At 73.7% G+C, this 45,929-nt stretch carries 40 protein-coding genes and 1 pseudogene; 22 read left to right on the top strand and 19 right to left on the bottom strand.

Annotated elements, in window-relative coordinates; genetic code table 11:
- From ABD207_RS09270 to ABD207_RS09260, 3 genes are all read right to left on the bottom strand, one after another.
- On the bottom strand, positions 1-1,477 hold a 1,477-nt coding region (locus tag ABD207_RS09270; protein WP_344011504.1), incomplete at its 3' end, for a tripartite tricarboxylate transporter permease.
- Between the two features lies 1 nt (position 1,478).
- Complete coding sequence (locus ABD207_RS09265) at positions 1,479-2,015, bottom strand: tripartite tricarboxylate transporter TctB family protein (RefSeq protein ID WP_344011502.1); 537 nt, start codon at positions 2,013-2,015, stop codon at positions 1,479-1,481.
- Positions 2,012-2,995: a Bug family tripartite tricarboxylate transporter substrate binding protein gene (locus tag ABD207_RS09260; RefSeq protein ID WP_344011537.1), complete on the bottom strand. Its 984-nt coding sequence runs from the start codon at positions 2,993-2,995 to the stop codon at positions 2,012-2,014. Before ABD207_RS09260 ends, ABD207_RS09265 begins: the two co-directional genes overlap by 4 nt.
- 278 nt (positions 2,996-3,273) lie before the next feature.
- Here ABD207_RS09260 and ABD207_RS09255 point away from each other — a divergent pair, with 278 nt between their 5' ends.
- Positions 3,274-4,062, top strand: coding sequence for a response regulator (locus tag ABD207_RS09255; protein WP_344011501.1), 789 nt, complete (start codon positions 3,274-3,276; stop codon positions 4,060-4,062).
- A 936-nt stretch (positions 4,063-4,998) separates the two neighbouring features.
- Here ABD207_RS09255 and ABD207_RS09250 read toward each other — a convergent pair.
- Complete coding sequence (locus ABD207_RS09250; RefSeq protein ID WP_344011499.1) at positions 4,999-5,670, bottom strand: phosphatase PAP2 family protein; 672 nt, start codon at positions 5,668-5,670, stop codon at positions 4,999-5,001.
- Between the two features lie 248 nt (positions 5,671-5,918).
- On the opposite strand from ABD207_RS09250, the gene ABD207_RS09245 reads away from it, so the two are divergent.
- On the top strand, positions 5,919-6,908 hold the full coding sequence (locus ABD207_RS09245) for a hypothetical protein (protein WP_344011497.1): 990 nt from the start codon (positions 5,919-5,921) through the stop codon (positions 6,906-6,908).
- Between the two features lie 63 nt (positions 6,909-6,971).
- Here the strand turns inward: ABD207_RS09245 and ABD207_RS09240 are convergent, their stop codons facing one another.
- Complete coding sequence (locus ABD207_RS09240) at positions 6,972-8,807, bottom strand: glycoside hydrolase family 15 protein (protein WP_344011495.1); 1,836 nt, start codon at positions 8,805-8,807, stop codon at positions 6,972-6,974.
- A gap of 118 nt (positions 8,808-8,925) precedes the next feature.
- A complete protein-coding gene (locus tag ABD207_RS09235; RefSeq protein ID WP_344011494.1) occupies positions 8,926-9,705 on the bottom strand; it encodes a DeoR/GlpR family DNA-binding transcription regulator in 780 nt (259 codons plus the stop codon).
- A gap of 409 nt (positions 9,706-10,114) precedes the next feature.
- Here ABD207_RS09235 and ABD207_RS09230 point away from each other — a divergent pair, with 409 nt between their 5' ends.
- The 4 genes and pseudogenes from ABD207_RS09230 to ABD207_RS09215 form a co-directional block, all read left to right on the top strand.
- Positions 10,115-10,996 carry an SIS domain-containing protein gene (locus tag ABD207_RS09230; protein WP_344011492.1) on the top strand — a complete coding sequence of 294 codons (882 nt, stop codon included), beginning with the start codon at positions 10,115-10,117 and terminating at the stop codon, positions 10,994-10,996.
- Positions 10,997-11,060: 64 nt separating this feature from the next.
- Positions 11,061-11,930, top strand: coding sequence for a class II fructose-bisphosphate aldolase (locus ABD207_RS09225; protein ID WP_344011491.1), 870 nt, complete (start codon positions 11,061-11,063; stop codon positions 11,928-11,930).
- 124 nt (positions 11,931-12,054) lie between these two features.
- On the top strand, positions 12,055-12,444 hold the full coding sequence (locus ABD207_RS09220) for an ABC transporter ATP-binding protein (RefSeq protein ID WP_344011490.1): 390 nt from the start codon (positions 12,055-12,057) through the stop codon (positions 12,442-12,444).
- Positions 12,435-12,626: pseudogene (locus tag ABD207_RS09215) on the top strand (ABC transporter ATP-binding protein); the annotation flags it as partial. The gene ABD207_RS09220 and the pseudogene ABD207_RS09215, both read left to right, overlap by 10 nt.
- Here the strand turns inward: ABD207_RS09215 and ABD207_RS09210 are convergent.
- Entirely contained in the window at positions 12,604-13,740 is a 1,137-nt protein-coding gene (locus ABD207_RS09210; protein ID WP_344011536.1) for a methyltransferase, read from the bottom strand. The pseudogene ABD207_RS09215 and the gene ABD207_RS09210 overlap by 23 nt on opposite strands.
- A gap of 79 nt (positions 13,741-13,819) precedes the next feature.
- Between ABD207_RS09210 and ABD207_RS09205 the strand changes: the two genes are divergently transcribed.
- The 7 genes from ABD207_RS09205 to ABD207_RS09175 all read left to right on the top strand — a co-directional run bounded on the left by ABD207_RS09205 (position 13,820) and on the right by ABD207_RS09175 (position 21,704).
- A complete protein-coding gene (locus tag ABD207_RS09205) occupies positions 13,820-14,467 on the top strand; it encodes an alpha-ketoglutarate-dependent dioxygenase AlkB family protein (protein ID WP_344011489.1) in 648 nt (215 codons plus the stop codon).
- 48 nt (positions 14,468-14,515) lie between these two features.
- On the top strand, positions 14,516-15,754 hold the full coding sequence (locus tag ABD207_RS09200) for an ROK family protein (RefSeq protein WP_344011488.1): 1,239 nt from the start codon (positions 14,516-14,518) through the stop codon (positions 15,752-15,754).
- A gap of 370 nt (positions 15,755-16,124) precedes the next feature.
- Positions 16,125-17,156: an NAD(P)-dependent oxidoreductase gene (locus ABD207_RS09195; RefSeq protein ID WP_344011487.1), complete on the top strand. Its 1,032-nt coding sequence runs from the start codon at positions 16,125-16,127 to the stop codon at positions 17,154-17,156.
- A gap of 67 nt (positions 17,157-17,223) precedes the next feature.
- Entirely contained in the window at positions 17,224-17,655 is a 432-nt protein-coding gene (locus ABD207_RS09190) for a PPOX class F420-dependent oxidoreductase (protein ID WP_344011486.1), read from the top strand.
- A gap of 430 nt (positions 17,656-18,085) precedes the next feature.
- Positions 18,086-18,388: an SHOCT domain-containing protein gene (locus ABD207_RS09185; protein WP_344011484.1), complete on the top strand. Its 303-nt coding sequence runs from the start codon at positions 18,086-18,088 to the stop codon at positions 18,386-18,388.
- Entirely contained in the window at positions 18,385-19,146 is a 762-nt protein-coding gene (locus tag ABD207_RS09180) for an ABC transporter ATP-binding protein (RefSeq protein ID WP_344011483.1), read from the top strand. Before ABD207_RS09185 ends, ABD207_RS09180 begins: the two co-directional genes overlap by 4 nt.
- The gene (locus ABD207_RS09175; RefSeq protein WP_344011481.1) at positions 19,143-21,704 is read left to right on the top strand and encodes an ABC transporter permease; all 2,562 of its coding nucleotides are present in this window, start codon (positions 19,143-19,145) and stop codon (positions 21,702-21,704) included. The genes ABD207_RS09180 and ABD207_RS09175 overlap by 4 nt, the downstream gene beginning before the upstream one ends.
- A 66-nt stretch (positions 21,705-21,770) precedes the next feature.
- Here ABD207_RS09175 and ABD207_RS09170 read toward each other — a convergent pair whose 3' ends face one another.
- The 3 genes from ABD207_RS09170 to ABD207_RS09160 all read right to left on the bottom strand — a co-directional run bounded on the left by ABD207_RS09170 (position 21,771) and on the right by ABD207_RS09160 (position 23,024).
- Positions 21,771-21,920 (bottom strand): hypothetical protein, encoded by a 150-nt coding sequence (locus ABD207_RS09170; RefSeq protein WP_344011479.1) that lies wholly within the window; start codon positions 21,918-21,920, stop codon positions 21,771-21,773.
- 105 nt (positions 21,921-22,025) lie between these two features.
- Positions 22,026-22,505, bottom strand: a complete 480-nt coding sequence (locus tag ABD207_RS09165) for an ATP-binding protein (RefSeq protein ID WP_425580659.1) — start codon at positions 22,503-22,505, stop codon at positions 22,026-22,028.
- Between the two features lie 195 nt (positions 22,506-22,700).
- Positions 22,701-23,024, bottom strand: a complete 324-nt coding sequence (locus ABD207_RS09160) for a hypothetical protein (RefSeq protein WP_260830134.1) — start codon at positions 23,022-23,024, stop codon at positions 22,701-22,703.
- A 365-nt stretch (positions 23,025-23,389) separates the two neighbouring features.
- On the opposite strand from ABD207_RS09160, the gene cds1 reads away from it, so the two are divergent.
- Positions 23,390-24,493, top strand: a complete 1,104-nt coding sequence (gene cds1 / locus ABD207_RS09155) for an L-cysteine desulfhydrase Cds1 (protein ID WP_344011534.1) — start codon at positions 23,390-23,392, stop codon at positions 24,491-24,493.
- Positions 24,494-24,508: 15 nt separating this feature from the next.
- On the opposite strand, the gene ABD207_RS09150 is transcribed toward cds1, so the two are convergent.
- Together ABD207_RS09150 and ABD207_RS09145 are read right to left on the bottom strand one after the other, a co-directional pair.
- Positions 24,509-24,979 carry an SRPBCC family protein gene (locus ABD207_RS09150; RefSeq protein WP_344011478.1) on the bottom strand — a complete coding sequence of 157 codons (471 nt, stop codon included), beginning with the start codon at positions 24,977-24,979 and terminating at the stop codon, positions 24,509-24,511.
- Positions 24,980-25,056: 77 nt separating this feature from the next.
- Positions 25,057-25,902 carry a DeoR/GlpR family DNA-binding transcription regulator gene (locus ABD207_RS09145; RefSeq protein ID WP_344011477.1) on the bottom strand — a complete coding sequence of 282 codons (846 nt, stop codon included), beginning with the start codon at positions 25,900-25,902 and terminating at the stop codon, positions 25,057-25,059.
- Between the two features lie 289 nt (positions 25,903-26,191).
- Between ABD207_RS09145 and ABD207_RS09140 the strand changes: the two genes are divergently transcribed.
- Positions 26,192-28,537 carry a hypothetical protein gene (locus tag ABD207_RS09140; RefSeq protein ID WP_344011476.1) on the top strand — a complete coding sequence of 782 codons (2,346 nt, stop codon included), beginning with the start codon at positions 26,192-26,194 and terminating at the stop codon, positions 28,535-28,537.
- 158 nt (positions 28,538-28,695) lie between these two features.
- Here the strand turns inward: ABD207_RS09140 and ABD207_RS09135 are convergent, their stop codons facing one another.
- The 4 genes from ABD207_RS09135 to ABD207_RS09120 all read right to left on the bottom strand — a co-directional run bounded on the left by ABD207_RS09135 (position 28,696) and on the right by ABD207_RS09120 (position 33,300).
- Positions 28,696-31,155: a right-handed parallel beta-helix repeat-containing protein gene (locus ABD207_RS09135; protein ID WP_344011475.1), complete on the bottom strand. Its 2,460-nt coding sequence runs from the start codon at positions 31,153-31,155 to the stop codon at positions 28,696-28,698.
- 109 nt (positions 31,156-31,264) lie between these two features.
- Positions 31,265-31,870 carry an Rv1733c family protein gene (locus ABD207_RS09130; protein WP_344011473.1) on the bottom strand — a complete coding sequence of 202 codons (606 nt, stop codon included), beginning with the start codon at positions 31,868-31,870 and terminating at the stop codon, positions 31,265-31,267.
- Between the two features lie 127 nt (positions 31,871-31,997).
- Positions 31,998-32,825, bottom strand: a complete 828-nt coding sequence (locus ABD207_RS09125; RefSeq protein WP_344011471.1) for an MOSC domain-containing protein — start codon at positions 32,823-32,825, stop codon at positions 31,998-32,000.
- Between the two features lie 43 nt (positions 32,826-32,868).
- A complete protein-coding gene (locus ABD207_RS09120; RefSeq protein WP_343997230.1) occupies positions 32,869-33,300 on the bottom strand; it encodes a DUF6643 family protein in 432 nt (143 codons plus the stop codon).
- Between the two features lie 328 nt (positions 33,301-33,628).
- On the opposite strand from ABD207_RS09120, the gene ABD207_RS09115 reads away from it, so the two are divergent.
- A complete protein-coding gene (locus tag ABD207_RS09115) occupies positions 33,629-34,927 on the top strand; it encodes a TerD family protein (protein WP_344011532.1) in 1,299 nt (432 codons plus the stop codon).
- A 95-nt stretch (positions 34,928-35,022) separates the two neighbouring features.
- Here ABD207_RS09115 and ABD207_RS09110 read toward each other — a convergent pair whose 3' ends face one another.
- On the bottom strand, positions 35,023-36,240 hold the full coding sequence (locus tag ABD207_RS09110) for a glycosyltransferase (RefSeq protein ID WP_344011470.1): 1,218 nt from the start codon (positions 36,238-36,240) through the stop codon (positions 35,023-35,025).
- A gap of 16 nt (positions 36,241-36,256) precedes the next feature.
- On the opposite strand from ABD207_RS09110, the gene ABD207_RS09105 reads away from it, so the two are divergent.
- Both ABD207_RS09105 and ABD207_RS09100 read left to right on the top strand, forming a co-directional pair.
- Positions 36,257-37,042, top strand: coding sequence for a glutamate racemase (locus ABD207_RS09105; protein ID WP_344011469.1), 786 nt, complete (start codon positions 36,257-36,259; stop codon positions 37,040-37,042).
- A 208-nt stretch (positions 37,043-37,250) separates the two neighbouring features.
- Positions 37,251-37,799 (top strand): hypothetical protein, encoded by a 549-nt coding sequence (locus tag ABD207_RS09100; RefSeq protein WP_344011467.1) that lies wholly within the window; start codon positions 37,251-37,253, stop codon positions 37,797-37,799.
- A gap of 52 nt (positions 37,800-37,851) precedes the next feature.
- Here ABD207_RS09100 and ABD207_RS09095 read toward each other — a convergent pair whose 3' ends face one another.
- Entirely contained in the window at positions 37,852-38,916 is a 1,065-nt protein-coding gene (locus tag ABD207_RS09095; RefSeq protein ID WP_344011465.1) for an O-antigen ligase family protein, read from the bottom strand.
- 277 nt (positions 38,917-39,193) lie between these two features.
- Between ABD207_RS09095 and lnt the strand changes: the two genes are divergently transcribed.
- From lnt to ABD207_RS09075, 4 genes are all read left to right on the top strand, one after another.
- Complete coding sequence (gene lnt, locus ABD207_RS09090) at positions 39,194-40,801, top strand: apolipoprotein N-acyltransferase (protein ID WP_344011462.1); 1,608 nt, start codon at positions 39,194-39,196, stop codon at positions 40,799-40,801.
- Positions 40,802-40,869: 68 nt separating this feature from the next.
- Positions 40,870-41,349 (top strand): NUDIX hydrolase, encoded by a 480-nt coding sequence (locus tag ABD207_RS09085; RefSeq protein WP_344011461.1) that lies wholly within the window; start codon positions 40,870-40,872, stop codon positions 41,347-41,349.
- A 55-nt stretch (positions 41,350-41,404) separates the two neighbouring features.
- Positions 41,405-42,205 carry a 3-hydroxybutyrate dehydrogenase gene (locus ABD207_RS09080; RefSeq protein WP_344011460.1) on the top strand — a complete coding sequence of 267 codons (801 nt, stop codon included), beginning with the start codon at positions 41,405-41,407 and terminating at the stop codon, positions 42,203-42,205.
- 85 nt (positions 42,206-42,290) lie between these two features.
- The gene (locus ABD207_RS09075) at positions 42,291-44,270 is read left to right on the top strand and encodes a helix-turn-helix domain-containing protein (protein ID WP_344011458.1); all 1,980 of its coding nucleotides are present in this window, start codon (positions 42,291-42,293) and stop codon (positions 44,268-44,270) included.
- 118 nt (positions 44,271-44,388) lie between these two features.
- Here ABD207_RS09075 and ABD207_RS09070 read toward each other — a convergent pair whose 3' ends face one another.
- A complete protein-coding gene (locus tag ABD207_RS09070; protein WP_344011456.1) occupies positions 44,389-45,798 on the bottom strand; it encodes an MFS transporter in 1,410 nt (469 codons plus the stop codon).
- Positions 45,799-45,929 lie beyond the last annotated feature (131 nt).

The raw sequence follows: 45,929 nt of genomic DNA, 5'->3' as shown, positions 1-45,929 counted from the left end.
GGCGGACCACTGCCTTGCGCAGCTGCGGCCAGGCCAGCAGCAGCACGACCACGCCGTACACCGTCACCGAGAACGGCGTGTCGACCAGACCCGTGACGCTGCCGTCGCTGATCTGCAGCGCACGCCGCAGCTGCTGCTCGGCGGCCGGGCCGAGAATGACGCCGATGACGGCGGGCAGCACCGGCAGGCCGTAGCGCCGCATCCCGAACCCGATCAGACCGATGATCAGCAGCAGCACCAGGTCGATCACCTCGCCGCCCACCGCGTACGCGCCGACCGCCGCGAAGAAGAGGATCCCGGCGTAGAGGTACGGCCGCGGGATGCGCAGCAGCTTCGCCCACACCGGCGCCAGCGGAAGGTTCAGGGCGAGCAGCAGCACCATGCCGACGAACAGGGAGGCGATCAGGCCCCACACCAGGTCGGGTTCGCGCTCGAACAGCAGCGGGCCCGGCTGGATCCCGTACTGCTGGAACGCGGCCAGCATCACCGCCGCGACCGCCGTGGTCGGCAGCCCGAGGGTCAGCATCGACACCAGCGTGCCCGCCGCCGAGGACGACGCCGCCGACTCCGGGCCCGCCACACCCTCGATGGCGCCCTTGCCCCACTCGTCCTTGTGCTTCGACAGCCGCTTCTCGGTCACATACGACAGGAACGTCGGGATCTCCGCGCCGCCCGCCGGGATCGCGCCGAACGGGAAACCGATGAACGGGCCGCGCGCCCAGGACTTCCAGGTGCGCCGCACATCGTCGCGGCCCAGCCACGGCCGGCCGACCGGGATCGGCTCCGGCGGGCGGCGCCGCAGATGCGCGGCGACCCACAGCGCCTCACCGATGGCGAACAGACCCACCGCGACGATCACCACGTCGATGCCGTCCGCGAGCTGCAGCGACCCGAAGGTCAGCCGCTGCTGACCGGTCATCTGGTCCAGGCCGACCAGACCCAGCGTCAGGCCGATCAGCAGCGAGGCCATGCCCCGCACCCTCGACGAACCCAGCACCGACGTCACCGCGATGAACGCCAGCACCATGATGGCGAAGTAGTCCGGAGCGCCGATGTCCACGGCCAGGTCGGCCACCGTCGGCGCCAGCGCCACCAGCAGGATCGTGCCCACCAAGCCGCCGGCGAAGTGCCCGATGGCGGCCGCAGCGAGTGCCTGCGCTCCGCGCCCGGATTTGGCCATGGGGTTGCCCTCCATGGCCGCCACCACCGCGGCGCTCTCACCTGGGGTGTTCAGCAGGATCGAGGTGGTCGAACCGCCGAACATGGCGCCGTAGTAGATCCCGGCGAACATGATGAACGCGCCGGTCGGGTCGAGCCCGTACGTCACCGGAAGCAGCAGCGCCACCGCCATCGCCGGGCCGATGCCGGGCAGCACGCCGATCGCGGTGCCCAGCAGCACACCGAGCGCCGCCCACAGCAGGTTGACCGGGGTGAGCGCGGTGCCGAAGCCGTCCAGCAGGGAGTTGAGGGCGTTCATGTCACAGCACTCCCATCAGCGGACCGCCGGGCAGCGGTACTCCGAGCAGCTTGTCGAACACGGCGTAGGTGGTCAGGGAGAGCACCGCCGCGATGAGCGGATCGCGGTCGATGCGGCGGCTGCCGAGGGCGTAGGCCGCGCCCCAGAACAGCAGGGCACCGGCGGCGGGGAAGCCGAGCGGGTCGATCAGCACCGCCGAGCCGAGGAACACCCCGGCGAGCAGCAGCACGGTGCGCCAGTCGGCCGGCTCGGACAGGTCGATGTCCTCGCCGGTCTCGGCCTGGCCCCGGCCGCCGCGCAGCACGTCCACCGCTAGCAGGGCGGCCACGACCAGCAGACCCGCGCCGACCACGACCGGCACGGTCCTCGGTCCGACGGGGCCGCGCTGGGTGAGGTCCACGTCCATGGTGAGCGCGTCGCTCAGGACGAGCACACCGAGCACCAGCAGCAGCGCGGACACGCCGAGTTCGGAGCGGTCGCGCCACCGGGAGCGGCGCTCTGCCGTCCCGGCCTCGGGAACGTCTGTCTCAGCCGTCACAGTCCCAGCTCCTTCAGCACGGAGACCACCCGCTTGTCCTGGGCATCGAGGAAGGCGCCGAACTTCTCACCGGTGAGGAAGGCGTCGTCCCAGCCGTTGCGCTTCATCGACTCCTGCCACTCCTTCGAGTCGTGCAGCGCCTCGGCCAGCCGGATGAGCTTGGTCCGCTCGGCCTCGGACAGGCCGGGCGGGGCGACCAGGCCGCGCCAGTTGGTGAAGTTCACGTCGTAGCCCGCCTCGCGGAGGGTGGGGGCGTCGAGGCCGGGCACTCGTTCGGGGCCGGTGACCGCGAGCAGCCGCAGCTCGCCCGCCTTGATCTGGTCCAGGTACTCGCCGACGCCGGAGACGCCGAAGGCGACCTTGTTGCCGAGGATCGAGGCGAGCAGCTCGCCGCCGCCGTCGAAGGGGATGTAGTTGACCTGCTTGGGGGAGATCCCGGCGGCCCGCGCCATCAGCATCGGCGCGAGATGGTCGGGCCCGCCGGGGGAGGAGCCGCCGCCGACCGGGAGCTTGCCGGGGGCCTCCTTCCAGGCGTCGATCAGGTCGTCGATCGTCTTGTACGGCGAGTTCTCGGCCACCACCACGACGTCCTGCTCCTCGGTGAGCCGGGCGATCGGGGTGGTGTCCGCCAGCGTCCTCGGCGCGTGGTTGGACCGGACGGCGCCGACGACGCCGAGCCCCATCGACATGGCGAGCTTGCCGTTGCCGTGCTCGCTCACCAGCCGGCTGAGGCCGACGGTGCCGCCCGCGCCGGGCAGGTTGAACACCTCGATGTTGTGGGTCAGTCCGGCGTCCTCGGCGTCCTTCGCGGCCGTACGGGCCGTGATGTCGTAGCCGCCGCCGGGAGTGTTGGGCACCATCAGGCGCAGGCCCGGGATCCGGGTGCCGGTCTCGGCCCCGCTGCCGGTCGTCAGCAGCGGCGGACCCGCGAGCACGAGCACGGCGGCCCCGAGCAGGGCGAGGGGGGTGCGCAGGCGCACGAATGCCACCACCTGTCGGTAGGTCGTCCTGGGAAGTTGTCGTCACAAGGTGTGGGGGGAGAACACGCGAAGCCCTGGGCGGAGGGTGGCGTGCGCCACATGGTGCACGTGCGCGTCAGGGCTGTCTCGCTTGCGGAACCAAAGGAGGTTCTGGTCATTGCGTCAACGGGCCGCGCGACCGCCGGTGCCGCACATCTCTTTCGCTCATGCCCAGGTGGCGGCCATGATGGGCGGCTGCGGCACCGGCGCGGCGGCGGAAGGACGGAAGGAGTGGAACGATGAGCAGCTCGCAGGGCACGCCCGGTACGTGCCCCGCGTCCGGGTCCGGGGACACCATCGACGTGCTGGTGGTCGACGACGACTTCATGGTGGCGCGGGTACACCGTGCCTACACCGAGCGCGTCGCACCGTTCCGGGTCGTCGGGGTGGCCGGCACCGGCGAGCAGGCCGTCGCCGCCGTCGACGAACTCCGCCCCGATCTGGTGCTGCTCGACCTCTACCTGCCCGATCTGTTCGGGCTGGACGTCATCCCCCGGCTGCGCACGGCCGGCCACGACTGCGACGTGATGGTCGTCAGCGCCGCCCGGGACGCGGACGCGGTGCGCGGCGCGGTGCGGCACGGGGTCGTCGACTACCTGCTCAAGCCGTTCGAGTTCGAGGAGTTCCGGGCCCGCCTCGAGCGCTACGCCGGCCGGCGCGGACGGCTGCAGGACACGGTGGTCCGCAGCCAGGCGGACGTGGACCGCGTCCTCGCCGGCGCGGCGGTCCCGCCGGCCACCTCTCAGGTGCTGCCCAAGGGCATGAGCGTGGAGACCGCCGAGCTGATCGAGCGCACCCTGCGCGAGACGGACGGCACGCTCTCCGCCTCCGAGTGCGCGGAACTGACCGGCGTCTCCCGCGTCAGCGCCCGCCGCTACCTCGAGCACTTCCACGCCCGCGGCACCGCCGAGGTCTCCCTCCGCTACGGAGCAGCGGGCCGCCCCGAACGCCGCTATCGGTATGTCGGCAACGAGGCGGCGCAGGGCGGCGGGGTGCGCCGGGGGGCGGAGGCGGAGGCGCGGGGGTAGGCCGCGCCGCACCCGGGACAGCGGTCGGTGTCGGCTGCGGGCCGGGTACCCGTGGGCTTGGGTGCCCGGGTGCCCGGGTGTCCGTGGGGCCGGGGCTGGTCGGCGGAGGCCGCGGGCAGCGGGATCGTGCGGCTGTCCGGGGCTTGGGTGGTCGTCGTTACGGGGCGGTCGCGGGTCAAGTGGGCGCAGGGTCGGGGCTGGTGGGCGGAGCCGGCGGGGGCACCGGGTTCGCGTGGCTGCCGGGGGCTGGAGGGTCGGCGCTACGGGGCGGTCGCGGGTCAAGTGGGCACAAGGTCGGGGCTGGTCGGTGGAGCCGGCGGGCAGCGGGTTCGCGTGGCTGTCCGGGGCTTGGGTGGTCGTCGTTACGGGGCGGTCGCGGGTCAAGTGGGCGCAGGGTCGGGGCTGGTGGGCGGAGCCGGCGGGCAGCGGGTTCGCGTGGCTGTCCGGGGCTTGGGTGGTCGTCGTTACGGGGCGGTCGCGGGTCAAGTGGGCGCAGGGTCGGGGCTGGTGGGCGGAGCCGGCGGGGGCACCGGGTTCGCGCGGCTGCCGGGGGCCTGGGCGGTCGCCGCCACGGGGCGGTCGCGGGTCAAGTGCGCAGGGCGGGGGGCCGGACGGTCGCAGCCGGTCGGCGGTCGAGTGTCGTGGGCCTACCGCACGTGGCGGGAGCCCTCGTTTCCCTGGAGCGAGCGTGTTGCCACGGCCTGGCATGTCGCGCCACACCAAGCCCGGTCGGAAGCCACGAGGGATGGCGCGGATGGGTCGCGACCGGGTCGGTGGCAGTCGGCCGAGCGCCAAGCGCCGGGGGTTCACCGGTCGCGCTGAACCCCGGATGTGAGCGGCTGCCAGGCCGCTGCCGGGCCGGGCCGGTGATCGGCCGGCGGATGAGGGAGGACAGCGCCCCCGACCGAGGTCGGGGGCGGCGCAGCCGACGGGCTGTCAGGTGCCGCGGGCCCAGCGGATGCGGTGGGAGGCGAAGGAGGCCGGGAAGCGGGCTGCGCCGAGGGCCAGGGCGGTTGCCGCGCTGGCGATGCCTAGGACGGCGCCGGCGGCGACGTCGCCCGGGTAGTGGACGCCCGTGTGGATGCGCGAGTAGCCCACCGCGCCGGCCAGGGCGCCCAAGGGCACGGAGGTGGCCGGGAGCACCGTGCCGACGGCCGTGGCGAAGGCGACCGCCGATGCCGTGTGGCCGGACGGGAAGCTCGCCGAGGTCGGCATGGGCACATGGCGGTCCACCGTCACCCGGGCCGCCTCACGGTCCGGGCGTGCCCGGCGCACCAGCCGCTTGCCCAGGAGGTTCGCCGAGGCCGAGGCCACCGCGATGGCGCCCACCCCGGCGAGCGCGGCCCGGCGCTGGCGTGCGCCGCCGAGGGCCAGCGCGCCCGCGATGGCGAACGAGATCTTGGAGTGGTCGGCGGCGTGGGAGAGGCGCCGCAGCGCACGGTCGAGCGCGGGCGTCGGCGTGGCGGCGACGGCGGCGTAGAGCGCGCCGTCCACCGCCCTCAGGTCACTCAGCACGGAGGCCAGCGCGCGCCGGAGGCCGTCGGCGGGCGGTACGCGTTCGGTGGGCGGACGGGCGACGGCGTCGTCTGAGCTGGTCGGCTCGCTCATGTCTCTCTCCCGCGATGGCGATGTGCGGTGGCGGCCCGTGCGCAGGGTCCGGGGATCACCAGGTGCCCACGGTACGCGTGCTCCATCCTGCGCCCGCGCGGAGGGCACGCCGAAGGCATCGCCGGCGCATACCCCCCGCCCGTATGAAAATCCAGGGCTGATCGGCTTGACTTCATACCCCAGGGGGGTATCGTGAGCTGCATCGAGACCGGCCGACGGGGAGTCGGCGCCCGTGAGGAGAGACGGCCATGCAGACCGGAGTGAAGATCACCGCGTTCGCGGCGGCCCTGGCCGCGACCTTCGGCACGGCCTACGGCGTCGGTCAGGCGCTGGACCCGGTCGCCGCCGAGCCCGCCCCCGCGCACGACAAACAGCACACGGCGTCCGGTCCGCCGGGCAAGGGCGGCGGCGGTCACGGCGGGCACGAGACCGCCCCGGCCGGCGGGCTGCAGATCTCCGAGGGCGGCTACACCCTCGACCTGCACACCCCGCGGGTGACCGCGGGGGAGCGCAGCGATCTGCGCTTCACCGTCCGGGACACCCGTGGCCGGGCCGTCACCGACTTCCGCCGGGTGCACGACAAGGAACTCCACCTCATCATCGCCTCGCGCGACCTGGGGACCTTCCGTCATCTGCACCCCAGCCGTGCCGCCGACGGCACCTGGAGCACTCCTGTGGACCTGCCCAAGGCCGGCGGCTACCGGGTCTTCGCCGACTTCACACCGGAGCGCAAGCACGCCGAGAACCTCACCCTCGGTGCCGACCTCGCCGCCTCCGGCCCCTACCGGCCCCAGGAACTGCCGAAGCCCCAGCGCATCGCCCGCGTCGACGGCTACGAGGTCGAGCTGAACGGCGACCTGCGGCCCGGCAAGCCCGGCGAGCTGCGCCTGAACGTCTCCCGTGACGGCAAGCCCGTCACCGACCTCCAGCCCTACCTGGGCGCCTACGGGCACCTGGTGGCCCTGCGCTCCGGCGACCTCGCCTATCTGCATGTGCACCCGAACGGCGAACCCGGCGACGGCAGCACCGAGCCGGGCCCGGACGTCTCGTTCACGGCCACGGCGCCGAGCAGCGGCAGCTACCGGCTGTTCCTGGACTTCAAGCACAACGGGGTCGTCCGCACCGCGGCGTTCACCGTCCACGCCGGATGGGCCACCGGCGACACCGCCGACGCCCCGTCCCACCCGGCGGAGGAGCCGGGCACGCCCGGCCACTCCGACGACGGCCACGGCCACTGAACCTCTGAGTCACTGCTGGTCGCTGAGCCGCTCGCGCATCACCGAGCCCCCGCCGGGCGCCGGTCAGCCCAGCGCCCGGTCCAGGTTGAACGCCGCGCTGATCAGCGCCAGATGTGTGAACGCCTGCGGGAAGTTGCCCTGTTGCTCCCCGGTGTGGCCGATCTCCTCGGCGTACAGGCCGAGATGGTTGGCGTAGGTGAGCATCTTCTCGAAGGCGAGCGTCGCCTCGTCGAGGCGCCCGGCGCGGGTCAGCGACTCGACGTACCAGAACGAGCAGATCGAGAACGTGCCCTCGTCGCCGCGCAGTCCGTCCGGGCTCGCCTGCGGGTCGTAGCGGTAGACCAGCGAGTCCGAGACCAGTTCCCCGGTGAGGGAGTCCAGCGTGGACAGCCACTTGGGGTCGGTCGGCGCGATGAACTTGGACAGCGGCATCATCAGCACCGCCGCGTCCAGCACGTCCCCCTCCTCCTGCTGCACGAAGGCCCGGCGCTCCGCCGACCAGCAACGGCTCATGATCCGCCGGTAGATGGCGTCACGGCTGGTCAGCCAGCGATTGAGATCGGCGGGCAGTCCGCGCCGGTTGGCCATGCGGACCGCCCGCTCGATCGCCACCCAGCACATCAGCCGCGAGTAGAGGAAGTTCTTGCGCCCGCCGCGGGTCTCCCAGATGCCCTCGTCGGGCTGGTCCCAGTGCGCGCAGACCCAGTCGACCAGCGCGCACACGTTCTCCCACTGCTCGCTGGAGATCGGCTCGGCCCACTTGTCGTAGAGGTAGATGGAGTCGATCAGCGCCCCGTAGATGTCGAGCTGCAGCTGATCGGCAGCGGCGTTGCCGACGCGCACCGGCGCCGAGCCCTGGTGGCCCTCCAGATGGGCCAGCTCCCGCTCGGGCAGATCCATGCGGCCGTCGATGCCGTACATGATCTGCAGCGGGCCCGAGCCGCTGCCGTCGCCCGGGCTGATGTGCCGGGAGACGAACCCCATGAACGCCTCCGCCTCCTCGGTGAAGCCGAGCCGCAGCAGGGCGTACACGCAGAACGCCGCGTCCCGCACCCAGACATAGCGGTAGTCCCAGTTGCGCACCCCGCCGATCTGCTCGGGGAGGCTGGTGGTCGGGGCGGCCACGATCGCCCCGGTCGGCTCATAGGTGAGCAGCTTCAGGGTGAGCGCCGAGCGGTGCACCATCTCCCGCCAGCGCCCCCGGTAGCGGGAGGAGGCCAGCCAGCGCCGCCAGTACCGGACCGTCGCGTTGAACTGCTCCTCCGCCTCCGCACTGGCGCATCCGCGCGGCGGCACGTCGCCGCCGACCTGGTCCAGAGCGAAGACCGCCGACTCGCCCTCGGCCAGCTTGAAGCCCGCGCGCACGTCCTGCCCCTCGGCCTCCACGGGGACCGTCGCGGTGAGCGCCAGCGCCATGGTGCCGGCGTCGAAGACGGCGGTGTCGCCGGTCAGGCGCAGGGTGTGCGGCCGGGTGCCGTACTCGAACCGCGGGGCGACGCGGGTGCGGAAGGGCATCGCGCCGCGCACGCACAGCACCCGCCGGATCAGCCGGTGCCGGCCCTCCCGGTCGGCCGCACCCGGGATCGGCATGAAGTCCTGCACCTCACCGACGCCTTCCTCGGTGAAGAAGCGGGTGATCAGGACATTGGTGTCGGGGAAGTAGAACTGCTTGGTGCGCGCCGGGACGGCCGCCGCCAGCTCGAAGCAGCCGCCGCGCTCGGCGTCGAGGATCGCGGCGAAGACGCTGGGCGAGTCGAAGGAGGGGCAGCAGTACCAGTCGATGGTGCCGTCGGTGCCCACCAGGGCCACACTGCGCAGGTCGCCGATCAGCCCGTGATCGGCGATCGGCACGTACCGCCGCGTCCCGTACGGCTGACGCTCACCGGCCGTCGCACCCATCGCAGCCTCCCGGACCCGCGCACGGGCCCTCCTGCCAGCTTAGGGTCGGTGCCGTGAACGCCGCTCGGCGTGCGACGCCCGGCACCGGGCGCGGCGTGGGCGGGAGCCCCGGACGTGCTCAGACCACCAGGACGCGCAGTCCCGCCTCCTCGAAGCGGCGCACCGTCTCCGGGGCCGCCGAGGAGTCGGTGACCAGGGTGTGCACGGCCCCGGTCGCGCAGATGCGGGCGAACGCCCGGCGGCCCAGCTTGCTGGCGTCGGCGGCCACCACCACCCGCTCGGCGCGCTCGCACAGCATGCGGTTGATCGCCGCCTCCGCCTCGTCGTTGGCCGAGGTGCCGTGCTGGGGATCGAAGCCGACGACACCGAGCACCGCCACATCCAGGGCGAGCTGCCCCAGTACCCCGTCCGCCAGCGGCCCGATCAGCTCGTACGACTGCGCCCGCGCCACGCCGCCGGTCACCACGATCTTGAACTGGGGCCGCACGGCGAGCTCGTTGGCGATGTTCAGCGCGTTCGTCACCACGGTCAGCGCCGGCGAACCGGAGCTGAGATCGCCGCGCACGGCGAGCGCCCGCGCCACCTCCGTGGTGGTCGTCCCGCCGGTCAGCCCGACCGTCTCCCCGGGCGCGACCAGGTCCGCCACCGCCTTGGCGATGCGCTGCTTCTCGGAGGCGTGCCGGGCGGTCTTGTAGCGCAGCGGCAGCTCGTACGACACGCCGTGGACCACGGCGCCGCCCCGGGTGCGCACCAGCATCTGCTGCTCGGCCAGCTGGTCGAAGTCCCGGCGGATCGTCGCCGCCGACACGCCGAGCTCGGTGGCCGCGTCCTCGACGTCCAGCCGGCCGCGCTCCACGAGCAGTTCCAGCAGCGCCTTCCAGCGGGCGTCCCGCGACATCCACCCTCCCGTACCCGGCCGGCCCAAGGTCTGCGGCGACCCTAACGCACTCCCTCGCCGCGGGCCGCGGCTCCGACGGCCGAGCGGCAGGGCGGCGGCCCGGGCATCCGGGTACCGATGAGACAGGGGCGCGACGAGCCCGCCCGCCCCGTGTCCCCCGGTGGGCGGGCGGTCTCGCGCCTGCGGACGTCCAGAGCTCCGAGGTGGCAGCGGCAGCGTTCACCAGAAGAAGTAGCCGCGGCCTTCGCACCTGGACGCCGTGAACGGTAGTGGAGGACGAGCGTGCGGCGCATCGGATTTACGCGCGGGCGCGCCAGGAAGCGCCCGAGGCCGCTGGAGCTGCATGCTTGATTCTGCTTGAAATCAGCCTGTATCTTGCAAGAATAATCATTCGCTCTGGGGGTACCGCATGACCCATGTAGAGACCGAACTGAGCAGCCAGCCGGAGTGCTGGACCCGAGCCGCCGCGGAGGCGGCCGAGCACGGCTCGGTACTGCCGACGGCGGGGGAGCGGGTCGCGGTCGTCGGCTGCGGCACCTCCTACTTCATGGCGCAGGCGATCGCCGCGCTGCGCGAGTCGAGCGGCCAGGGCGAGACGGACGCCTTCGCCGCCTCCGAGTTCCCGCACGGCCGCAGTTACGACCGTGTCCTCGCCCTCACCCGCTCCGGCACCACCACCGAAGTCCTCGACCTGCTGCGGGCGTTGCGGGACCGCACCCGCACCACCGCCGTCACCGCCGACCCGGCCACTTCGGTGATGAAGCTGGCCCACGACACCGTCGTGCTCGACTACGCGGACGAACGGTCCGTCGTCCAGACCCGGTTCGCCACCACCGCCCTCACCCTCCTGCGCGCCCACCTCGGCCTGCACTCCGGCGCCGTGGTCGGGGACGCGCGCACGGCCCTCGCCGAACCCCTGCCCGAGAAGCTCGTGGACTGCACCCAGTTCACCTTCCTCGGCCGGGGCTGGACCGTCGGCCTGGCCAACGAGGCCGGACTGAAGATGCGCGAGGCCTCGCTGTCCTGGACCGAGTCCTACCCGGCGATGGAGTACCGGCACGGACCCATCAGCATCACCACCGAGGGCACGGCGACCTGGATGTTCGGCGAGGCCCCCGACGGGCTGGCCGAGCAGGTCCGCGGCACCGGCGGGCTGTGGATCGAGGGCACCCTCGACCCGCTCGCCGAACTGGTCCGCGCCCAGCGCCTCGCGGTCGCCGTGGCCGCCTCCCGCGGCCTCGACCCGGACCACCCCCGCCACCTGACCCGCTCGGTCATCCTCACGCCCTGACGACACAGGGTCCCCCCCGCCGTCGCCCCTCCGGCACCGACACCGTCGACGAACAGGACACCCCGTGCCCCTCACCACCACCGGCGACCTCGTCACCCGAGCGGCCGCGGCACGCTCGGCGGTCGCCGCATTCAACGTCATCACGCTGGAGCACATCGAGGCGGTCATCGCCGGCGCCGAGTCGGTGAACGCCCCCGTCGTCCTCCAAGTGAGCGAGAACGCGGTCAAGTTCCGCTACGGACGCCTGCACCCGCTGGCCCGTGCCGCCGTCACCGCCGCCGAACGCGCCACCGTGCCCGTCGCGCTGCACCTCGACCACGTCAAGAGCGACGCCCTGCTGCGCCAGGCGCCGGACGCCGGTTTCGGCTCCGTGATGTACGACGCGGCCGGCCTGCCCTACGCCGAGAACCTCGCCGCGACCCGCGCCGCCGCGGACTGGGCGCACGCCCAAGGGCTCTGGATCGAGGCCGAGCTGGGGCAGATCGGCGGCAAGGACGGCCGGCCCCCCTTGGACGCCCACGCCCCGGGCGCCCGCACCGACCCCGACCAGGCCCGGGCGTTCGTCGCCGACTCGGGAGTGGACGCCCTGGCCGTCGCCATCGGCACCAGCCACGCCATGACCACCCGCACCGCGGCCATCGACCGCACACTGCTCAAACGCCTCTCCGCCGCCCTGGACGTCCCCCTCGTCCTGCACGGCTCCTCCGGCCTGCCGGACCCCGAACTGGCCGCGGCGGTCGCCGGCGGCATCACCAAGGTGAACGTGGGCACCGCCCTGAACATCGCGATGACCGGCGCGATCCGGGAGTACCTGGCGGCCCACCCGGAGGCGGTCGACTCGCGCAGCTATCTGACGGTGGGCCGCGAGGCGATGACCCGGACCGTGGCCTCGATCATCCAGGCCCTCGGGCCGGCCCCGGCGGCGTCGTCCTGACGGCCTTCCCCATCACCGAACTTCAGCTCGTTCCGGACTCAACTCTCCAGCAACCGCCACGCCGTGAGCGCGAGCGTGGCCCGTACCAGCCCCGCCGGCTCGGCGAGGTCGAAGCCGAGCATTCGTGCAGGGCAGAGCCGTCGTCAAGACCTTCGGCGGCACAGGCCGCGCACACCGCGCCTTCCGCACGGCCACGGACGAGTTCACGGACGTCTTCCACCGGTTCGTGCGAGGGCTGGCCGGGATCGCCGCCGGCATGCAGACGCTGCTCTCCCCGCCGTTCGTGCTGCTGGCCGTGCTCACCGGCGGCACCGCACTGATCAACGGGGGCCGCATGCCGCCGGCCGACCTGCTGCCCTTCCTGCCGCTGGGCCTCGGACTCACCGCTCCGGTGGCGGCCCTCGGCCACGGCTTCGACGACATGCGGGCGGCGCACCAGGCGCTGCGGCGCATCCGTGACGTCCTCGCGGTCCCGCCGCTGCCCCAGCCCGCCAGGCCCGCCCCGAGCGGCTGATGCACGGCCGGACGGTGGTGATGGTGGCGCACCGGCTGAGCACCGTCGAACGCGCCGACCGCGTCGCCTTCCTCGACGGCGGCCGGATCGCCGAGCAGGGCGACCACCAGGAGCTGCTGGCCCGCGGCGGGCGCTACGCCGCCTTCTGGTCGGCGGCGCTCACCGTCGCTTCACGGCCCTGAGCACCACGAACTTCGGGTCGCTCGCCATCACTTCGCTGTTGCCGAACAGCCGGCGCAGCCGCACGTGGTAGCCCAGGTGGCGGTTGCCGATGACCCACAGCTCGCCGCCCGGGCGCAGTGTGCGCCGGGCGTCGGCGAACATGCGCCGGGCGGTGATGTCGGTGGTCGCCTGGTGGGAGTGGAACGGCGGGTTGTTCAGCACCAGGTCGACGCTGCCCGCCGCCACCCCGGCCAGACCGTCGCCGACCCGGAACTCCGCATGCCCCGGAACGCCGTTGACCCGGTAGGTCTCCTGCGCGGACGCCACCGCCTGGAAGGACTCGTCCACGAACAGCACCTCGGCCCGCGGCTGCGCCAGCGCCACCGCCGTCCCGACGACACCGTTGCCGCAGCCCAGGTCCACCACCCGCCGGCCGTCCTGCACGTCCGGCAGGTGCTTGAGGAAGAAGCGGGTGCCGATGTCGAGCCGGTCCGCGCAGAACACCCCCGCGTGATTGACCACGGTCCGGCCGGAGACGACGCCGAGGCCGCCGGGCAGCGTGTAGCGGTACGGCCAGGGGTTGGCGGGGCGGGCCAGCGCGGGATCGGGCGTGCAGAAGATCAGCCGGGCCTTCTTCTCGGCCAGCGAGGTACGGGTCGGGCCGAGGATCCGCTCGAACAGGCGCAGCGTGGAGGTGTGGATCTCCTTCACCATGCCGGTGCCGACGACGACCGTGTCCGCGTGCACGGCGGGCGCCAGCCGCAGCAGCTGGTCCTCAAGCAGCGCCAGGCTCTTCGGTACCCGCACCAGCAGCACGTCGATCCGCGGCGGCGGGTCGTCCTGCGTGGTCAGCAGCCGTACCGTCCCCGGCGCCACGCCGTTGCGCGCCAGATTCACGCGGGTCGCCTCCTGCCCCAGCCAGGAGTCGGTGATCTGCACCGGCCGGTGCTCCGCGAGCGCGGTGACCAGCGCACCCCACCGGTCACCGAGCACCACGACCGTCCCCGACAGCGGCACCCGCTCCCCGTCGAGATGCCGCAGCAGGTACTCGTCGGAGGCGTCCCAGGCGCGCAGCCGGTCCCGCGGATCCTCGGGAAAGCGGGTCAGCAGCCGGTCGCCCCACGGCGTCGTCATACGGTCGTCCATCGTGCCGCCCAGGCTAGCGGAACCGCAGCTCAGCCCGTGTCCGGCGGACTGCGGGCAGGATGGGGGCATGGACGGCGAACTGTTCCCCAGGGCACCGGCCGAGATCGCGCCAGGCGCCGTGCACGTACCCGGCTGGCTGGACGCGCGGGCGCAGCGCGAGCTGCTCCAGTCCTGCCGGGAGTGGGCCCGGCCGCCCGCCGGACTGCGCACCGTGCGCACCCCCGGCGGCGGCACCATGTCCGCCCGCCAGGTGTGCCTCGGCTGGCACTGGTACCCGTACGGCTATGCCAGGACCGTCGTCGACGGCGACGGCGCCCCGGTGAAACCCTTCCCCGGCCGGCTCGGCGAGCTGGGCCGCCGCGCGGTCGCCGACACCCTAGGCGAGCAGGCTGCGAAGACCGCCGCGTACGACATCGCGCTCATCAACTTCTACGACGGAGACGCCCGGATGGGCATGCACCGCGACAGCGACGAGAAGGCCGACGCCCCCGTGGTGTCGCTCAGCCTCGGCGACTCCTGCGTCTTCCGCTTCGGCAACACCGAGACCCGTACCCGCTGCACGGACGTCGAGCTGCGCAGCGGCGACCTGTTCGTGTTCGGCGGGCCGTCCCGGTTCGCCTACCACGGGGTGCCCAAGGTGCTCCCGGGCACGGCACCGCCCGAGTTGGGCCTGACCGGAAGGCTCAACATCACGCTCCGGGTCAGCGGGTTGTAGCGGGCCCGTGGTCTCCGGCCGTTTGCGGATCATGGGAGACTCACCCTCATGAGCGGGAAGGCGGACCCCCGGCCGGCGGGGGAAGGGACGACCTCGAGGACGCGGCTCGACCGGGGGCGCGGCGCGCTCGGCCCCGCGCTGGAGCTCGTGCACACCGGACGTGCCCCGACCCGTGCGGTCCTCACCGCCGAACTCGGCGTGACCCGCGCGACGGCCGGCGCGGTCGCCGCCGAGCTGGAGGCCCTCGGGCTGATCCGGGTGGACGCGCGGCCCGGCGCGGCGGCCGGCTCCCAGGGGCGGCCCTCGCACCGGCTGGCGATCGCCGAGGACGGGCCGGTCGCGCTCGCCGCGCAGGTGCACGCCGACGGCTTCCGGGCGGCCCTCGTCGGGCTCGGCGGCCGGATCGTCGCCACCACGCCCGGCTGCGAGGTGATCGACGCCGACCCGGCGAAGGTGCTCGGCTCGGTGGTGGCGGCCGGTGCCGAACTGCTCCGCGAGACCGGACGCCGCTGCGTGGGCGCGGGCCTCGCCGTGCCGTCGGCGGTGGCCGAACCCGAGGGCCTCGCCCTCAACCCGCTGCACCTGGCCTGGCCCGCCGGTGCCCCGGTGCGGGAGATCTTCGCCGAACAGGTGCGGGCCGCCGGTCTGGACGGGCCCGCCTTCGCCGCCAACGACATCAACCTCGCCGCCCTCGCCGAACACCGGCACGGCGCCGGCCGCGGCTCCCGCGACCTGCTGTGCGTGGCCACCGGACACCGGGGCGTGGGCGGCGCGCTGGTGCTCGACGGGCGCCTGCACACCGGCAGTTCGGGCCTGGCCCTGGAGGTCGGCCACCTCACCGTCAACCCCGAGGGCCGCCCCTGCCACTGCGGCAGCCGCGGCTGCCTGGACGTCGAGGCCGACCCGCTGGCCCTGCTCACCGCCGCCGGACGCGAACCGGGTCCCGAGATGTCCCTGCTGAAGCAGGCCGAGGAACTGATCCGCAACCATTACGACGACCCGGACGTCCGCACCGCCACCGAGACCCTGATCGACCGGCTGGGCCTCGGCCTCGCCGGACTGGTGAACATCCTCAACCCGGACCGGATCGTCCTCGGCGGACTGCACCGCACCCTCCTGGAGGCCGACCCCGAGCGGCTGCGCGCAGTCGTCGCCGACCGCAGCCTGTGGGGCCGCAGCGGCGGCGTCCCCATCCTGCCCAGCACGCTGGACCACAACAGCCTGGTCGGCGCCGCGGAACTGGCCTGGCAGCCGGTCCTCGACGACCCGCTCGGCGCGCTGACCTGAGCCGCCGGTCCGGGGCCGGGCCGCGCAGGAGCCGGCGAGGACGCCGGACCCGCGGCTCACCGCACCACGCGTACCACCGGTACCGGTGCAACCAGTACGGGTACCACCGGGCCCCGGTCCCGGACGACGCCTGCGCGCTGCCGCCGCGCCTGCGCCGAGAACGCCGGCCCGGAGGCCCGTGCGAGCCGCAGGAGCGCAGAGCCGACGGCTTGTACCACCCGGAGCAGCGCAGACTCGATGGCCTGTACGCGCCGGAGCAGCGCAGACCCGACGGCTTGTACGCGCCGGAGCAGCGCAGACCCGACGGCTTGTACGCGCCGGAGCAGCGCAGACCCGACGGCTTGTACGCGCCGGAGCAGCGCAGACCCGGATGCGCGCAAGAGCGCGCCGCCGCCCTCCCCGCCGAGCAGAATGGCCCGGAGCACCCGACGCGCGGCACCGGACTCCGCCCGGGCGGACCCGTGTGCCGCGTGCAGGCACTCAGCGTGCGCGACGACAGAAGGCCGAGGTCATGACCGACAAGCTCACCGTGGGCGTCCTGGGCACCGGCATCATGGGCGCGGCGATGGCCCGCAACATCGCCCGGGCCGGCTACCACCTCCGCGTCTGGAACCGCACCCGCGCCAAGGCCGAGCCACTGGCCGCCGACGGCGCGCTGGTCGCCGGCACCCCCGCCGAGGCGGTCGACTCCGCCGACGTGGTGCTCACCATGCTCCACGACGGGCCGGTCACCCTGGAGACCATGCGCGCGGCGGCGCCCGCTCTGCGCCCCTCCACCGTCTGGGCGCAGTCCGCGACGGCCGGGCTGGACGGCGTCGCCGAACTGGCCGCTTTTGCTCGCGAGCACGACCTGCTCTTCTACGACGCCCCGGTCCTCGGCACACGGGGACCCGCCGAGGCCGGCGAGCTGACCGTCATCGCGGCCGGCCCGGTCGAGGGCAGGGACACCGTCACGGCCGTGTTCGACGCCGTCGGCTCCCGCACGGTGTGGACCGGCGAGGACGGGGCCGAGGCGAGCGCCACCCGGCTGAAGCTGGTGACCAACAGCTGGGTGCTCGCGGCCACCGCGGCCACGGGCGAGGCGCTCGCCCTCGCCCGGGCGCTCGGCGTCCACCCTGGCGACTTCCTCGACCTGATCGCCGGCGGCCCCCTCGACATGCCCTACCTGCACGCCAAGGCCGGTCTCCTTATCGGCGGCGAGTTGTCCCCGGCCCAGTTCGCCGTGACCACGGCGGCCAAGGACGCCCGGCTGATCGTCAAGGCCGCCGAGCAGCACGGCGTGCGCCTGGACGTGGCCGCCGCGAGCGCCGCCCGCATGGAACGCGCCGCCGCCCTGGGCCACGGCGACGAGGACATGACGGCCGCCTACTACGCCAGCTTCGACCAGGACCCGCCGTCCTGACCCGGGCCGCTGCCAAGCTTCCCCCTGTCCCCCCCCACGCCCATGATCACGCCCCGAGGAGGCATTCATGTCCAGACCGCCGCTCCCCGAGAAGGCCGTCGACCTGCTGCGTCGTCCCAACCCCTGTGTCATGGCCACCGTCCGCTCCGACGGCGCCCCCGTCTCCACCCCCACCTGGTACCTGTGGGAGGACGACGGCCGGGCCCTGATCAGCCTCGACGCGGGCCGGGTGCGCCTCAAGCACCTGCGCCGCGACCCGCGGGTCACCCTCACGGTCCTGGACGGCGACAACTGGTACACGCACGTCACCCTCATCGGCCGCGTGACCGAACTGCGCGACGACGAGGGCCTGAAGGACATCGACCGCCTCTCCACCCACTACACCGGCAGCCCCTATCCGGACCGTGAGCGTCCGCGCGTCAGCGCCCGGATCGAGGTCGAGCGCTGGCACGGCTGGGGTGAACTCCGCGACAGCGACCAGGCGTCGCCCGGCTCCTGACACCGCGAAGCCCTCACCGTGACCACGCCGTCGCCGGAGCGGACGCACCGCCCGGGACGGCGGGGCCGTCGCCCCGTCCGAGCGGCCCCGTCGCTCGTCCCGGAGCGCCCGCAGGCGCGCCGCGTACTCCCGCCGGGGTAGCCCCCGGCCCCTCCGGCGCCGCGTCCGGCCCGGCGCCGCCGCCGGGCTGCTCCGGCCGCCGGACGGTACCGCGAGCGCCCTGACCTGCACCGGCCCTCCGCGTGCCGCCCCGCGCCCGGCACATCCGTACCGCCCCCGCCCCCTCCCGTACTCCCGGCGTGGTACCCGCACTGCCGCTCGCCGTACGACGACCGGGCACCCCCTCCGGGACGACTCTCGGAAGCACACCGCAACACAGGCGCATCGCTTCCGAAATACAGGCGCATCGCTTCCGAGGAGTTGAACGACCATGCAGACCCTGGCGCACTTCGGCGACGGCGGGCCCGGCCCGTGGATCCTGCTCTTCCCCCTCGTCTGGGCCCTGATCATCGGCGGCGGCATCGCCCTGCTCCGCCGCACCGTGTGGCGCGGCCGCGGTGGACGCTACGGCCGCGGCGGGCCCGGGCAGTCCGGACCCGCTCCGGACTCGCCCATCACGGTCCTCGGCCACCGCTTCGCCTCCGGTGAGATCGACGAGGACGAGTACTGGCGCCGCCTGTCCGTCCTGGACGAGCAGTTCGGGCGCAAGGGGTCCGAGGGAGGTGCGGCATGACCGCCACCGCCACCACCGGCTCGGTCACCCGCACCGCCGCCCGCGTCGTCGACGCCGTGAAGGTGTACGGCAGCGGCGACACCGCCGTACGGGCCCTGGACGGGGTGACGGTCACCTTCCCGGCCGGCCGCTTCACCGCGATCATGGGCCCCTCCGGCTCCGGCAAGTCGACCCTGATGCACTGCGCCGCCGGACTGGACACCCTCACCTCCGGCTCCGCGTACATCGGCGACACCGACCTGGGCGGGCTCGACGACCGACGCCTCACCCTGCTCCGGCGCGACCGGGTGGGCTTCGTGTTCCAGGCGTTCAACCTGGTGCCGACGCTCACCGTCGCCGAGAACATCACCCTGCCGCTCGATCTCGCGGGCGGCGGGGGAGACCCTGAGTGGATCGACGCCCTGATCGACGTCGTCGGTCTGCGCGACCGCCTCGGTCACCGCCCCGCCGAACTCTCCGGCGGACAGCAGCAGCGCGTCGCCGTGGCCCGCGCCTTCGCCGGCCGGCCCGACGTCGTCTTCGCCGACGAACCCACCGGGAACCTCGACTCCCGCTCCGGGGAGGAGGTCCTCGGGCTGCTCGGCCGCACCGTGCGCCACACCGGCCGCACGGTCGTCATGGTCACCCACGACCCGGTGGCCGCCGCCCACGCCGACGAGGTCGTCTTCCTCGCCGACGGCCGGCTCGTCGACCGGATGGAGGCGCCGACCGCCGACCGCGTCCTGGACCGGATGAAAGCCTTCGAGGTGCCGTCATGAATGCCGCCCTGCGCCTGAGCGCGGCCTCGCTGCGCGCCCACAGGCGGCGCTTCGCCGGAACGTTCCTCGCCGTGTTCCTCGGCGTGGCGTTCCTGGCCGGAACGCTCGTCATGGGCGACACGCTGCGCGCCAGCTTCGACACCATGTTCGGCAAAGCGGCCCGCGGTACCGACGCCGTGGTCCGCAGCGCCGACGCCATCACCACCCCCGGAGAGGCCCAGGGCGTGCGGCAGCTGGTGGACACCGGCCTCACCCGCACGATCGAGAAGGTCCCCGGCGTCGCCGCGGCCGTCCCTGACATCCAGGGCGCCGGACAGCTCGTCGGCGCCGACGGCGAGCCCATCGGCGGCCAGGGCCCGCCCACCGCCGCCGGCAACTGGATCACCGACCCCGAGCTGAACCCGTACCGGCTCGCCGAGGGCCGCGCCCCGCAGAAGTCCGGCGAGGTCGTGGTGAACCGCGGCACGGCCGAACGCGGCGGCCTGTCCCTCGGCGACACGACGGTGCTGCGTACCCCCGACCCGGTGAAGGTGACCATCGTCGGGCTCGCCACCTTCGGCGGCGAGGACGGCATGGCCCAGGTGACCTACACCGGCATGACCCGTGCCGACGCCGAGAAGTACCTGACGGCACGCCCCGGCGAGGCGGCGAGCATCCTGGTGCGCGCCGAACCTGGCGTGAGCCAGCAGGAGCTCGTCGACCGCCTGTCCGGCGTCCTGCCGCAGGACGTCGAGGCGATCACCGGCCAGGAGTCGGCCGAGGAGAACAACGAGATGATCTCCGGCCAGTTCCTGAGTATCTTCACGCTCTTCCTGCTGGTGTTCTCCGGCGTCGCCCTGCTGGTGGCGACCTTCTCGATCCACAACACCTTCGCCATCGTCGTCGCGCAGCGCACCCGCGAGAACGCCCTGCTGCGCGCCCTCGGCGCCTCCCGCCGCCAGATCACCGCCGCCACCCTGGTGGAGGCGACCGCCGTGGCCGTGACCGCCTCACTCGCCGGACTCGCCGGCGGCATCGGCATCGCCGCCGGACTCCAGGCCCTGTTCCCGGCGATCGGCTTCCCCTTCCCGGAGGGCAGCCTGGTCATCGGCGCCCTCTCCCTCGCCCTGCCCCTGGCCGTCGGCGTGGTGGTCTGCCTGGGCTCCGCGCTGCTGCCCGCCGTACGCGCCGGGCACACGGCACCGCTGGCCGCCCTGCGCGAGACGGCCGTGGACACCTCCGGCGCCTCCCGCTCCCGCGCGCTCACCGGAGCGGCCCTCGGCGCCCTGGCCCTCGCCATCACCCTCGCCGGCGTCCTGGTCACCCCGTCCGTATGGCTGGCCGGAACGGGCGCGGTCCTCGCCCTGGTCACCTTCGTGGTCCTCGGCCCGGTCGCCTCCTCCACCGCCGTCCGGGTCCTCGGCGGCCCGCTGCACCGCCTGCGCGGCATCACCGGCGGCCTCGCCCGCCGCAACGCCCTGCGCAGCCCCAAACGGACGGCGGCCACGGCGAGCGCCCTGATGATCGGCGTGGCCGTGGTCTCCCTGTTCACCGTCTTCGGCGCCTCCCTGAAGGCCACCATGGACCAGACCGTCTCGCGCTCCTTCGCGGGCGACGTCGCCGTCAGCGCACCGTCCTTCGGCGCGGGCGGCAGCGGCCTCAGCCCGCGCCTCGCCCCGGCGGTCGGGGAACTGCCCGAGGTGGACACCGCGGTCGGGCTCGGCCGGGGCGTCGCCGAAGTCGAGGGCGACGGACGGGCCTTGACGGTCACCGACCCCGCCGCCCTGGAGCGCACCTTCGACCTCGGCGAGATCCGCGGCTCCCTCACCGGCCTGGGAACCACCGGCATCGCCCTCACCGAGAAGGAGGCCGACCGGCTGGACGTCGCCCCCGGCGACACCACCCGGCTCACCTTCACCGACGGCCAGGAGCAGACCTTCACCGTCCGCGCCGTCTACGGCCGTTCCGAACTCGCCGGTGACTACGTCATCACCCGCGACGCCTGGGCCCCGCACCGCACCCAGGACGCCGACACCCTGGTCGCCGTCAGCTTCGCGGACGGCGTGAGCGCCGAGCAGGGCAAGGCCGCCGTCGAGAAGGTCGCCGGCCAGTACGGCAACCCGGAGGTGCAGACCCGCGAGGAGTACGCCGAGTCCTCGGCGGGCGGCATCGACATGATGCTCACCCTGGTCTACGCCCTGCTGGCCCTCGCCGTGCTGATCGCGCTGCTCGGCATCGCCAACACCCTCACCCTGGCGATCCACGAGCGCACCCGCGAACTGGGCCTGCTCAGGGCGGTCGGCCAGACCCGGGCCCAGCTGCGGGCCATGGTCCGCTGGGAGTCCGTCCTGGTCGCCGCCTTCGGCACGGCGGGCGGCCTGGCCCTCGGCGGCTTCCTCGGCTGGGTCCTTGTCGCGGCCTCCGACGGCGCGAGCGACAGCGCCTTCGCCTTCGCGATCCCGCCCGTCCAACTCGCCCTGGTGGCCCTGGTCGGCCTGGCCGCCGGCGCCCTTGCGGGCCTCCGCCCCGCAAGCCGGGCGTCCCGCCTCAACGTCCTGCAGGCCATCGCCACCGAATGAGCCCCGGGACAACACCGTTGGGTGGGCCCGCAACCTACGTTGCGGGCCCACCCACGTCCACTGTCCCTACGCGCCGGCCGCGAGAGAGCCGCAGGGGCGCGCCGTGGTCGGGACGGCGAACGCGCGCAGGCCCGAAGGGCTGAGCACGATCGCCGTCCCGACCACGGCTTCCAGCGCCCCGGAGGCGAACGAGCCGATGCCGTACGGGTGCGTCAAGACCTCTGCTCTCCGCACCGGCCTGCACGAGCGTGGGCCGGTACCGAACCGCACGGTCCCAGGGCGCACCGCACGCCGCGCGCCCCGCCGAAGCCAACGCCGAACCTATGTTGCCCTGGCCATCTGATCCGCCCCCCGTTCCGCAACCGCGAGCCGCGGCACCCCGTCCGGCACCACGAGCCCCGCGGCGTTGGGCGTGGGCAGCGTGAACCAGACGACCTTGCCGGACTCGCCGTCCGGCAGGGCGCCCCAGCTCTCGCTCAGCGCCGCCACCATCGCAAGGCCCCGGCCGCAGGTGGCGAGCGGGCCCGCGTCCTCCACGACCGGCAGACGCGGGTCGTGGTCGCGCACGGAGACCTTGAGCCGCTCCAGCAGCAGCTCCATCTCCACGGTGCACGTCTTGTCGGGCTGGGCATGCCGGTGGACGTTGGACAACAGCTCTGTCACACCGAGCGAGGCCCGGTCTATCAGGGAATCCATGTGCCAGTAGCGCAACTGCGCAGATACGATTCTGCGGACCTGGCCGATCCGCGACGGCAGGGCTTGGAGCTCCACCGTGCAGTGCCTGCTTGGGTGACTGATCACGGCTGCGACTCCCCGGTGTCAGGTCCGGTACGAGGCCCGGAAGAACGCGGAGTACGGATCCAGCAGGATGCCTGCGTGACGCTGCCGCCTGCTGTCGTGGCCGGCGGGCTGGTTCGCAGCGTTATCGCCGGTAAACCCAGAGTGACGTGTGACAAGCGTGACTCAAGGGGTGATGTGGCGCAACTCACGGACATCTCAGCCGCCGCGCCCGGATGCGCGCCGTACCGCCTCGATGAACCGGCGGGCGGCCGGCGGCCCCGGCTCGCCCGGTGCGGGATCGTGCTCGCCCAGGGTCAGCAGGTACCGCTTGCCGTTGAGATCCGCGAGCGCACGGTCCTCGGGGGCGAACCACGGCTTGGACGCGCGCACCGCCTGCACGGGCGCGCTGTCGATCTCGGTGCCGTAGCTGGTGAGCAACTCCAGCCTGCCGTCGCTGATCCGGACCTGCCCGGCCCGGGTGAGCGAACGCAGCCGCTTGCCGATCCGCACCCCTCTGGCCGTGAACTCCGGCTCGGCCATGTTCACCCGCCCCCTCGCGCGTGTGTCGGTGTGCCGGACCGTGCTCCCCGGCCGGCCCGAGTCCGGAACCGGTGTCGGTGTGCCCCGGTCCGGGGCGCTGCTCCCGCCGGTGAGTGTGCCCCCGTGCGCCGCGGAGCACCAGTGCATGCGCTCCGGTTCTCAGGGGCGCGAGAAGCACTGACGCAAAAGCGCCGCCACCCCTTCACGCCCTCTGTGCCCAGGGTTGCCTTTGGGTCGCCCAAAGATGCGTTTATGCAGGTGAGAAGTGGTGCGAAGGGTGCTTATGATCGGAGTGCCGGCCCGCGCAGGACGCCGCGTCGGCGCCCAGTGTAAGGAGCCCCGTGGTGAGCACCCCCCGACAGACCATGACCGGCGCCACCCTGGACGTCGACCACACCGATCCGGCCTACCGGGCCTGGCTGAAAGAGGCCGTGCGCCGGGTGCAGGCCGACGCCAACCGCTCGGCCGACACCCACCTGTTGCGCTTCCCGCTGCCCGAGCACTGGGGCATCGACCTCTACCTCAAGGACGAGTCGACCCACCCCACCGGCAGCCTCAAGCACCGCCTGGCCCGCTCGCTCTTCCTCTACGGCCTGTGCAATGGCTGGATCCGGCCGGGCCGCCCGGTGATCGAGGCCTCCAGCGGTTCCACGGCCGTCTCGGAGGCGTACTTCGCCAAGCTGATCGGCGTGCCCTTCATCGCCGTCATGCCGCGCACGACCAGTGCCGAGAAGTGCCGTCTGATCGAGTTCCACGGCGGGCAGTGCCACTTCGTGGACGACCCGCGCACCATGTACGACGAGTCAGCCGCCCTCGCGGTGGAGACCGGCGGCCACTACATGGACCAGTTCACCTACGCCGAGCGGGCCACGGACTGGCGCGGCAACAACAACATCGCCGAGTCCATCTTCCGGCAACTGCGGCTGGAGCGTTACCCGGAGCCCGCGTGGATCGTCGCCACGGCCGGCACCGGCGGCACCTCCGCGACTCTCGCTCGCTACGTCCACTACATGCAGTACGACACCCGGATCTGTGTCGCCGACCCGGAGAACTCCTGCTTCTTCGAGGGCTGGACGACCGGCGACCCGGACGTCACCTGCGACTGCGGCTCCCGCATCGAGGGCATCGGCCGGCCCCGTATGGAGCCCAGCTTCGTGCCCGGCGCCATCGACCGGATGATGAAGGTGCCGGACGCCGCCAGCGTCGCCGCCGTGCGGGCGCTGGAGGGCGCCATCGGGCGCAAGGCCGGCGGCTCGACGGGCACGGGCCTGTGGAGCGCGCTGAAGATCGTTTCCGAGATGGTGGCGGAGGGCCGGCAGGGCAGCGTGGTCACGCTGCTGTGCGACCCCGGGGACCGCTACCTCGACAAGTACTACTCGGATGCCTGGCTGGCCGAACAGGGCCTGGACATCGCGCCCTGCACCGCCGCCATCGAGTCGCTCCTGCGCACCGGCGTCTGGCCCGACTGACCCTCGGTCGCCGGACTACCGTGCCAGCCGGCGGTCCAGGGAGGTGACCGCGTCACGGAAGGCGCGGGCGAGCCCGGGGCGGGCGAGCTTGAGCATGTGCCGGAACGGCGCCGTGCCGTCGACGGCGACGGTCCACTGCACGCGGGTGCCCCCACCGGCGGGCGCCAGCAGCCACTGCTCGACCATGGCGCGGGCGCCGGGCGCGTTGGTCACGTCCACGCGGTAGGTGTACTCCTCGGGCGCCTTCGCCACCAGGATCGTCTCCCGGAAGCGGGTGCCGCCGCGCAGCCGGATCTCCCGGCCCGCGCCGTCGTCCAGCGGGCGGGCCAGCGTGACGGCGCCGAACCACTCGGCCCAGCCGGGAACGTCCTCGGCGAGCGCGGGGTACACCCGCTCCGGCGGTGCGGAGATCTCCCGCGCGAAGACCAGCCGTACCGGCGCGGTGGCGACGAAGTCCGTCCCCACGGGACGCAGACGGTGAGCCATGCCGTGACCTCCGTGAGAGAAACGCGCCGCGGGGACAGGGTGGTCCGGCACGGCGCTGCATCGTGGCCGACGGGCCGTCAGTCGTCCGCCGGCTCCTCGGGCTCGGGCTCCTCCGGCTCGCCCGCCACGATCAGCCGCCGCAGATGCTCGGAGACCTCCGCACGGGCCTCGGCGGGCAGCCCGGCGTCCGTCACCAGCGTGTCCACCTGGTCCAGCGCGGCGAACGAACTCAGGCCCACCGTACCCCACTTGGTGTGGTCGGCCACCACCACGACCCGGCGGGCCGACTGCACGAGGCGGCGGTTGGTCTCCGCCTCCGCGAGGTTCGGCGTGGACAGACCGGCCTCCACCGATATCCCGTGCACGCCGAGGAACAGCAGGTCGAAGTGGAGCGCCGCGATCGCCTGGTCGGCCACCGGCCCCACCAGCGAGTCGGAGGGGGTGCGCACCCCGCCGGTCAGCACGACCGTGGCCGAGCCCTGCCGGGGACCCGAGGTGCGCTGCGCGGCGTGGAACACGTCGGCCACCCGCACCGAGTTGGTCACCACCGTCAGGTCGGGCACATCGAGCAGCTGGTGCGCCAGCGCGTAGGTCGTCGTGCCGCCCGACAGCGCGATCGCCGCGCCCGGCGGGACCAGCTCCGCCGCCGCCCGCGCGATGTCCTCCTTGGCGCTCAGCTCCATGCCCGACTTGGCCTCGAACCCGGGCTCGTGCGTGCTCGCCTCGACCACCGGGACCGCACCGCCGTGCACCTTCTCCAGGACACCCTGCCGGGCCAGCGCGTCCAGGTCGCGGCGGACCGTCATGTCCGACACGCCCAGCTTCCGGGTCAGCTCGTTGACCCGGACTCCGCCCCGGCGCCGGACCTCGTCGAGGATCAGGGTGCGCCGCTGCTCCGCGAGGAGGTTCTGATTCTCACCCACGTACGCTTCGGTCCTTTCCGCCGCCATCCGACCGACACGTCCGGCGCACGCGTTCCGGCGAGCCGACCTCTCCCCGTCACCGGTGCGCGGACGTCCCATCCTCCCATGCCGCGCCGTCCCCGGCGCCACCGGTGGCTGGTCGCGCACATGTCACTGTTGGGTCGCGAGGCGCGTGCCGGTCACCCGGACAGGGGAGATTCCGTGACGGCGGGTGTCAGCCGCCCCGGCGCAGGAGAGGCTGTGCCCGCACGGTCGGAGCCGACGGCACGTCACGGGGAAGTGCGACACGGTGGAACGCGCGAAGGATCACAGGCCGGCAGCGAGCGGACCGGGAGGGGACGGCGAAGGTCCCGCACGCCCGGGGGAGCAGGCCGGGCACGCGCTGGAACTCCTGGTCCACGGGGTGGGCGGCACCACCCCCGAGCGGATGCTCGACGACCCGCGCACCGTGCGCGTCACCGGCGACGACACCGCCGCCGTCTTCCGGCGCGCCGACGACGCCGACGCGGAGCGGCGGCCCGGTGACCGCAGGGACGGTCCCGTCCCCGAGGCGTACGTCTGGTGCAACCTCACCTCCGGCAACGGCACCCGCGCCCTGTGGCTGCTGCTCCTGCCGTTCATGGTGGTCAACCTCGCCCACTGGATGCGCCCCACCGCCCGGGGCCGCAGACGCACCGTCCGGCTCTACGGCCTGCTGGTGCGCCTGGCCGGACTCAGCCTGACGGTGCTGCTGGTCGCCGCCGCCTGCGAGGTCGCCCTCGACCTCGCCGCATGGCAGTGCGCCGGCACGGCGGAGTGCGCTCAGGGGCACTCCTGGCTGGGCTTCCTCTCCCCCCGCCTCACCGACGGCGGCTGGTGGAGCATGCCCGGCCGCAGACTGGCCCTCGCCGCCGTCGTGCCCCTCGCCCTGACCGGCCTGCTGTGGTACCTGTCGCTGCGCACCTGGAACGCCTACGAGGCCCAGCAGCCCCTCGTCCGCGCCCCCGAGACCGGCGAGGAGGGCTCGCGCAGCGCGCTCGGGAGGCCCGGTTTCTGGTACGGGCGGCGCCTGGTGGCCCGGCTGCGTGCCGCGCACACCGCCGCGGGACTGCTGACGGTCGCCGCCGCCGTCGGCTCGGCCGCCGCCCGCGAGGACCGCCGGCCGGGCGGCCCGGCCCTGCTGCATGTGCTCGGCGTGCTCCTCGAGGCGGCGCTGGTGACCGGCGCGGCCGTGATCGTCTGGGTGGTCTGCCGCCGGGGCCGCAGCGAACGCCGCCTCGACTCCGCCGGTGATGTACGCCTGGTCCGGCTGCTGCCGCTGTCCGCGCTGGTCCTCCTCACGCTCAGCCTGCTCTACGCGGGCTGGGAGCGCCCCGGCTGGGAGTCGGCGGGCCGGCTGCCCGGCGACGCCACCTTCGGCGCCCTGGCCCTCGCCCAGGGCCTGCTGGTGATCGTCCTCGCCGTGGTCGCCCGCGTCCTGCACCGGACCGACCCCGACCGGCGGACCGCCATGCGGGGCCTGGCCGGACCTGCCGTGGCGATGCTGGCCTGCGCGCTGGGCGGGGTGATGTCCGGCGGCGTCGCCCAGCGGGTGTCCGACTGGCTGGACGGCACCGGCACGTCGATCCCCGGACCGCCGGTGCTGCTGACCTGGCAGGCCTCGGTGATCCCGCCGCTGCTCGTGCTGCTGCTGACGCTCTGCGGCTGGCTGGCCCACCGCGCCTGGCAGCTCGCCCGGGCCGAGCGCGCCGCCGTGGAGAGCGACTACCCGGGGGAGGCGACCGACCCCCACCGCACCCGCCGCATCGCCTACGCCCGCGCCATGGCCGCCCTGACCGACCGGGGGCCGCGGATCGTCGCCGTCACCTCCGCCGCCACCCTGCTGCTGGGCGCGGGCGCCCTGTTCGGGGCGCTGGCGACGGAGAAGACCCCCGGCGAGGCCGCCCGCGGCAGCTACGCCGTGGTGCACGGCGCCGCCGAGACCGCCCAGGCGCTGGGCTCCTGGCTGATCGGCCTCGGCTTCATACTGTTCGTCACCTGGGGCCGCCGCGCCTACAAGGACGCCTCGGCACGCCGCACCATCGGCATCCTGTGGGACGTCGGCACCTTCTGGCCGCGCGCCGCCCACCCCTTCGCACCGCCCTGCTACGCCGAGCGCGCCGTGCCCGACCTCACCTGGCGCATCGCCACCTGGACCGCCTCCACCGGAGGCCGCCTGGTCCTCTCCGGTCACTCCCAGGGCAGCGTCCTCGCCGCCGCCGCGGCCTGGCAGCTCGACCCCGCCACCCGCAAACGGGTCGCGCTGCTCACCTACGGCTCACCGCTGGAGCGGCTCTACGGCCGCTGGTTCCCGGCCCACTTCGGCCCGGACGCGCTCGGCAAACTGCACGAGGAGGTCGACTGCTGGCGCAACCTCTACCGGCTCACCGACCCCATCGGCGGCCCGATCGGCCTCCCCGGCGACTGCGGCCCCGCCGTGGACCGCGCCCCCCTCAAGGACCCCCTCGCCTACGGCCGCACCCCCACCCACCCGCTGCCGGCCCCCATCCTCGGCCACTCCGACTACCAGTCCGACCCCGCCTACACCGAGGAACGCCACCGCCTCCTCACCCGCCTCCACCCCGAACTCCCGACCCCGCGCACGGGCGCACTTTGACGGCCGGCTGTTGAGCCGACGGTGCCGGGTGGCAGGCGGGCGAGGCCGGGGTCCAGGGGCGGAGCCCCTGGCGGGGTCGCAGGGGTGGGCGAACCTGCACGGCACCCGCAGGGGTGGCGAACCTGCACGGCACCCGCAGGGGCCGGCGCCCCGACGACCTACCCCAGCTCCGGCAGATCCTCCGCGTACAACAACGTCAGATCATCCGTATCCGGCTCAGCCAGCTGCGCGACCCTGCTCGCATGCCGCTCCACCATCGCCTCGAACGTCTGCCGCGCCGTACGCCCATTGCCGAACCCCGGCCCCTTGGGCATCTCCGCGAAGTACTTCAGCAGCGCCTCCGGAGCCCCCGGCGCCAGCCGGTACTCGTGCTCCTCCGCCTGCTGCTCCACGATCCGCAGCAGCTCCTCCGGCGAGTAGTCGCTGAAGGTGATGGTCCGCGAGAACCGGGACGCCACACCGGGGTTGACCGACAGGAACCGCTCCATCTCGGCCGTGTACCCGGCGACGATCACCACCACCGCGTCCCGGTGGTCCTCCATCAGCTTCACCAGCGTGTCGATGGCCTCCTTGCCGAAGTCACGCCCGGCGTCCTCGGGAGACAGCGCATACGCCTCGTCGATGAACAGCACCCCGCCGCGCGCCCGCTCGAACGCCTCCTGGGTGCGGATCGCCGTGGACCCGATGTGCTCGCCGACCAGATCCACCCGCGACACCTCGACCAGATGCCCCTTCTCCAGCACCCCGAGCGCCGCGAGGATCTCGCCGTACAGACGGGCCACCGTCGTCTTGCCCGTGCCGGGGGAGCCGGTGAACACCAGATGCCGTTTGACCGACGCGGCCTTCAGCCCCGCCTGCTGCCGGCGCCGGCCCACCTCGATCATGTCGGTGAGCGCCCGCACCTCGCGCTTGACGCTCTCCAGGCCGACCAGCGCGTCGAGTTCACCGAGCACGTCCTTGGCGGTGCGCACCGCCGGCGCGGGCTCCGCAGCCGGTGCGGCGGCGGCCGGCGCGGGCTGTGCGGCCGCGGACCGCTCCACGCGCTGCTCCGGCACCCCGCCCAGCAGCCCGGGGGAGGTGTTCACCGACTGCACGGCCCGTTCGGTCGCCGCGGGCGCCCGCAGGCTGCCGCTCTCGTCGCTGGTGCACTCCTCGACCAGCGGCCCGCCCGCGTTCACCGCGTCCGCGCCGCCGTCGGCGAACTCGTAACCGCCGCGCGCACAGCGCTCGGTGCGGCACTTGCGCAGCGTGGTGCGGCTCCCGTCTATGACGTGGAAGCCGTAGCCGCCGCTGCCGGTGACCCGGCAGTTGAGGAAGCTGCCGCGGCCGCCCGCGGAGACGTAGACGCCCGCTTCTGCGGGGGAGGTGATGGTGCAGCGCTCCACGGCCGGGTCGGCGCCCTTGGTGACGATCAGGCCGGTCTGCATGCCGTCCAGCGTGCAGTTGCTGAGGGTGCCTCCGCTGCCGTGGTCGCGGAACCAGGCGCCGGTCGCCGCCTCCCGGATCCGGCAGTCGTCCAGCTGGGCGGTGGCGCCGTCGCTGACCGACACCGCCGTGTTGCGCACCTGCCACAGGTCGCTGTCGACGACGTCCGCCCGTGAGCCGCGGTCCAGGACGAAGAGGGCGTCGGGCACGTCGTGCACCCGGCAGGAGTCCAGGACGGCGGTGGCGCCGTCGCTCACCCATACCGCCGGGTAGTCGCCGGTGCTGTCGAAGATCTCGCAGTGGTCGGCGTCCACCCGTGTGCCCGGGTCCCACACCGACAGGCCGTTGCGCCCGAACTGCCGCACGGTGGTGCGGGTGAGGGTGAGCACGGAGCGCGAGCGCAGGTCGACCGCGTTCTCCGGGATGTCGTGGATGCGGCAGTCGGCCAGCGTCAGCACCGCGTCGGTGTCCAGCGTGACCCCGTCGGTGGTGGTGCGGTGCACATCGCAGTCGGTGAGCTGCGCGGTGGCCCGCGCGGTCACCTGCACTCCGCTGCCGCGCACCTCGTAGACCTCGCAACCGGTCGCGTCCAGCGCGGAGTTCTCCCCGGTCACGGTCAGCCCGGATCCGGAGGTGTGGTGCACCCGGCAGCGCTCAAGCCGGGGCTGGGCGCCGCCGCGCACCGCCACGCCGGCCTGCCCGGCGGCGACCACCTCGCACTCCTCGAACACCCCGCCGCCGCCGTCCAGTACGGCGATGCCGATGCCCGCCGGGTTGTCGACCGTGCAGCGGTGGACCGAGGGCCGGGCGGTGCCGCGCACCTCGATGCCGGCCGCGGACCGGGTGACCACCCGGATGTTCCGCAGCTCCGGGGTGCTTTCCTCGATCAGCACCGCGGGGGCGGCGGCGTCCTGGCCCTCCACATGCAGGTCCCGGACGACCGCGGCGGCCCGCACGGTGAGCGGCACACCGTCCGCCGGCGCGATGCGCACCGAGCCGGGGGAGCCGTCGGGGCCGCGCAGGGTCACCGCCCGCCGCACGACGAGGTTCTCCCGGTAGGTGCCGGGGGCGACGGTGAGGACATCGCCGTCGGCCGCGGCCTCCAGGGCGGCGGCGAGCGATGCGTACTCACCCGTGCGGCGCCGCCACCGCGAGGTGCCGGTGTGCGTCACCTGGACCGTGCCCTGTGCCATGGCGTAACTGTGCCCCCACCTCGTCGTACGCAGGTTGTTCGCGGTTTTGCTTGCGCCGGACCACCGTAGCGTGCGCGCGGCCTGGGGGTTGACCGGAGCGGGAAGCCCGTCAGCTGCCGGTGCCGGTCCGTCCCCAGTCCGGTCCCGCCCGGTGCCATGCCTGGTCCCAGAGCGCGTACCGGTGGCGGACCATACGCCAGACGATCAGCCGCCGGGCGCACTCGATCAAGCCGGCGGCGACCAGGGCGGCGCCGGCACCGGCGATCATGGCGTGCGCGGTGGCCGTCGCGGCGTCGAGCGGGCGGGCCACCAGCCGGCCGTTGCGGTCGGTCCATATGCGGAACCGGTCGCCCGGCCGGGGATCCTCCAGCCGGGCCGGCACCGTGCCCCGGTGGACGGTGCGGTCGGGCGCGGTCCAGTGGGCGAGGACGCGGCTGTGCAGGTCCTGCCCGGTGGCCGCCTCGGCGTCCAGGTCCAGGGCCGACGGCTCCAGAGCGCGGATCACCGTCGCCGTCACGGCGTACCGGGACCGGTTCTGCTCGCGGACGGACTGCTGGAGGGCGTCCTGGGCGGCGTTTTCGACCAGCACGCCGGTCACGGGGGCGGCGATGAGCAGGAGCAGCAGCGCCGTGAGGGCGACCCAGCCCTCGAGCAGGTCGGTCGGGCGGCACAGCGGATTGTGCCGCCAGCGCCACAGGCCGCTGATCGCACGCACGGTCGCCGTCCCCCTTCGCAGCCGTCTCACGCACTTCTCACGCAAGTGCCAACGCGCCGGCCCGCGATCCGGTTCCCGGGGTCCCCCCGCAGGGGGCGGCCCCGGCCGTCGTCGCGTTGACGAGGACTCAGGCCACGACGACGACCGGGTCCCCGACCCGGACGGTGCCGGGCGAGACGGGCACGAGGTTCTGTCCGAAGACCAGTCTGCCGCCCGACCTTCGGTGCCGTCCAAGAGAGTGCAGGGGCTCCTTGCCGCGCCGGGCCGTGGTCTGGTCGGTGGTGGTCACCACGCAGCGCCCGCAGGGTTTGGCGACCCGGAAGGCGACCTCCCCGATGGTGATGCGGGACCAGCCGTCCTCGGCCCAGGCGGGGGCGCCGTCGACGACGACGTTCGGCCGGAACCGGTTCATGGGCAGGGGGCCCTCCGCCGCGTGCTCGCCTTCGGCGATGAGGGAGTTGAGGGCGTCGAGCGAGGAGGTGGAGGTGAGCAGCAGGGGGAAGCCGTCGGCGAAGGTGACGGTCTCGCCGGGCAGCGCGAACTCGGGGTCGACCGGGCGGCGGGTGGCCGGGTCGTCCAGGTGCACCAGGCGCACGGCGGCGCCGAGACAGGTGCTGCACCAGGCGTGCACGGCGGGGTCCTCGGCCGGGACGGTGTCGACCTTGTCGTCGAAGAGCTGCACCCTGACGGTGCCGCCCGGCCGGGGCACGGGCACCTCGATCGGGTCCATGCCGGGCGCGGACAGCCGGACACCGCCGCCGGGCAGCAACTCGGCGGCGGCCAGGGCGAGGCGCGGCTGCTGGCGCTGGGTGACGACCTTTCCCCCGTCGTCGATCAGCATCCAGCGCCGGTCTCCGGCCGGCCCCCAGGGCTCCACGGCAACCTCCCGGAGCGCAATGCTCCGGAACGCCTTGACCGGATGGACGTGGATCGAGTGCAGTCGCGCGTTCCCCATGGGGCCATCGTGCCAGTCACCGGCCGGTGGCCCGCAGGGGATCTCAGTATCCGCGGTACTGCTGGTTCTGGTACGGGTCCTGATACTGCGCCGGAGCCGGCCGGGGAGCCGCGGGGCGCATCGCCTCGTAACCCGCGGCCGGAGCCACCGGACGCGGCGGCTGCGGCTGGGGCCCGGGGTAGCCGCGCGGCGCGGAGGCCTGCTGCGGGATGTACGGCGCGTGCGCCTGCTGCAGCGGTGCGGGCTGCGGGGCCTGCGGATAGCCGTACGCGGGCTGGGACGGTGCCGCCGGGAGGGCGGGCAGTGCCGACGGGAGCGCCGGCAGCGAGCTGCCGGGCGCGTCGTAGGCGGCGGGGACCCGGATCGGGGCGATCTGCGGGGTGCCCCGCTCGGCCACGAGCGAGTCGTAGATCGGGGTGTCCGGGAAGGAGGCGGAGTAGTAGCCGCCGCCATAGGTGGAGCGGGGGGAGGTCATGGCACATAAGTTAAGCCCACGATGTGCTGGTTGGGGAGACCGATAAGAGGGTTGTTTTAGGGGTCTTCAGTGGTCTGGAGTTCCCCAATGCGAGCGAATTTGACGAAAACGGACTTCGTGTGGCCGAAGTTTGGTGTAAAGGCCAAGGCCCAGGCGGGTTACCGGCGGTTGCCCGATTGTTCTCCCCGCAGCCGGACCCGCGCCCGCGGCCCGTCGCCGGAGGCGGGCTGGATGACGGAGTTGATCCCGCAATAGGTTGGGCCGACGACAACCCGATGGATGCCGGGAACGGGCCTGGCGCGAAGACCTCATGGGGGCGGACATGTCAATGCCGAAGGGATCGAACACGCCGGTGCCGACCACGGCGCTCAGGGTGGAGCTGGGCTGGCGCTCCGGCCCCGGCGTGCCCGACGCCGACGCCTCGGCACTGCTGCTGGTGGGCGGGAAGGTCCGCTCCGACGACGACTTCGTCTTCTACAACCAGCCCAGCCACGCCTCCGGCGCCGTCCGGCACGAGGGCAAGCGCACCGCCGGCGGCCAGGTCACCGACACCCTCCTCGTCGACCTCACCCGCATCGAGCCCGCCATCGAGACGGTGATCCTGGCCGCCTCCAGCGACGGCGGCACCTTCGGGCAGATCCCCGGCCTCTGCATCGAGGTCAAGGACGCGGCGCAGGGCACCGTCGCGGCCCGCTTCGACGACACCGGCGCGACCACCGAGACGGCGTTCGTGCTCGGCGAGTTCTACCGCCGCCAGGGCGCCTGGAAGTTCCGCGCCGTCGGCCAGGGCTACAGCAGCGGACTCGAGGGCCTCGCCACCGACTACGGCATCACCGTGGACGAGCCCCAGCACGCGGCACCCACCCCGGCCGCACCTTCCACTCCGCCCCCGGCCGCGCCCACCATGAACCGGCCGGTCACCCCGCCGCAGCCGCCTGTGACCCAGCCGGCCACGCCGCCCCCGCCGGCCACGCCACCCGCGCCGGTCCAGCTCACCAAGGTGACGCTCACCAAGTCGGCACCCTCCGTCTCACTCACCAAGCAGGGCGGCACCTCCGGCGCCCTGCACGTGAACCTCAACTGGCAGGTGCGCAAGCAGTTCTCGGGCTGGGCCGCCAAGCTCGGCCGCCCGGTCGCCATGCACTCCGACCTCGACCTCGACCTGTGCGCCCTGTACGAACTGAGCGACGGCACCAAGGGAGTCGTCCAGGCCCTCGGCAACGCCTTCGGCTCCTTCCACCAGCCGCCCTTCATCCACCTGGACGGCGACGACCGCACCGGCGCCGTCGCCACCGGCGAGAACCTCCGCGTCAACCTCGACTACAAGCAGTACTTCCGGCGCATCCTGGTCTTCGTCACCATCTACGAGGGCGCCCGCTCCTTCGCCGACCTCAACGCCCATGTCACGCTGACCCCGCAGCACGGCGCGCCGATCGACTTCTCGCTGGACGAGTGCACCGTGCCCTCGACGGTGTGCGCCCTCGCCCTGATCACCAACTCCGGCAACGGCGACCTCGTCGTCCAGCGCGAGGCCCGCTACCTGGTGCCGGAGCGCGGAGTCAGCCCGCAGCGCACCATCGACTACGCCTACGGGTGGGGCATGAACTGGACACCGGGCCGCAAGTGACGCCGGACCGCACGGGCCGCGGGTGACCGGGGCCGACGGGCCTCAGTTGCCACGTGACCGCACAGGGCCGCAAGTGACCTGGGACCGCGGTCCGTTCACCCCTTCTCGGGCACGGTGTCCGGACGCGCGTAGGTGCGGCCCTTCCAGGCCGCACCCCGCCCCCGGTGGTGCTGCACCGCCGAGTCGACCGTCATCAGCAGGTACATCAGCGCCGTGAACGGCAGCAGCGGAGCGAGCCACAGCGGCTGCCGGTAGTAGCGCAGCATCGGCGCGTAAGTCCCCGCCATCACCACCCAGGCGGCCGCACCGGCGGCCACGGCCGGCCCGTTCCCCGCCGCCGCGCCCGCCACCGCCGCCACCGGCGGCACCAGATACACCAGCGCCAGCCCGGCGACCGTGCCCGCCAGCAGCGCCAGGCTGTGCCGCAGCTGGGCGTACGCGCTGCGCGACACCATGCGCCACAGATCACGCAGCCGCGGATACGGGCGCACACTGTCCACCCCGTCCGCGAGCCCCAGCCAGACCCGCCCTCCGGCGCGCTTCACCGTCCGGGCGAGGGCCACGTCGTCGATCACCGCGTGCCGGATCGCCTCCGGGACCCGCACCCGCTCGGCCGTCCCGGCACGCAGCAGCACACAGCCGCCCGCCGCCGCTGCCGTGCGCGCGCCGTCGTTGCCGATCCGGCGGAACGGGTACAGCTGAGCGAAGAAGTACACGAAGGCCGGCACCACCAGCCGCTCCCAGCGGCTCGCCACCCGCAGCCGGGCCATCTGCGAGACCAGGTCGACATTGCCGCCGTGCGCCGCCGCGACCAGCCGCCGCAGACTGTCCGGAGCGTGCGCGATGTCGGCATCCGTCAGCAGCAGGTACTCCGGCGCTCGGGTACGGGCCAGCGCGATGCCGTGCCGCACCGCCCAGAGCTTGCCGGTCCACCCGGCCGGCGGCTCACCGGGCGAGTCCACCGTCAGCGGCAGCCCGCCCTGCCGCCGCGCCAGCTCGCGCGCCAGCTCCCCGGTGCCGTCCGTGCTGCCGTCGTCCACCAGGAAGACCTCCGCCTGCCCCGGATACTCCTGCGCCAGCAGCGACGGCAGACTCGACGGCAGCACCGCCGCCTCGTCCCGGGCCGGGACCACCACGCACACCCGCGGCCATTGCTCCGGTTCCCGCAGCGGCGGGAGGCGGACGTCCGTGCGCCAGAAGAAGCCCTGGCCGAGCAGCAGCCACAGCCAGGCGGCGAGGGATCCGACAGCGGTCCACGCAAGCACGCTCACGCTGCGCAGTCTGCCCCACGGAAGCGGCCGGAAGCGGGCCATCGTCTATCGTGGCCGGGTGAAGATCGCGCTCATGGACTCCGGAATCGGTCTGCTCGCGGCCACCGCCGCGGTACGGCGTCTCCGCCCCGACGCCGATCTCGTCCTCTCCCTCGACCCCGACGGCATGCCCTGGGGTCCGCGGACACCGGAGGACCTCACCGAGCGCGCCCTGGCCGTCGCCGAGGCGGCCGCGGCCCACCGCCCCGACGCGCTGATCGTCGGCTGCAACACCGCCACCGTGCACGCGCTGACCGCCCTGCGCGCCCGCCTCGAACCGGACCTGCCGGTCATCGGGACCGTCCCGGCGATCAAGCCCGCCGCGGCGGGCGGCGGCCCGCTGGCGATCTGGGCCACGCCGGCCACCACCGGCAGCCCCTACCAGAAGGACCTGATCCGCAACTTCGCCGACGGCGTCAGCGTCAGCGAGGTGCCCTGCTGGGGACTGGCCGAGGCCGTGGAGCGCGCCGACGAGAACGCCATCGACGAGGCGGTCGCCGCCGCCGCGGCGCTGACGCCGGAGCATGTCACCACCGTCGTCCTGGGCTGCACCCACTACGAACTGGTGGCCGAACGCATCCGGGCCGCCGTGCAGCGCCCCGACGCACCGCCGCTCGCCCTGCACGGCTCCGCGGGAGCGGTCGCCGCGCAGGCGCTGCGCCGCATCGGCGCCGAGCCGGCCCCCGACGCCCCCGCGAGCGGCTCCCTGACGGTCCTGCTCAGCGGCCGCGAGGGCGCGCTGCCCGCATCCGCCCTCACCTACGCGGAGGGCCGCCTGCTGCAGCAGGTCACCCCTACGGCCTGAACGGGATCGCGAGATTCTCGGGAATCTGGAGCCCGGGCGCGCGATGTCCATAGGGCGGGCCCGCCTGCCCGGCCTGCCGCCCTGCCTGCCCGGTCTCCGGTTGTGCCTGCGGGGCCTTCCGCTCGTGCCGGTCCGCGCGGGCCGCGGCAGGGTCAGTAACGCTGTGCGACGCGGTACCCGCGGTGCGATTCCTGAGTAGTCTCAAAGTATGAGGGACCACCACCCCCACGGTGAGCACATCCCGTACTCGGACGTCTGGACCGGGCGCGCGACCAACCGCGCCCAGTGGCTGCTCGCGCTGGCCGGAGCCGCCTGTATGGCCCTCGGTATCGCACTGGCCGTCGACTCCGCCTGGACCTCCGCCGTGGCGCCGCTGGTCATGGCGGTCGTGGGGTGCATCGCCGCGGGACTGCTGGTCCTGTTCGGCACCCTCGCCTTCGTGCATGTGGCGCTGGTGGTCGACGAGGAGCATCTGGAGGTGCGCTGCGGCCACATCGGGGTGCCCCGCCGCCGCATCCCGCTGTCGCAGGTCGCGGGAGCGGAGTTCGTCCCGCATGTCACCCCGCGGCACTGGGGCGGCTGGGGCTACCGCTGGCGGCCCGAGAAGGGTACGGCGGTCGTCGTCCGGCAGGGCGAGGGCCTGATGCTGCGCCTGTGGGACGGCCACACCTTCACCGTCACCGTGGACGACGCCGAGGCCGCGGTCCACGTCATCCGCGACCGGCTCCGCCCGCACCGGCGGAACGCCGCGCACTGAGGCACGCGCCGGAACGCAGGCGGGCGCGAGGGCGTATCCCGCAGGGGCGGGCTCACCTGCTGAGCCGGTCCTCGTGGGGACGGGCGTCGGATGCGCGCGGTGGGGTTCCCAGGGCGAGGGGACGCGCCGTCGCCGTTCCCGCCAGCAGGCCCACGCCCACGGAAACAGCCGTGAAGCTGAGCGCATTGCCCACCGAGGAGATCGCCGCGACCGCCGTCAGGGCCGCGCCCGCGGTCAGCACGACCGGGGTGGAGCGGGGGCTGCGCCACAGCGCGTACAGCACCCAGCCGAACGCCAGCGCCAGCAGCACCGCCCCGACGACACCCTGCTCGGCCGCCAGCTGCAGCAGTGCGGAGTGGGGTTTGCCGTCGGACAGCAGGGACTCGCCCGACGCCGTGCTCAGCTCCCCGAACCGGCCCGGACCGACGCCCAGACCGGCGTGCTGCCGCACCATGCCGAGCGCGTCCCGCCACAGATCCACGCGGTGTGCCGACAGCCGGCCCTCCAGGGAGGCGGTGAGCCCGTCCGGCAGGGCGTCGCGGGCCACCGCCCAGGTCGTTCCGGACACCCCGGCGACGGCCAGCGCCAGCAGGACCAGGCCCGGACCCCGGCGCCGCACCCGGGCGGCGGCCAGGGAACACAGCAGTACCAGCGTTCCGGCGACGCAGCCGGCCGGCGAGCCGAGCATGGCGGCGGTCACCGCGACGCCGGCCGCCAGCAGCCGCAGAGCGATCCGCAGGGCCGGCGCGGCTGCCGCCCAGGCGGCACAGCAGGCCGCGCCCGCGGACAGGGTCAGCACGGCGGCGGTCGCCCCGGCGTGACCGAGCGGCGTGGACATCTGCGGCCCCGGCGCCAGATGCGGGACGGCCACGGCCAGGCCCACACCGGCCAGCGCCCAGACACAGGGCGCGGCCACCGGCAGCAGCGTGCCGCCGATCCGGCCCGCCGCGTAGCCGGCGGCCACCGCGAGCACGGCGAGGAGCATGCCCTCGGGGCGGCCGCCGCGGACCGCCGCCGTGATCAGCGGCCAGGCGGCACACGCGCCGAGGACCACGACGCCCGCGACGTCCAGTCCGTTTCGTCTCTCGCCGTCCGCATCCGCGCCGGCCGCAGCCATGCCCGTGGAACCCACCCCGCACCCCGTACGCGTCGCCCCCGACTGTGTGAAGGACCCCGGTCGTCCGTGCGACCAGGGCACCGGCACACGTTAACGGCTGGTGGGCGATTTGGGGATGTCTTGTGAGGAGGGTGGCTTTTCAGGGGCCCGGGGAACTGCGCCCAGCCACCCCACCCCCGCAGCCGCCGGCCCGCCGAACCCACCGCCTCGCCAGGCGAGGGGACCCGAGGAACTGTGCCGGTGTCGGCGGGCGGTGCGGGCGCCTTAGACTCCCGGAGTGACCGTCACCGTTGCTCCCGTCGGCGAGTCGGAGTCCAGGCCGCCGCAGAATGCGCCCGTGCGCGGGCGGTGGCTCGCGCGGCTCGTGCCGGCCGCCGCGGCCGCGCTCTCCGGCCTGCTCCTGTATGTCAGCTTCCCGCCCCGCACCCTGTGGTGGCTCGCCCTGCCCGCGTTCGGCGTCCTCGGCTGGGTGCTGCGCGGACGCCGCTGGAAGGCTGCGCTGAGCCTCGGCTACCTCTTCGGCCTGGGGTTCCTGCTGCCGCTGCTGGTGTGGACGGGCGTGGAGGTCGGGCCGGGGCCGTGGATCGCCCTGGTGGTGATCGAGGCGGTGTTCGTGGCGCTCGTCGGCGTGGGCGTCGCCGCGGTGTCCCGGCTTCCGGGATGGCCGGTGTGGGCCGCGGCGCTGTGGATCGCCGGTGAGGCGGTGCGCGCCCGGATGCCGTTCGAGGGCTTCCCCTGGGGCAAGATCGCCTTCGGTCAGGCGGACGGCGTCTTCCTGCCGCTGGCCGCGGTCGGCGGCACCCCGGTGCTGGGCTTCGCGGTGGTGCTGTGCGGCTTCGGCCTGGCCGAGCTGGTCCGGGTGCTGATCGAGGCGCGGCGCACCGGCACGGTGCGGAAGGCCGCCGCGGTCGTCGGCGCGGTGAGCGTCGCCCTGCCCGTCGCGGGCGCCGTGGCCGCCCGGCCGCTGGTCAGCGACGCGGCCGAGGACGGCACCGTCACCGTGGCCGTCATCCAGGGCAACGTGCCGCGCCTCGGGCTCGACTTCAACGCGCAGCGGCGCGCCGTGCTCGACCACCACTCGCGCGAGACGGTGCGCCTGGCCGAACAGGTGAAGGCGGGCAAGGCCGAGCGGCCGGACATCGTGCTGTGGCCGGAGAACTCCTCCGACATCGACCCGTTCGTCAACCCCGACGCCCGTGCCGCCATCGACCGCGCCGCCAAGGCGATCGGCGCGCCGGTCTCGGTCGGCGGTGTGGTGGCCAAGGACGGGAAGCTGCTCAACGAGCAGATCCTGTGGGACCCGGAGAAGGGCCCCGTCGACACCTACGACAAGCGGCAGATCCAGCCGTTCGGCGAGTACCTGCCGCTGCGCCCGCTGATCGGCGCGATCAACGACGAGTGGACGTCGATGGTGCGCCAGGACTTCAGCCGGGGCGGCGAGCCCGGTGTGTTCACCATGGGCGGTGCCCGGGTGGGCCTGGTGACCTGCTACGAGGCCGCGTTCGACTGGGCGGTGCGGGACACGGTCACGGGTGGCGCCCAGCTGATCTCGGTGCCCAGCAACAACGCCACCTTCGGCCGCAGCGAGATGACCTACCAGCAGCTCGCCATGTCCCGCGTCCGGGCGGTGGAGCACAGCCGCACCGTGACCGTGCCGGTCACCAGCGGGGTCAGCGCGGTCATCCTGCCGGACGGGACGATCTCGCAGAAGACCGGCATGTTCGTCGCCGGCTCCCTGGTGCAGGAGGTGCCGCTGCGCTCGACGCGGACCCCGGCCACCCGGGTCGGCATCGCGCCGGAGATCGCGCTGGTGCTGGTCGCCGCGGGCGGCCTGGGCTGGGCCGTCGGCGCCGGACTGCGCGCCCGGCGCGCCGGTGACGCGTAGCCGCACCACCGGAGGGCGGCGGGTGAAGCGGGGCCTGGGCAACCGACCGGGCGGTTAGGGTCGAGAGCATGGCTACCCCTGATTTCATCCGCACGCTGCGCGAGTCCGCAGGCCATCAGCTGCTGTGGCTCCCCGGGGTCACCGCCCTCGTCTTCGACGCCGAGGACAGAGTGCTGCTGAACCGCCGGGCCGACACCCGCACGTGGTCCGTGATCGGGGGCATCCCGGAGCCGGGGGAGCAGCCGGCGGCCTGCGCCGTGCGGGAGGTCGAGGAGGAGACGGCGGTGCGCTGCGTCCCCGAACGGGTGGTGCTGGTGCAGGCGCTCCAGCCGGTGACCTACGGCAACGGTGACATCTGCCAGTACATGGACATCACCTTCCGCTGCCGGGCGGTCGGCGGCGAGGCGCGGGTCAATGACGACGAGTCGCTGGACGTCGCCTGGTTCCCGGTGGACGCCCTGCCGGAGCTGCACGAGTTCTCACGCTTCCGGATCAAGCAGGCCCTGTCGGACGCCCCCACATGGTTCGCCCCCATGGAAATCGGCTGAAGTGTAGGGGCTGACCACATGGGGCGGGGTGCGGGTGCTGCCTAGGGTCGGGGATATGACCGCCTCCCGTGCCGTTCCGGCTCCCCAAGCCTCCTCGCTCGACCTCGGTGGCCGTACCGCTCTCGTCACCGGCGCCGCCGGTGGTATCGGCCGCGCCTGCGCCCTGCGGCTCGCCGCCGCCGGGGCCAAGGTCAGAGCCGTCGACCGGGACGCCTCGGGCCTGGAGTCGCTCGCCGAGGCGGCCCGGGGCCTGGGCGGCGCGGTCGAACCACAGGTCGTGGACCTCACCGACCTCGACGCCGCGGAACTCGCCGCCGCGGGCACGGACGTGCTGGTGAACAACGCCGGGCTGCAGCTGGTCCGCCCCATCGAGGAGTTCCCGCCCGACGTCTTCCACACCGTGCTCACGGTGATGCTGGAGGCGCCGTTCCGCCTGATCCGCGGCGCCCTGCCCCACATGTACGAGCAGGGCTGGGGCCGGATCGTCAATGTGTCCTCCGTCCACGGACTGCGCGCCTCCGCCTACAAGTCCGCCTATGTGGCCGCCAAGCACGGACTGGAGGGACTGTCCAAGACCGCGGCGCTGGAGGGCGCCCGGCACGGCGTCACCTCGAACTGCGTGAACCCCGGCTATGTGCGCACCCCCCTGGTCGAGAAGCAGATCGCCGACCAGGCACGCGCCCACGGCATCCCCGAGGAGCGCGTGCTGAGCGAGGTGCTGCTCCAGGACAGCGCGGTCAAGCGGCTGATCGAACCGGAGGAGGTCGCCGAGGCGGTGGCCTACCTGTGCGGGCCTCAGGCCGCCTTCGTGACGGGTACCTCACTGGTCCTCGACGGCGGCTGGACCGCGCACTGAACCGGTCCGGCGGCCGGCCCGAGGGGCCGGAACGAGTTTTCCACAGGCCTGCCGGACCGGCCGTGCGATGAGGAATCCTGTGGTCATGTCCCGCGATCATGTGCAGTCCGCCGGGCTCGAAGCCCCCGCCCCGGGGCGCTCGCGCCCCGTCGCCGGCCCGGAGTCCGGCGGCGCCGAGACGCCGTACCTCGAGCTGCTGGCCCGTGGCGCGCCCGCCGAGGCCTATGAGCAGCCGGTGCTGCTGGCCCGCGCCGAGGGCCGGCCGGCCGAACGGATCGCCGCGCTGGAGCAGGCCAAGCTGCTCGCCCTGCGAGTGCGCGCGGAGCTGGAGGGGCGGCGCCGGCGCGAGGCCGAACTGTCCGCGCTCTTCGAGACCGCCCACGACCTTGCCGGCCTGCGGGACCTGGACGCCGTGCTCCAGGCGATCGTGCAGCGCGCCCGCTCCCTGCTCGGCACCGACGTCGCCTACCTGAGTCTGAACGACCCGGCCAGGGGCGACACCTATATGCGGGTCACCGAGGGCTCGGTGTCCGCCCGCTTCCAGCAGCTGCGCCTCGGCATGGGGGAGGGGCTCGGCGGGCTCGTCGCCCAGACCGCCCGCCCCTATGTCACCGACGACTACTTCAGCGACGACCGCTTCCAGCACACCCGCGCCATCGACGCCGGTGTGCACGACGAGGGCCTGGTGGCGATCCTCGGCGTGCCGCTGACGCTGGGGCACACCGTGATCGGCGTGCTGTTCGCCGCCGACCGGCGGGCCCGGGTCTTCGAGCGCGAGCAGATCGCCCTGCTCGGCTCCTTCGCGGCCCTCGCCGCCGCGGCCATCGACACGGCCAACCTGCTCGCCGAGACCCGCTCCGCGCTCGCCGACCTGGAACACGCCAATGAGATCATCCGCGACCGCAGCGGGGTGATCGAGCGGGCCTCCGACGTCCACGACCGGCTGGCCGAGCTGGTGCTGCGCGGCGGCGGGGTGCACGACGTGGCCGCCGCCGTCTCCGAGGTCCTGGACGGCCAGGTGCAGTTCACCGAGGCCGACGCCGCCCCGGCCGACGCCCTTAAGTCCTCCCGCGCCGAAGGGCACGCGGTGCGGCACGGAGACGACTGGATCGCCGCCGTGGCCGCCGGCGACGAACTCCTCGGCGCCCTGGTGCTGCGCGGCCACCCCGGGCTCGACCCCGTCGACCAGCGCACGCTGGAACGCGCCGCCATGGTCACCTCGCTGCTGCTGCTCGCCCGCCGCTCCGCCGCCGAGGCGGAACAGCGCGTCCGCGGGGAGCTCCTCGACGACCTGCTCGACGCCCGCGACCGCGACCCGCGTCTGCTGCGCGACCGCGCCGCCCGGCTGCACGCCGACCTGGACGCCACCCACGTCGTGCTCGCCGCCCGCCTGGAGGGCGGCACCGACGACGCCGAGCAGGAGGCCGACACCCGCAGACGGCTGTGGGCCGCCGCCTCGCACCTGGCCGCGACCCGGCACGGCCTCGCCGCCGCCCGCGACGGCGGCACCGTCCTGCTGCTGCCCCTCACCGGCGACGACACCGCCACCGGCCTCGCCCGGCGCACCGCCCGCCACCTGGGCACGGCCGTCCACGAACCGGTCAGCGTCGGCGCCTCCGCCCCCGTCGAACGCCTCACCGCCCGCCCGGACACCGTGGCGACCGCCTACGCGGAAGCCCGCCGCTGCCTGGACGCCCTGCGCCTGCTCGGCCGCTCCGGAGACGGCGCCGCCGCCGAGGACTTCGGCTTCCTCGGCCTGCTGCTCGCCGGCGATCGCGACGTCACGGGCTTCGTCGACCGCACCATCGGCCCGGTCGTCTGCTACGACGAACGCCGGGGCACCGAGCTGGTCCGCACCCTCGACGCCTACTTCGCCTGCGGCATGAGCCCCGCCCGCACCAAGGACGAGCTGCACGTCCATGTGAACACCGTCGCCCAGCGCCTGGAACGCGTCGGCCGCCTCCTCGGCGACGACTGGCAGAGCCCCGCCCGCGCCCTGGAGATACAGCTGGCCCTGCGCCTGCTCCGCCTCTCCGACCCCTCGGCACCACCCCTCACGCACTGACGCACTGACCCCGTACGACGTCACCGCCCAACACTGACCCCGTACGACGTCACCCCCTACGCACCGGCCCCCGTACGCGGGGCGCGCACGGGGGCCGGTGGAGCGGAGCCGCGGGGCATCAGACGGTCGGAGCTTCCTCCGTCTTCTGGGCCTTCTGGGCCTTCCGGGCCTCGACCGGCCCGGTGGTGCCGCCGGAGGGAGCGACGTCCGTCAGATCCCGGTGGCGGGTCTCCTTCGCCGCCGCCAGGGCCACCACGGTCAGCAGGCTCGCCGCGATGACATACAGCGCGATCGGCACGGAGGTGCCGTAGGCGTCCAGCAGCGCGGTGGCGATCAGCGGGGCGGGCGCACCCGCCGCCACCGAGGCGAACTGGGCGCCGATGGAGGCACCCGAGTAGCGCATCCGCGTCGCGAACATCTCGGAGAAGAACGCCGCCTGCGGTGCGTACATCGCGCCGTGCAGCACCAGACCCACGGTCACCGCCAGGAGCAGCGCCCCGAAGCCGCCGGTGTCGATCAGGGCGAAGAACGGGAACATCCACAGCGCCACGCCCGCCGCACCGATCAGATACACCGGCCGCCGGCCGATCCGGTCCGACAGCGTGCCCCAGGCCGGGATCACCGCGAAGTGGATCGCGGAGGCGATCAGCACCGCGTTCAGCGCGGTCTGCTTCGAGACACCGGCCGAGACGGTGGCGTACACCAGGATGAACGCGGTGATCACGTAGTAGCTGATGTTCTCCGCCATGCGGGCGCCCATGGCGACCAGCACATCACGCCAGTGGTGCTTGACCACCGCCACCAGCGGCATCCGCTCGGCGACGGCGGTGGCCTCCGCCTTGCGCGCCTCGGCCCGCTCCAGCGCCTGCCGGAACACCGGCGACTCGTCGACGGACAGCCGGATCCACAGACCGACGATCACCAGCACACCGGAGAGCAGGAACGGAATCCGCCAGCCCCAGCTGCCGAACGCCGCGTCCGAGAGCACCGCGGTGAGGAACGCCAGCACACCGGTCGCCAGCAACTGCCCGGCCGGAGCGCCCGTCTGCGGCCAGGACGCCCAGAAGCCACGCCGCTCGGCGTCCCCGTGCTCGGACACCAGCAGCACGGCGCCGCCCCACTCGCCGCCCAGCGCGAAGCCCTGCACCAGCCGCAGCGCGGTGAGCAGTACGGGCGCGGCGCTGCCGATGGTGGCGTGGGTCGGCAGCAGACCGATCGCGAAGGTGGCCCCGCCCATCATCAGCAGGCTCAGCACCAGCAGCTTCTTGCGGCCCAGCCGGTCCCCGTAGTGCCCGAAGACCAGCGCGCCGATCGGCCGCGCCGCGAATCCGACCGCGTACGTCAGGAACGACAGCAGCGTGCCGACGAGCGGGTCGGACTCGGGGAAGAACAGCTTGTTGAAGACCAGCGCGGCGGCCGAGCCGTACAGAAAGAAGTCGTACCACTCGATGGTGGTGCCGATGAGGGACGCGGCGACGATGCGCTTCAGATTCGACGGCGTCGGGGGAGCGGATGCTGCGGAGGCCATGTGCGCCACTTCCTCGTGTGCGGTGGGGACGGGGTACGTACGTGTCGGCACACGGTAGGAAGAGGCAGGTCGGGGGCACATGTGGCGGGCCACCATAGTTCCGGCCCAGGGTATGCGTGCGGGCACCATGC

This window comes from Streptomyces thermospinosisporus, from assembly GCF_039526425.1.
Taxonomy (GTDB): Bacteria; Actinomycetota; Actinomycetes; order Streptomycetales; family Streptomycetaceae; genus Streptomyces; species Streptomyces thermocarboxydovorans.
This window is presented reverse-complemented; position numbering and strand designations above follow the sequence as displayed.

Coding starts and splice junctions, on each gene's coding strand:
- ABD207_RS09200 (WP_344011488.1), top strand. CDS start 14,516: ATGAGCGGGAAGGCGGACCCCCGGCCGGCGGGGGAAGGGACGACCTCG.
- ABD207_RS09195 (WP_344011487.1), top strand. CDS start 16,125: ATGCGCGCAAGAGCGCGCCGCCGCCCTCCCCGCCGAGCAGAATGGCCC.
- ABD207_RS09100 (WP_344011467.1), top strand. CDS start 37,251: ATGAGGGACCACCACCCCCACGGTGAGCACATCCCGTACTCGGACGTC.
- ABD207_RS09210 (WP_344011536.1), bottom strand. CDS start 13,740: ATGACGACGCCGTGGGGCGACCGGCTGCTGACCCGCTTTCCCGAGGAT.
- cds1 (WP_344011534.1), top strand. CDS start 23,390: ATGACCGGCGCCACCCTGGACGTCGACCACACCGATCCGGCCTACCGG.
- ABD207_RS09235 (WP_344011494.1), bottom strand. CDS start 9,705: ATGTCGCGGGACGCCCGCTGGAAGGCGCTGCTGGAACTGCTCGTGGAG.
- ABD207_RS09075 (WP_344011458.1), top strand. CDS start 42,291: ATGTCCCGCGATCATGTGCAGTCCGCCGGGCTCGAAGCCCCCGCCCCG.
- ABD207_RS09080 (WP_344011460.1), top strand. CDS start 41,405: ATGACCGCCTCCCGTGCCGTTCCGGCTCCCCAAGCCTCCTCGCTCGAC.
- ABD207_RS09240 (WP_344011495.1), bottom strand. CDS start 8,807: ATGGGTGCGACGGCCGGTGAGCGTCAGCCGTACGGGACGCGGCGGTAC.
- ABD207_RS09230 (WP_344011492.1), top strand. CDS start 10,115: ATGACCCATGTAGAGACCGAACTGAGCAGCCAGCCGGAGTGCTGGACC.
- ABD207_RS09110 (WP_344011470.1), bottom strand. CDS start 36,240: ATGGCCCGCTTCCGGCCGCTTCCGTGGGGCAGACTGCGCAGCGTGAGC.
- ABD207_RS09175 (WP_344011481.1), top strand. CDS start 19,143: ATGAATGCCGCCCTGCGCCTGAGCGCGGCCTCGCTGCGCGCCCACAGG.
- ABD207_RS09190 (WP_344011486.1), top strand. CDS start 17,224: ATGTCCAGACCGCCGCTCCCCGAGAAGGCCGTCGACCTGCTGCGTCGT.
- ABD207_RS09255 (WP_344011501.1), top strand. CDS start 3,274: ATGAGCAGCTCGCAGGGCACGCCCGGTACGTGCCCCGCGTCCGGGTCC.
- ABD207_RS09150 (WP_344011478.1), bottom strand. CDS start 24,979: ATGGCTCACCGTCTGCGTCCCGTGGGGACGGACTTCGTCGCCACCGCG.
- ABD207_RS09160 (WP_260830134.1), bottom strand. CDS start 23,024: ATGGCCGAGCCGGAGTTCACGGCCAGAGGGGTGCGGATCGGCAAGCGG.
- ABD207_RS09205 (WP_344011489.1), top strand. CDS start 13,820: ATGGACGGCGAACTGTTCCCCAGGGCACCGGCCGAGATCGCGCCAGGC.
- ABD207_RS09070 (WP_344011456.1), bottom strand. CDS start 45,798: ATGGCCTCCGCAGCATCCGCTCCCCCGACGCCGTCGAATCTGAAGCGC.
- ABD207_RS09180 (WP_344011483.1), top strand. CDS start 18,385: ATGACCGCCACCGCCACCACCGGCTCGGTCACCCGCACCGCCGCCCGC.
- ABD207_RS09120 (WP_343997230.1), bottom strand. CDS start 33,300: ATGACCTCCCCCCGCTCCACCTATGGCGGCGGCTACTACTCCGCCTCC.
- ABD207_RS09185 (WP_344011484.1), top strand. CDS start 18,086: ATGCAGACCCTGGCGCACTTCGGCGACGGCGGGCCCGGCCCGTGGATC.
- ABD207_RS09250 (WP_344011499.1), bottom strand. CDS start 5,670: ATGAGCGAGCCGACCAGCTCAGACGACGCCGTCGCCCGTCCGCCCACC.
- ABD207_RS09135 (WP_344011475.1), bottom strand. CDS start 31,155: ATGGCACAGGGCACGGTCCAGGTGACGCACACCGGCACCTCGCGGTGG.
- ABD207_RS09125 (WP_344011471.1), bottom strand. CDS start 32,825: ATGGGGAACGCGCGACTGCACTCGATCCACGTCCATCCGGTCAAGGCG.
- ABD207_RS09095 (WP_344011465.1), bottom strand. CDS start 38,916: ATGGCTGCGGCCGGCGCGGATGCGGACGGCGAGAGACGAAACGGACTG.
- ABD207_RS09115 (WP_344011532.1), top strand. CDS start 33,629: ATGCCGAAGGGATCGAACACGCCGGTGCCGACCACGGCGCTCAGGGTG.
- ABD207_RS09085 (WP_344011461.1), top strand. CDS start 40,870: ATGGCTACCCCTGATTTCATCCGCACGCTGCGCGAGTCCGCAGGCCAT.
- ABD207_RS09245 (WP_344011497.1), top strand. CDS start 5,919: ATGCAGACCGGAGTGAAGATCACCGCGTTCGCGGCGGCCCTGGCCGCG.